The sequence below is a fragment of the Microvirga sp. jy35 genome, assembly GCF_056148915.1.
In genome coordinates, this window is sequence record NZ_JBWBEW010000005.1 from 54,498 (window position 1) to 111,418 (window position 56,921).

A 56,921-nucleotide genomic window follows, 5' to 3' on the forward strand; every position below is an offset into this window, starting at 1 on the left:
CCGGCAAGATTGGGCGACTCGGGATTCTTCGAGAGACCGTCAATCCCATGACAGGCTTGGCATGTAGTGAGTTTCTGGCGCCCTGCCCTGGCATCGCCGGCCTGTGCGCCAACAAGCCCGAATGCCGTCAGAAACGCTCCGAACCCTACCAGGACAATGCAGAACTTCATGATGATCTCTCCGGGCAGAACAGGCGCGCCCATGGGCGCGCCTGTGAAAAAAGCCTCATCGACCTTCGTAGGAGATCCGGTAGAGGGCACCGGCAGTGTCATCCGAGACGAGAAGGGACCCGTCCGGCAGCATGGCCACGTCCACAGGCCTGCCGAGATACTCGCCGTTCTCCGTGAGCCACCCTTCCGCGAAGACCTGCGGCTTGTCTGCCGTGCCGTCCTGCTTGATCGGGGTGAACATCACCCGGGCGCCGATCGGCTTGGTTCGATTCCAGGAGCCGTGCTGGGCCGAGAAGATGCCGCCCTGGTAGGTCTGCGGGAACATGCGCCCCGTGTAGAACATCATGCCAAGATCGGCCGCATGAGGGTCCATCTCGGCCTGCGGACCGACAACGCCTGACGGGATCTGGTCGTCCTTGTACTCGACCGTACGGACCGTGCCGCCGCCATAGTAGGGGAAGCCGAAATTCTGCCCCTGGCTTGCGATCCGATTGATCTCGCCGGGAGGCTGATCGTCACCCATGCCGTCGACCTGGTTGTCGGTGAACCACAGGGTCTTGTCGCCCGGGTTGAAATCCATGCCGACGGAGTTGCGAATGCCCGTCGCGTAGACTTCGCGGTTCTTTCCATCCTGATCCATGCGGATGATGCCGCCGATTCCGGTGCGCCTGAAGAGATCGATCTTGTCCTTCGCCGGCACGTTGAAGGGCTGGCCAAGGGCAACATAAAGCTTGTTGTCCGGACCGATCCGGCAGACGCGCGCCGTGTGATTGAAGCTTTCCTCGGAGGGTGGGATCAGATCTCCCTGCTTTGCGACCACGAAGGCGGCGACATCCGCTCCCTCATAGAAGAATTCCGCAGCCGGGAACTGCAGAACGCGGTTCTGCTCGACCACGTAGAGCATGCCGTCGCGGGAGAAGCAGACACCGTTCGGGATCTTGAAAGCGACGGAAGGCGCGAATTGCTTCACTTCGTCCGCAACGCGGTCCTTGTCACGATCCGTCACCACGTAAACATTGTTCTTCCTCGTGCCGACGAAGACCACGCCGGCATTGGGCCCAACGGCCATGTGCCGTGCATCAGGCACGACCGCATACAGTTCGATCTTGAAGCCGGCCGGGAGTTGGATCCTTTCGAGATTGCGGCGGAGCGCATCCGCGCGGCGCCCTTCCTGAGCAATGGGCCTGGGCTCTTCAGTTCCCGTGCTTTGGAAGGATAACAGCTTCTCAAGGTTGCTCGCCGATGGCTGAGCGGAAGGTTGGGCAAGACTCGCAGACGCAAGAGCAACAATGGAACCAGCAGCAAGCAGGATGGATTTCATCGTTTCCTCCCAAGGAAGCCCCCTGCAGTTTGTTGTTATGTGCGTGAAGCGGATTGTCCCCGCCTCTGACTTTTTCCGATCATACCTAAGCTTCTGCCGTAGAGGTAGACACAATGAAGACAAAGAAAAGGGGTCGCAAAGCGACCCCGATTACTCTGCCGGAAAGTTATGAGTTCAACTTAAATTGACTTTCGCCTGATCGCCCGGCTTCGGCGACTCGCCCGTCACGACAGCCTTCGCATAGCCGTAGAGATGCACCAGGGTCGAGGACGGGCTGTCCCAGTATTCACCCTTCGCAGGATGAACGCGGATCAGCGCGATCTGCGGGTCGTCCGTGCCCTTCGGGAACCAAGCACGCAGGGGCTCGGACCACTTCTCCTCGATCGTCGCCTTGTCGCGCACGATCTCCGCCTTGCCGGATACCGAGACATAGGTCTGGCTGCTCGGGTCGCTGTAGGCCAGGTTGACGTCGTTGTCTCGGGAAATCTCCTTCATCTTGGGAGACTGGATCTGGGTGAAGAACCAGAGGTCACCATGCTCGTCCGCATCCTGGCTGTGCATGGGCCGGCTGTGCAGGGTGCCGTCGGTGTCGACGGTGGTCATCATGGCGATCTTCACGTCCTTGATCAGATCGTAAAGCTTCGCAGCATGCGGATCGTTATGGCCGTGCTGGTGCATTCTCATCTCCTCGATTGATGTCGTACGCCCGGGAGGTGATCAGCGAAGGCAGCCACTCGGCCGGTTGTGCCGGCTCCCGAGGAATCGGGTGAACAACGGACAAGGTGAGGTTTGGTTCGGAATACCGCATCTTCTCTGCGGGAAAGCCTTAACGAAGCGCCCGACAGCCTATAGATGTCATGAAGACCGCGCCTTGAAAGGCCCAGGAGATGACGAAGTGGCGATCACCCGTGAGCACGTGCTGCAGGCCCTGTCGACTGTTCCGGTCGACACGAGCGGAACCGACCTCGTAGCATCGGGACGCCTGTCCGACGTCGTCGTGGACGATGCCGGGCGGGTCATGTTTTCCATCAACATCGATCCGTCCGAAGCCGCCAATATGGAGCGTGTGCGCCAGACCGCGGTGACGGCCGTTCAGGGCCTGCCGGCGGTCAAAGGAGTTTTTGCCAGCCTCACGGCCGACCGGCCGGCCGGCTCGAGCGCCGCATCGTCAGGTTCAGGGGCGCCCCAGCGCCCCCGTTCGGCCGCCCAGCCCAAGAACCAGCGCATTCCCGGCGTGCAGCACGTGATCGCCGTGGCATCGGGAAAAGGCGGCGTCGGCAAGTCCACCACCGCCTGCAACCTTGCTCTCGGCCTGAAGGCCCTCGGCCTGAGAGTCGGCCTGCTCGACGCGGACATCTATGGTCCTTCCGTACCGAAGCTGCTCGGGATTCATGGCAAGCCGCGCCTGCTGGAGAACCGCATTCTGGAGCCCATGGAAGCCTACGGGATCAAGGTCATGTCCATCGGGTTCCTGGTGGAGGAAGAAGCCGCCATGATCTGGCGCGGCCCGATGGTGATGTCGGCCATCACCCAGATGCTGCGTGAAGTCGCCTGGGGCGATCTCGACGTGCTCGTGGTCGACATGCCGCCCGGCACGGGCGATGCCCAGCTCACCATGGCGCAAGCGACGCCTCTGGCCGGTGCCGTGATCGTCTCCACGCCCCAGGACCTCGCCCTCATCGACGCCCGGCGCGGGGTATCCATGTTCAAGCGGGTGGAGATCCCCATCCTGGGGATCGTCGAGAACATGGCGACCTTCGTCTGCCCCCATTGCGGACAGAGTTCGCACATTTTCGGCCATGGGGGAGCACGGGACGAGGCGGTGCGTCTCGGCGTGCCATTCATCGGCGAAGTTCCACTCAACATGACGATCCGTGAGCTGTCGGATTCTGGCCGTCCCGTCGTCGTTGCAGATCCGGAAGGCCCCCATGCCCGGATCTACAGGGACATGGCGCAACAGGTCTGGGGTACTCTTTCGGGCGGTGCTGCCGCACGCCCTGCCCCGCGCATCATCATCGAGTGAGGGCCCGGCTTGAGCCTGCCTCCGCAGACCCTTGGCGTGATCCTGGCCGGGGGGCTCTCACGGCGCATGGGCGGCAATGACAAGGCTCTTCTGCCTCTTGGGGGGCGAAGCTTGCTGGAGCGCATCGCCGAACGCCTTGCCCCGCAATGCGACAGCATGATCCTCAACGCCAACGGCGATCCTGCCAGATTCAGTAGAATGCAGCACCCGGTCGTTCCGGACTCCGTCGCGGATCATCCAGGCCCGCTGGCCGGACTTCTGGCAGCCCTCGAGTGGAGCGCCGCTCACCGGCCGGACATCGCCTGGGTGGTGAGCGCACCGGCCGACACGCCCTTCCTGCCGAAGGATCTGGTGCAGCGTCTGCACGAGGCATGCCGCGCAACCCGAAAGCCCATCGCTTGTGCCGCATCGGGTTCTCAGGCCCACTTCGCGGTGGGGCTCTGGCCCGTTTCGCTGCGGCACGATCTGCGGCAGGCTCTCGTCGAAAAGCGTATACGCAGCATCAGAGACTGGATCGCCCGCCATGACCATGCCGAGGTTCTCTGGCCGGTCGAGCCAGTCGACCCCTTCTTCAACATCAACACGCCGGAGGATCTGGCTCATGCAGAGACCCTGGCCCATCAGGAGAGGCTGAATGACGGAACTTGATCTGTCTGGCCTGAAGTGCCCCTTACCGGTCCTGCGGACGCGCAAAGCCCTTCATTCCCTGCAGCCGGGCGATGTGCTGAAGGTCATCTGCACGGATCCCTTGGCCGGTATCGATGTCCCGAACCTGATTCGGGAAACCGGCGACATTCTGGAGGATCAGCGCCAGGACAAAGCCACGATCAGCTTCGTGATCCGCAAGGCCGACATACCGGCATGAAAAGGCCCGGTTCAACCGGGCCTTTTTCCATCACGTTTCCTGCGGATCAGGTGTCTTTGCGGAGCGAGTCTTTGATCCCACCAACGGTGTTCTGGATCTTGCCCTCGGCCTTATCCATCTTGCCTTCTGTTTCCATCTTCGTGTCGCCCAGGGCTTTGCCAAGCCCTTCCTTCACCCGACCCTTGATGTTCTTCATGCTGCCTTCGCTGCGATCGCGATCCATGTTTCTCTCCTATAGAACTATCTGGGAGGAAAACGCTCAAGGAAGCCATCGGTTGCGGCAATGACTGCAGCCCTCATCAATAAATGTTGAGCAATCCTCAACAATATTGTCCCTTCTGGAGGAAAATGATCCGAAGAGAACCACATCAACCCTATGTATAGCACTGATCGAAACCCAATGTATGTCAATGTCGTCATCGGATTTGCTTCAAAACTGACGCTTTGAGAGATCCGATTATCTTTCCCTGTTTCGCTGCGCTTATCTCAAGCTTTCGTTGTTTCAGGGATGGACAAGAGGCATTCACGCGCTAGTTCGGACCGAACCCGCCTCAAATGTTATAAAGTTGTAGGTATGCGTTCGTGTCTGCCGCCCGTCCACCCAAGTCTTCTTCCAAGTCCTCCCGCCACTCCGCGACGCGCACGGCAGCTCGCAGGACGGCTGTCCCTATGGACCGCATGGCATTGCTGACCCATCAGCTCAGAACGCCCCTCTCGACGATCAATGCCCTGGCTCAAGGCCTGATCCGGCGAGCCGACCGGCTGAGCACCCAAGACATTCAGGTCAAGGCCGAGAAAATCTGGCGGGCGAGCCTGCGGCTCGATGAACTGATCGAAACAATCCTGTCCTACACCCGCGCCAGCGCCGGCGGCATCATGCTCAACCCGAGCGAGTTCCATCTGGCGGAACTCATCAAACGGGTCTGTCGAGAGCAGGGAGGCCAGGAACCCGACCGCCCCTTTCATCTCGATCTCAAGGAGTTGCCCGAGATCGTCATCGGCGATCCCGTTCTGCTGGAACAGGCGCTCGTTATCGTCGTCTCGAACGCCATGAAATACTCCCGCCTTGACCAGTCGATCGACATTACGGCGGAGGGGGAGCAAGGCATGATCAGGATCACGGTCAAGGATCGTGGCATCGGCATCTCGGAGCGGGATCTGCCTTTCGTTCTGCAGCCGTTCTTTCGCGGACGGAACGCCAGGAGACTGCCCGGCACAGGCCTGGGCTTGAGCCTCGCCTGGTACATCCTCAAGCTCCATGGTGGAGACCTCGAGGTGGAGAGCCGCGAGAAGCGCGGCACCACGGTCACCCTGATCGTGCCCGAAACGAATACGACCGGGCTCAGCTACTCCATCTGAAGAATCCAGGCCGATCGCTCACGGGCGGATGAGAATGCAGCGGAAGTCGTTCACGTTGGTGAGGGTCGGTCCCGTGACGACGAGCCTGTCGAGTTGCGCGAACGCCGTGTAGGCGTCGTTCGTCTCCAAGTGGGCGACGAGGTCGATCCCGTTTGCACGGGCGGCTTCAAGCAAGCTGCCATCGCACCAGGCACCGGCATTGTCCTCCGAACCGTCGATGCCGTCGGTATCGCACGCGATGGCGGCGACACGATCCTCGCCCCCGAGGGAAAGCGCCAGGGACAGGAGGAACTCGGCGTTGCGCCCGCCACGCCCTTGGCCGCGGACCGTCACGGTGGTCTCCCCTCCTGACAGCAGGACGCAGGGCGCTCGGGCAGGCTCCCCGTGCATCAGTGCGGAATGTGCAATACCGGCCATGACGCGTCCGACCTCGCGGGCCTCTCCTTCCAGCGCATCGCCGAGAACGAGAGCGTTCAAGCCGAGCTCGCGCGCCTTGGCGGCCGCCGCATCGAGGGCCATCTTAGGTGTCGCCAGCATATGGACGGCGCCACCCGCTACAGGCTCCGTGATGGCATTCGACCGAATGGCCTGCATGATGTGGCTGGGCACATCGATGCCGTATCGGCGCAGGATCGCGAGGGCAGCCTCCGGATCGATCCTCTCGGGGATCGTCGGACCCGAACCGATGCTTGCAGGATCGTCCCCCGGCACATCGGAAATCAGGTAGGTCACGAGCTGTGCCCTGCCCGCTGCCGCCGCAAGCCTGCCGCCCTTGATGGCCGACAGGGACTTGCGCACGAGGTTCATCTCGCCGATGGGCGCGCCGGATTTAAGCAGGGCGCGATTCAGGGCCTGCTTGTCGGCCAGCGTCACGCCCTCCGCCGGCAGCGACAGGAGCGCCGAGGCCCCGCCCGACATCAAACAGACGACGAGATCGTCCGGCCCTGCTTCCTGCGCCAAGGCCAGGATCCGCCGGGCTGCCCGCAGGCCGGCCTCGTCGGGAACCGGATGGGCTGCCTCCACGATTTCGACCGATCGCGTCGGCACGGCATGCCCGTAACGGGTGACCACAAGCCCCTCGCAGGTGCCGCCGGCGCGAGCCCAGGCCTCCTCGAAGGCTGCTGCCATGCGGGCCGAGGCCTTGCCGGCCCCAAGGACGATGGTCCGCCCCTTCGGCTTTTCCGGCAGGCGATCATCGAACTTTCCATCGGGCAGCGCCGCTTTCAGGGCCGCCTCGAACAGGGTGTGAAGGATTTCATGATCATTCGGCATGGCGCAACTCTACGTCAGAAATCCCGCCCGTGAAGCCTGCCGCGCCGTCGAAAGAAAAAGCCCGGCTGAGCCGGGCTTCTTGCGGTCACAGGCCTGCGAGGTTGATGTATTTGATCTCCAGGAAGCCCTCGATGCCGTACTTGGAGCCCTCGCGGCCCAACCCCGACTGCTTCACGCCGCCGAACGGCGCCATCTCGTTGGCCAGCGCCGGCGTGTTCACCCCGACCATGCCGCTCTCCAGCGCCTCGGCCACCCGCCACACCCGGGCCATGTCGCGGGCGTAGAAGTACGACGCCAGCCCATACTCCGAGTCGTTGGCCATCCCGATCACCTCCGCCTCGTCCTTGAAGCTGATGATCGGCGCCAGCGGCGCAAACGTCTCCTCCTTCGTGACCTTCATCGCCTGCGTGACGCCTGTCACCACCGTGGGCTCGAAGAACGTGCCGCCCAGGCTTGAGCGGCTCCCGCCCACCAGCAGCCGGCCGCCCTTCTCCAGCACGTCGGCCACATGCTCCTCCATCTTGGCCACGGCGCGATCGTCGATCAGCGGCCCCATGACCACGCCTGCCTCCGTCCCGCGCCCGAGCCTCAGGCCCTTGGCCTTCTCGGCCAGCTTTGCGGCAAAGGCCTCGACCACGCTCTCCTGCACGTAGATCCGGTTGGCGCACACGCAGGTCTGCCCCGCATTGCGGAACTTGGACAGCATCGCGCCCTCCACGGCCGCATCCAGATCCGCGTCGTCGAACACGATGAAGGGCGCATTGCCGCCGAGTTCCAGCGACAGGCGCTTGATGGTGTTGCCCGCCTCACGCATCAGCCAGCGGCCCACATTGGTCGAGCCGGTGAACGTGATCTTGGCCACCTTCGGGTTGTGGCAGAACTCCTCGCCGATGGGCTTGGCATCGTTGGTGGTGACCACCGAGAAGGCGCCCTTGGGTACCCCTGCCCGTTCGGCCAGCACGGCCAAGGCGAGAGCGGAGAGCGGGGTTTGCGCCGCGGGCTTGAGCACCATGGTACAGCCGGCCGCCAGCGCCGGTCCCACTTTGCGGGTGATCATGCCATTGGGAAAGTTCCAGGGGGTGATGGCCGCGCACACGCCCACAGGCTGCTTGAGCACCACGATGCGCTGGCTGGGATGAGCCCCGGGGATGACGTCGCCGTCGATGCGCTTGGCCTCTTCGGCAAACCACTCGATGTAGGCGGCGTTCGAGATCACCTCGCCCTTGGCCTCGGCCAGCGGCTTGCCCTGCTCGGTGGTGAGGATCAGGGCGAGATCGTCGGCGTTGGCGATGATCAGGTCGTACCAGCGGCGCAGGATGGCGCTGCGCTCCTTGGCGGTGCGCCGGCCCCAATCCTTCTGCACCGCATGCGCCGTGTCGATGGCCTGCCGGGCGGCGTCCACACCGAGATCGGGCAGTTCGCGGATGAGCGCCCCGTCGAAGGGGTCGGTGACGGCAAAGGTGCGCCCGTCCGGGGCTGCCACCCATTCGCCCGCCACATAGGCGCGGTCCACCAGCAAGGACGGATCCTGCAACTCCAGAACACGACGATCCACAGGTTTAGCATGGGCGGTCATAACAGCGCTCCAAATCTCGTGACGGCGGCGAAGAAAAGCTGGGAGTGATATAAGGGCCATCCTCGAGGTTGTGAACCGCAGGAGATGCCGAGGTGGGTTGTCTGTGGAGCAGTGAAGCGGCCGTAACCATGGTGCTCGATGCCTGAATTTAAGGCAGAAAATCAAAGGCCTCTGCGACTTAAGGATGACCGCCCTTCGCATTGATCGGGACCGAAGTGTCTGTACTTTTCTGACCATCGCCCGCATGCCTTCAGGCTGCGGCTCCAGCAGGGGCAGGATCAATCTGCCTTAAGAATAAAGGGAAGGAACCCGATGCGCATCCTCAACAAGCTTCTGTTTGCCCTCAGCTGCACCGCCCTGGCCTCATCGGCCTATGCACAGCAGGCGTCCGACGGTGTGGTCAAGATCGGCATCCTCAACGACCAGTCCGGCGTCTATGCCGATTTCGGCGGCAAGTCCTCGGTGGAAGCCGCCCGTATGGCGGTGCAGGATTACGGCGGCAAGGTTCTCGGCGTTCCGGTCGAGATCGTGAGCGCCGACCACCAGAACAAGCCTGACGTTGCCGCCAGCGTTGCCCGGCAATGGTACGACACCGAAAAAGTCGATGCCATCATGGAGCTGACGACCTCCTCCGTGGCACTGGCCGTTCAGGGTCTCTCCAAGGAGAAGAAGAAGATCACCATGACGACCGGTGCGGCGACGACCGACCTCACCGGCAAGCAGTGCTCTCCTTATGGCTTCCACTGGGCCTATGACACCCATGCGCTTGCGGTGGGCACCGGCGGCGCGCTGGTGGAGAACGGCGGCAACAAGTGGTTCTTCCTCACGGCCGATTATGCCTTCGGCTACTCCCTCGAGGACCAGACTTCGAAGTTCGTGAAGTCGAAGGGCGGCCAGGTGGTCGGCGCCGTCCGCCATCCGCTGGCGGCAAGCGATTATTCGTCCTTCCTGCTCCAGGCACAGAGCTCCGGCGCCAATGTCATCGGCATGGCCAATGCGGGCCTCGACACCGCCAATGCCATCAAGCAGGCGGCCGAATTCGGCATCACCCAGGGCGGCACGCGCCTCGCGGCGCTTCTCTTCACGCTGGCCGAGGTGAAGGGCTTAGGGCTCAAGGCCGCGCAGGGCCTGACTCTCACGGAGGGCTGGTACTGGGATCAGAGCGACGAGAACCGTGCCTTCGCGAAGAAGTTCATGGACAAGACCGGCCGCATGCCGAACATGATCCATATGGGCACGTATTCCGCCGTGACGCAGTACCTCAAGGCGATCGAGAAGGCCGGCACGGATGCGACCGAACCCGTTGCCAAGCTCCTGCACGAGATGCCCGTTCAGGACGTCTTCGCCAAGAACGGCAAGGTGCTGCCGAACGGCCGCATGGTCTACGACATGTATCTCTTCCAGGTGAAGAAGCCGGAGGAGAGCAAGAGTGAGTGGGACATGTACAAGCAGCTCGCCAAGATCCCTGGCGACACCGCTTACATGAAGGTTGCCGACAGCGGCTGCCAGGTCACGCAGTAAATGCCTTGAACGAGGCGGGGCAGCGTTGATGCTGCCCCGCCTCTCTTGCTGTCTGGCGATAGCTGGCATCGCGCATCATGCCTGAACCAACCATCGCCCTATCCAGAAAGTATCGGCCGAACCCTATGGTCAGTACGCAACCCATCCTCAATGCCACCGGGCTCACCATGGAGTTTCGTGGCTTCGTGGCCGTGAACAACGTGACGCTGTCCGTCAACGAGGGCACGATCCATGCCCTGATCGGTCCCAATGGCGCGGGCAAGACGACGGTCTTCAACCTTCTCACCAAGTTTCTCACGCCGACCCGCGGGCAGATCACCTTCAAGGGCGCGGACATCACCCGACTGAAGGCAGCCGAGGTCGCCCGCCTGGGGCTCGTGCGTTCATTCCAGATTTCGGCGGTGTTTCCCCACCTGACCGTGCTCGATAATGTGCGCGTCGCTCTGCAGCGCCCATCGGGACTTGCGACGCAGTTCTGGCGCTCGTCCAGCGCCCTCTCAGCCCTCGATGAGCGGGCCATGGAGCTGATCGATGCGGTCAATCTCTCCTCCTACAGGGATCTGACGGCGTCCGAACTGTCCTATGGCCGCAAGCGGGCGCTCGAGATCGCAACGACGCTGGCGCTCGACCCGGCCATGCTGCTGCTCGACGAGCCCATGGCCGGCATGGGCCACGAGGATATCGGCCGCATTTCCGACCTGATCCGGCGCATTGCCAAGAACCGCACCGTGCTGATGGTCGAGCACAACCTGAACGTCGTCGCCGATCTCTGCGACCGCGTCACCGTTTTGGCCCGCGGCGAGATCCTCTCCGACGGGTCCTACGACAAAGTCAGCCAGGATCCGCGGGTGCGCGAAGCCTATATGGGAACCGAGCATGAGTAGCGCCCCTCTCCTGGAAGTTCGCGGGCTCAACGCCTGGTACGGCGAAAGTCACGTCCTGCATGGGGTCGATCTCGACATCCGCGAGGGCGAGACCGTCACGCTGCTCGGCCGCAACGGTGCCGGCAAGACCACGACCCTGCGCGCGATCATGGGCATCCTGCGCCGCCGCGAGGGCGTGATCCGTCTGCGCGGCAAGGATCTCCTGAGTCTGCCTCTGCACAGGGTTGCCCAGTCCGGCATCGGCTACGTACCTGAGGAACGGGGGATCTTCGCGAGCCTCACCGTTTCCGAGAACCTGCTCCTTCCGCCGACAGTTTCGGAGGGCGGCATGAGCGAGGAGGAGATCTACACCCTCTTCCCCAATCTCCATGAACGGCGCTCCAGCCAGGGCACGAAGCTGTCGGGCGGCGAGCAGCAGATGCTCGCCATTGCACGCGTCCTGCGCACGGGCGCGAAGGTCATTCTCCTCGACGAGCCGACGGAGGGCCTGGCTCCCGTGATCGTCCAGCGCATCGGCGACGTGCTGGTTGCGCTCAAGAAACGCGGCATGACGATCCTTCTGGTCGAGCAGAATTTCCGCTTCGCCAAGAAGGTGGCGGACCGCTTTTACCTCATGGAGGATGGGCGTATGGTGAACTCGTTCCCAGGGCACGAACTCGATGCGCGCATGGACGAGCTTCACGAAGTTCTTGGGGTGTAGAGCATCATGAATACCATCTTCGGCATTCCCACCCCGGCCCTCTATGGTCAGATCCTCATAGGCCTGATCAACGGCTCCTTCTATGCCATGCTGAGCCTTGGCCTGGCGGTGATCTTCGGCCTGCTGCGGGTCATCAACTTCGCCCATGGCGCGCAGTACATGCTCGGCGCCTTCGCGGCCTACCTGCTCTTGAACTGGCTCGGCATCAACTACTGGCTGGCTCTCGTTCTGGCTCCCCTGGTCGTCGGCGTGATCGCCGTCATCATCGAGCGCACCATGTTGAGCCGGCTCTATGGCATCGACCATCTGTATGGCCTTCTCCTGACCTTCGGCCTCGCGCTCATTCTCGAAGGCGCATTCCGCTACTGGTTCGGGGCGGCCGGCCAGCCCTATGCTGCCCCATCGCAGCTGACGGGCGCCGTCAACCTGGGCTTCATGTTCATGCCGATCTACCGCGGCTGGGTGGTCATCGCCTCCCTCGTGGTCTGCATCGGCACCTGGCTTCTCATCGAGATGACCCGGCTCGGCGCCTATCTTCGTGCCGCGACCGAGAATGCCACGCTCGTTCAGGCTTTCGGCGTTAATGTGCCGCTGCTTCTGACCCTCACCTACGGCCTGGGAGCCGCGCTCGCGGCCCTGGCCGGCGTGCTGGCAGCGCCGATCTATCAGGTGAGCCCGCTCATGGGCTCGAACCTCATCATCATCGTGTTTGCCGTGGTGGTGGTCGGCGGCATGGGCTCGATCCTGGGTGCCATCGTGACGGGCTATGTGCTCGGCGTTCTCGAAGGCCTTACCAAGGTGTTCTATCCGGAAGCCTCAAGCATCGTCATCTTCGTAGTTATGGCCATCGTTCTGCTCGTCAGGCCGGCGGGTCTCTTCGGGCGGGAGGAGTAGTATCATGGCTGTCGGAACCGAATATCTCGCAGAGCAGCCGAAGCTGCGCACCTCCGCCATCGTGATGGGCGCGGTCGCCATCGCGGCGCTCGTGGCTGCACCGTTCTTCTTCTATCCCGTGCTCCTGATGAGCATCCTCTGCTTCGCGCTCTTTGCCTGCGCGTTCAACCTGCTCATCGGCTATGTGGGCCTGCTCTCCTTCGGCCACGCCGCCTTCTTCGGCGGCGCTGCCTACTTCACCGCCCATGCCGCCAAGGTATGGGGGTGGGAGCCCTTGTCCGCGATCCTGCTTGGCGTCGCAGGCGCTGCCGTCATGGGTCTCGTGATGGGCTTTCTGGCCATCCGGCGCCAGGGTATCTACTTCGCCATGATCACGCTTGCCTTGTCGCAGATGTTTGCCTTCATCTGCCTCCAGGTGCCTTTCACCCATGGCGAGGACGGCATCCAGGGCGTACCCCGAGGTCACCTGCTCGGTATCGTTGATCTGAACCAGCCGCTGGCCATGTACTATGTCACCCTGGCGATCTTTCTGTTCGGCTTCTTCGCCATCTGGCGCATCGTTCATTCACCCTTCGGCAACATCCTCAAGGCCATCCGCGAGAACGAGCGGCGGGCGGTCTCGCTGGGCTACCGGGTCGATCGGTACAAGCTTGGCGCCTTCGTCATGTCGGCGGCGCTGGCGGGGCTTGCAGGCAGCACGAAGGCGATCGTGTTCCAGTTCGCGACCCTGACGGACGTACAGTGGCAGATGTCGGGCGAGGTGATCCTCATGACCCTGCTCGGCGGCATCGGCACTCTGATCGGCCCGATCGTCGGCGCCAGCCTGGTGATCGCCCTGCAGAACTATCTGGCAGCCTCGGATTTCCCCGTCCTGGTGCTGATCGGCATCATCTTCGTGATCTGCGTGCTGCTGTTCCGCCGGGGTATCGTGGGTGAGATTCTGGAATTCACGAAGCGCAGGTCTAGAGGCGCTGCGTAACTCGAGGGGCATCGGGAACCCTGCCGGCGCTCCCAGCTTGAGCGTCGGCTCATTCATTGAGCTGGACCATGCCAGACAGCGAAACATTTGATTACGTGATTGTCGGCGCCGGCTCAGCCGGCTGCGTTCTCGCCAATCGCCTGTCCAAGGATCCGCGCAACGCAGTCTGCCTTCTCGAAGCGGGCGGCAAGGACAACTGGATTTGGTTTCACATTCCGGTTGGCTATCTCTTCGCCATCGGCAATCCCCGTGCCGACTGGATGTTCAAGACAGAAGCCGAGGCGGGCCTGAACGGCCGCATCCTCAACTATCCCCGCGGCAAGGTTCTGGGCGGATGCTCCGCCATTAATGCCATGATCTATATGCGCGGCCAGCGTGAGGATTACGACAATTGGCGCCAGATGGGCCTCGAGGGCTGGAGCTGGGATGATGTGCGCCCGATCTTTCGGAAGCATCTCGACCATTATCTCGGCGCTGGCGAGCATCATGGCGCAGGCGGCGAATGGCGGGTCGAAGAGCCTCGCATGCGATGGGCAATCCTTGACTCCTTCATCGAGGCTGCCGTCGAAGCCGGCATTCCCCGGGTGAGCGACTTCAATACGGGCAGCAACGAGGGCATTTCCTATTTTCATGTGAACCAGAAGAACGGGCGGCGCTGGTCAGCGGCACGGGGCTTCCTCAGGCCGGCCCTGTCACGCCCTAATCTGAAGGTCGAGACGCACGCTCATGCCACGCGAATCCTCTTTGAGGGCAAGCGCGCCATCGGTGTCGAGATCCTGCAGAACGGCAACCTGCGACGCATCCTGGCCCGCAAGGAGGTCATTCTGTCAGCGGGCGCCATCGCGTCGCCACAGCTCCTGCAGTTGTCCGGGATCGGCAACGGCGCCTTTCTGCAGGAACATGGAATCGAGGTCGTCCAACACCTGCCAGGCGTCGGCGAGAACCTTCAGGATCATCTCCAGCTGCGCCCCATCTACAAGGTCCGTGGCGTGCGGACCCTCAACGAGGAGTACCGCTCGCTATTCAGGAAGGGCCAGATGGCGCTCGAATATGCGCTTTTCCGCAAAGGGCCGCTCACCATGGCGCCCTCCCAGCTGGGAGCCTTCACCCGCTCCTCGCCGGATTATGCCACTCCGAACCTCCAGTTTCACATCCAGCCTCTCTCTCTCGACAAGTTCGGTGAGGATCCTCATCCCTTCCCGGCCTTTACCGCGAGCGTGTGCAACCTGCGGCCCACAAGCCGTGGGACGGTCCGGATTCGCGATGGCAAGGCCGGAGAGGCTCCGTTCATTCGTCCGAACTACCTCTCGACGGAAGAAGACCAGCGGGTGGCCGTGGATGCCCTGCGCCTCGTCCGACAGATCGTCGCGATGCCGGCGCTTCAGAAGTATCATCCCGAGGAGTACAAGCCTGGGGCTCAGCTCTCCACAGAAGAGGAACTCCTGAAGGGCGCAAGGGAGATCGGCACGACGATTTTCCATCCGGTGGGTACCGCCAAGATGGGCATCGACAGCGATCCGATGGCCGTTACAGACGCACGCCTGAGGGTCCGTGGCATCGAGGGGCTTCGCGTCATCGACGCGTCGGTCATGCCAACGATCACGAGCGGCAATACCAATTCGCCCACACTGATGATTGCCGACAAGGGAGCCGCGATGATCCTCGAGGATCAAGCACCAACCCGCGTCGATGTCCTCCGCTCAGCCTAGGCTCTATGAGGACATACTATTCAGGCCAAAAAGAAAGGGAGCCACTGGCTCCCTTTCACGGCGATTTCGAGCGTTCGGACCCACTCAGCTGACGGTTGCCCCCCGGCTCGCAGACAAGTGGCTCGCAGCCCAGATCGCCGCCTGAGTACGATTCTTTGCCTGAATCTTCCGCAGGATGGCTTTGACGTGAACTTTCACGGTAGCTTCCGTGATGTCGAACTTGCGCGCGATGATCTTGTTGGAGTCACCGTCCATCAGGCAGCGCAGGATGACCGTTTCTCGAACGGACAGGCCCTTTGCAGGAGGGGTCAGCTCTTGAGATCCTTCCGGAGCTGACGCCTGCTTGCTCTGCTCCGCATGCGCCTCCTGATCGCGCAGGAGGTCGAGGATTGCACCGGGGAAGATGACCTCTCCGAGGAGAACAAGGTCCAGCGACTTGACGAGCACCTCATAGGAGATGGACTTCTTGAGGTAGGCATCCGCCCCTGACCGGAAGGCGGTGAGCACGTGAGCCAGGTCGTATTGTTCGACCAGCATGACCACTTTGGCGTTCGGGTTCTGCTCTTTCAGCAGCTTGGTCTGATGGCAAAGCCCTTCGTGATCGCGGCTCGCATCCACGATGAGGACAACCGTACCACTGTCTGGCCCGCACTGGGAGCTGACCTCATCGAGGGAGCCCGCTGCAGCCGAAGGGGCATAGACGGTTTCTGATAGAATTCTCCTCAAGCCCTCCCTTAACAGGGCATTAGGCTCGACAAGAAATGTCCTGATAGGTCTGACAGCAGCATGGTCTGCCGACGAGGGCTCAACCGAACGCGCCAGCTCCATATACCTGGAGTATGCGACATCCTTGGCCGATGAGGCCCCTGGATGAGGAAGACTATCAAGATCGTAGGTGTTCCGCATCGCAGATGCCTTTCTGGTCTTGATTCGGTGAAGCAAAAAGTAAAATTTCCCTTAAGATATCTAGCTTATAATCTTATTAGAAGCAATCAATACCCATTCAAAACATTTTAACAATCTTTCATCAAAAGGTATAGATCAGATATAAAGTAACAAGCACTTCGAAAACGCATACATTCTAATTCCTGGTCTACCCGGAAAACATATTAGACATTATTATATTTCGATTGCTGTAGAGCCGACGGTCGTACTCGGGTATGCCTCTCGATGGATTGCTCCAGCCGATCACGAACCACTTGTGGCACCATGGGCTCCCTAAGCGATCTCCACGGATGAGGCTTCTATCTGCCAATGACATCCACCCGACCTTAACACGCACTCCTGCAATCATCGTGCGGATCGGAAACTCTGCCGAGCTCAACTATCTGACAGACCTCGCGTTCGGCGCAAGCCGATGCAGCCACTAACCTGTCACTGCGTCCAAGAAGGCGGTTCAGCGCAGACTTTGCGCGGTTAGCCGTTCTCCGGAAGAAAGCGATGAAGCCTCTCCGCCACCGGCAGAGAGATGATTGACCGCCCACATGGCAGCCTGAGTTCGGTTGGCAACCCGGATTTTGCGGAGAATGGCTTTGATGTGCACTTTAACCGTTGCCTCGGCAACATCGAGCTTGCGTGCAATCACCTTGTTTGGAGCGCCTTGCATGAGGCACTGGAGAATTTCGGCCTCCCTGCTCGACAGGGTCCGTATGGGGGAATCCTGGCTCTCGATCCCCAGAGGGGCATGAGTGAGAGGAACCGCGATCGCCGATGCCTCCTTCCAGGTATCAGTCTCGTACCGGGTGTCCGAAATAGCATTGAGGAATGCAGCGGATGGAAAAACCACCTCGCCGAGCATAACGAGATCGAGGTACTTGATCAGAGCCTCGCATCCTGTCGTTGCAAGGCAATAGCCATCCGCTCCCGACTGGAACGCTGATTTCATGTCATCGAGATTAAAGCTGTCGGAGAGAACGACCACGCGCGCTTGGGGATACTGCTCCTTGATGGAAGCGATCCCGTGAGCCAGCCTCGATGGATACAGATTTGCATCGAGAATGACGAGAAGTGATGAACCAGACATGTCCTGGTTCAGCATGATCTCCCCGCGCGTCATCCCCTCTGAATGCAGCTTGAAGCGCGTACTTGAAAGAACGTGCTTCAGGCCCTCGCGGAGCATGGAATTCTTGCAACCCAAGACAGTGGTGACCGGCAACAGGTTTGACATGAAATGTGCCTTTTCCGCAGAGATTACCTCCAATTGTACAAGTTAACGATTCGTCAGCCATCCCTAATAAAGAGGTAAAGAACTATGCTTAGGAGGTAGCAATAAAATAGCAGTCAAAGGTACTGCTCAGCTTAGCCGATCGAGCGCCATCATCTCCGGTAGACTTACCCGTTACACACGCAATACAAAGATATAATGTATCGGCATGACCACTCAACGAAGCCAATCTCCTGATTGCTTGCATTGATAGAGCAACGCTTGCTCCTATTGGTCTGCCATGGGTCACTTCACAGCGGCTTCGCTCGCCTGACTTGGAACTGCGGAAGGTTCCTCGCTGGACTTTGTCAGAGCCGGCTCCGTCATGGAACTCAGCGCAACGGCAGCGAGAGGATAGCCGCTCTGCCGGGCGCTTGTCATGAGTTCGACTGCCTTGTTGAGATCGGCGGCAACGCCAACGCCTGATTTATACATGAGTCCCAGTCGATACTTCGCCTCCGGAACTCCAGCGTCTGAAGCCTGCTGCAGCAGAGCGGCCGCCTTCACTGGAGAAGGATCGACCCCGATCCCTTCTGAATACGCATGGGCCAGGCCAATGAGCGCTTCCGTATTGCCAGCTGCGGCCGCCTTCTCCAGAGCCGTCACGATGTCAGACACCAGGTCTCCTGAGGGTCGCAGGGCCAGCAAGCGCGAGAGGCTTTGCCCAGCGACAAGGTTAGCCTTGTCCTGAGCGGCGAGACTGTACAACTGCACCGCTCGCCGTTGATCTTCGACGTTGCTGCTGCTGGAGAGCGCATTGGCCAGATGAGTGGCAGCGCCACTGTCGCCGCGCTCGGCGGCGACCCGGATCAGATGGCCAGCGGCGTCGCGGTCCTGGACCCCGCGCGTCCCCCGTTCAAGGTCGAGGGCGACCTGATAGACAGTGCTGGGCTTGATCTGGGCTGCGCGTTCAAAGAACCGAAGAGCGGACGGCATATCTTGCGAGCCTTCCGTGCCGAGTACGAGAGCCCATCCAATTTCCAGCAGGGTGCTCCGCTGGCGTCCCTCGTTCACGCCGTCGAGCCATTTAAAAGCAGTAGCCTCGTTGCGCTCAAACCCACGACCCGTGCCGTAAGCATAGGCCGCATGAGCCATGGCGCGCTCGTGCCCGACCCGTGCAGCCCACAGATACCATTCCGCGGCCTTCTTGGTGTCTGCCGGGACACCGTCACCGCGGTCATACATATTGGCAACGGCGAGAACCGAGCTCGAGGCGCCTCGAAGGGCTTCGAACCGGAAGCGACGTTCCAGCTTTGCACGGTCATCTGCTCCAAGAATGATCTGATGGCGAGCCATGATCTTGGCCATGAGACGGGTCGCCTCCCGGTCCCCACGCGCGGATGCGATTTTGACGGCGTCGAGCCCAGTCACGAAATCCTGGGTGTCCATCTCCACAGCCAACGCCTTCTGGCCGAGCTTCAACAGACGCAGGGTCGACATGGCTCTAAGCTGCGCCTGGCTGGGCGGGGCAGCTGGCACGGCGGCCTGAGATGATCTTGGCTGCGCTCTGCTGCCGGAGTTAGTGGCGGCCATGGCGGCTGGCGCGGTGATTGCCACCAGAGAGCTCAGGAACGCAATTTGGATTGTTCTAATCATCTGTCTCTCCTAACCGCCAATATAGACGGTTACATCGGCTCCACGTTCCGAGTTACCGCTCACTTGCGGGTTGCTCCCTCGGCCGTCTTCAGCCACTCCTGTGCTGCCACGGGATCGACATCCGTTCCGAACCCGAGAGTCATGGCGAGACTCAGGCCTTGCATCGCCTCTGCATCGCCGGCTTTTGCGGCTCGTTGCAACCATTCCGTGCTGGAGCGAGCCGAGAGTTCGACGCCATAGCCGGAGGCATAAGCTCGCGAAAGCTCCTTCATCGCAGGAGTGTCACCGGCCTCTGCGGCTTTTCGCAGCCAGGAGGCTCCGGCATCCGGTTGCGGGGACATGCCTAACCCGAGCTGCAGGCTGCGACCATATTCGCGCATGGCAGGCGCGAAGCCGCCCTCTGCGCTCTCCTTCAGAACAGCGATTACTTGAGTTGCATCCGCACCGGGGATGGCTGCAAGGCGGGACAAATCGACGGCCACGCTCCCGTCACCATTGCGCAGGGCCTTCGACAGCCATTCGACGGCCATCTGCATATTACGCTCACCCAACTGACCGGTGATGTAGCTGCGTCCCAGATATCGCATGGCATCGACACGCCCGGCATCGGCCGCGAGCTTGATATAGGTGATTGCCGCCTCTTTATCGCCTGTTCCGCCGACACCGTCAGCCATGGCTCGACCAACAAGGAACAGAACTGCCGGATCCTTTGCACCATCCCGAACATTGCTCAGGGCTTTTTCTATCCAGTGGCGCGCACGCTGATCGTGTTGAGGGCCAGGTGCTTTATGGTAGGTTTGTGCGAGCTCGACCATATCCCGTGTTGCGCAGACCGGCAGCGCCTCGGCACGGGAAAGCCAACGTATTGCGTCCGCTTCCTCCTTTGCCGTCGATGCAAGCGCAATGGCCGCCCGGGGATTGCCTGCCCCTGCGGCTGCTCTCTTCCAGTCCTCCATCGTCTTCCCAGTCGATGAAAGCAAGTCGCTCGGAGCCTCGGACAACGCCAACATGGCCGCAGCATTCCCTGAAGCGGCAGCCGCCTGAAGAAGCTGCAGGCCCCGCAGCACATCCGCCTTATCGCCGCGCTGTCCGATCAAGAGGCGTCCGAGCTCCAGCTGAGCGCCCGGCTCACCCTCCAGCGCGGCCTGCTCGAGAAGCATCCTCGCCGCGCCATTGTCTCGGCTTCCGTCCTCACCACTCAGGATTCGGCGTGCCAGGAGGAGCAGTGCGCGGGATCGCCCCTCGCCTGGTGCAATCGCAGCATCCCGCCAGCGATCTGCCGCCTGGTTATCCTGCTTCACCCCCAGACCCGACCGATAGGCATGGGAGAGCAGAACCATGCTTTCTCGATCGTCCCGCTCCGCAGCACGAAGAAGAGCGGCTGCGTTCTTCTGAGCTGTCCCCTGGTCAAAGGCATTTCGGGAGGCGACCGCAAGAATGCTGCGCACGTGGCCCATTTCCGCGGCTCGGTCCATCCAAGCCTTGGCTTGAGACAGATCGGGAGTGACGACCGTACTGCAAGCATACAGCTCCGCGAGCACACCCATGGCTTCAGGATGGTTGCGGGCAGCGGCTTCCTTGAGCAACCGCAATGGCTCCTCCGATGGCCCCTCTTGCGGATGGCTCAGCAGAAGCTTCGCCATCTCGGTCAGAGCTCCCACGTCGCCCCGGCCGGCGGCCTGACGATAGTAGGTCAGCGCTGCCTTGACATCCGGCCGGCCGTTCACGCCGATGGCATAGAGCCGCGCAAGGCCGACAAGAATGCCCGTGCTATGGCCAGGCAGGCGGCTTGCTTTTGCAAGAGCATCGGCAGCCTTCGGAAGGTCCTGGGCAGCGCCGAACTCCCCGCGGTAATGACGCGCAAGAATTTTGTAGGCCTCAGGATCAGCATTGAGGCCGGCACGCTCCAACCATGCAACAGCCCTCGGGACATCTTTGGGGGCTCTATCCCCCAGCATGAGCCGCTCGCCCAGCAGAGTCATGGCACGGGGGCGGCCGCCTTCTGCAGCGCGCTCGAGGTGATGGATGAAGCGGTCCGGAGCGGTCTTGGCACGCTCCAGCAGATAGATCTCGGCGAGTGCCAGATCGGCATTGGTGTCGCCCTGGCGGGCGGCAGCCTCAAACCATTTTACAGCTTCCTGCACGCCGCCGGGGACAAGGCTGTCGTCGCTGAGGATAACGCCGATCCGATAGAGCGCGGAGCACCGCCCCCTGCTCAGTTCACCGTACAGGGTCTGCAGGGCCAGATTGACAAGGTCATTGGTTGCGGCCTGAGGCGCAGAGCCAAGACGTCCGCTGCGCTGCAGACGGGCCAAGCCAATCAAGCCGTCGACGTGGCCTGCCGTGGATGCTCCACGAAGGAGACGTTCCGCCTCGGCCACACTGGCGCCGCCGATCCGCCCCTGCGCATGAAGGTCGGCCAGCAGAACAGATGCGTCCATGTTCAACATGGATGAGGCAGTCGCAAGATGTGCCGCGGCCCGTTCAGGATCGACAGGCCCCGCGATCGGATCGAGAAGCAGCTTGCCGAGGCGGAAGTGAGCCCGGCCTCGCCCGGCCCAGGCTCTGTCGGTCAAGTCTTCGAGCAGGCGTTTCGCCGCGGCCGGGTCACGTGGGAGAGTGGAGCTACCTTCGGCATATCCGATGGCCGCGTCATACATTTCCTCAGGGTCGATGACGGGCTGAGACTTGTCCCACTTGCTCCAGTCGCGTGTCAGGAACGGCTTGGGAGCCGGCGAGCAGATCTTGCTGAAATCCGATGTGGGCGCCACGGATTGAGACGGCAGGACTTGCGCTTCAGCGGAGCCGCCGAGAAGCATGAAGGTGGTCAATGCTGTTCCGGCAAGAGTCGCCAGTGATTGCATCATGCAGTCTCTTACTTTCCTGCTGGCGGAGCCGATGATAATCGTCATCGTCGCGCTCCGTTCTGCCTGAACCCGCCCCGAAGCCAGTTGCCTCATGCTCATCGTCACGTCGTCAACCTCTCACCCCGGCTCTGCTGCAGGGGATGTCAATTTCTGAAGAGTCTTTGAGGCCTGCGAATGACCCGCCTGCGCGGCCTTCTCGAGCCACTCCCGAGCCGCCGTCTTGTCCTGCTCGGACGCTCCCTGCTGATGGCGGATCGCGAGGCGGTACATGGCGGCGGCATGGCCGCCCTGTGCCGCCTGCTTGAGCCAACGCTCGGCCTCACGGGCGTTCGGTTTTGCCCCGATGTCGTGAAGGCGGTAGAGCTCGAACATAGCTTCCGGCGATCCCAGGCCAGCGGCACGCTCCAGCCACATCTTCGCCAGAGCCGGATCCACGAGGGTGCCGAAACCCTTCATCAGCGCCCGCGCCACTTCGATCATCGCCGGTTGCGAGCCCGCCTCCGCAGCGCGGAGGTAGGATGCAAACGCTCCCTCTGCATCCACCGTCGCCGCGAGGCCGGAGAGCTTCGCGCTGCCGAGCTGAACTTTGGCCTCAATCATTCCGGTCTCGCCCGCCCGGGAAAACCAGTGATCCGATTTCCGGCTATCTCGATCCACTCCCGCGCCATAGAGGTATGCGGTTCCAAGTCGAACCTGCCCGTCCGGGTCTCCCTGACGGGCGGCCTGGGCATAGAATTCAGCGGCAAGGCGCCGGTCCAAGGCGACACCGTCACCACGGGCGTAGGCATCGCCCAACGCGATCTGAATTTTCGTATCGCCCGGCTCCTCGCTGTAGATCTCGCGGTAGAGTGCGAACGCTCGAGCAGGATCCCGCTGTAGCCCATCGCCATTGCGATAGGCTTTGGCGAGGATGAAGCGTGCTCCGTCATGCCCAAGCTGAATGGCGCGGCGGAACAAAGCTTCCGCTCGGGAGGGATCACGCTGTATGCCAACTCCCTGCAGAAGAGCGTTTGCCAGCATTGTCATCGCCTCCGCATTGTTCTTCCGAACCAATGCTTCGAGCGCAGAAGAGCCATGCTCAATCGATCCTGCATCGGGAAGCCGCAAATACATCGATGCAATGCGGCTGGTCTGATCGTCATCCTTCGCCATGGACTTCTCGGCGAAGGCGAGCCACCGGCGCGCTGCACTCTGCTGCTCCGTCGTCGCCGGGCCGGAGAGATAGAGTTCCGCCAGATTCAAGGCGGCTTCCGCATTGCCAGTGTCTGCAGACTTCTTGAGCGTCATCTCGGCGAGGGCGCGCTCGCCGCGGACAAGATAGAGCTTCGCTAGGGCAATGGGAGCACGAGCGTCACCGGTGCGGACTGCCTTCTCAAGCGCATCCCGAGCCAAGTTGAAATGCCCCGGTCCGCCAGCGCGGGAGTAGAGAGAGCTCAACTCGACCATGGCTGCGCCGCTGCCCGCCGCAGCTGCGCGGCTGAACCATGTTGCAGCGAGCGCCTGATCTTGGGGTACGCCCCTGCCCTCATTGAACATCTTGCCGAGGCGGATCATGCCGATCGCGCTGTTGGCTTCTGCTGCCCGGCGATACCATTCCAGGGCTCGCGGCGCCTCCATCCCTGCGGAGCGGCCGGCGTAAACGTCTCCAAGACGGATATACGCGACAGGAGATCCGCTCTCGGCGGCTCTGCGGTACCAGCCGATGGCTGCCTCTTGTGACTCGGGAACCCCATGACCCCGCAGCAATGCGTCTCCCATGGCCACAGATGCCTTCACGTGACCGCGCTCTGCCGCATTTCTGAGGCGGTCAATCGCGGACTGAAGCACTCCCCCCGTCGCTAGGTCCTGGTGGCTCAGCGCGGTACGGGCGAACTCATAATACGCCATCGTGTTGTCGCTGACGGAAGCTCTGTCGAAGAGCTTCAGCGCAAGCGGTACATCGCGTTCTATCAGAACACCATCTCGAACATGGCGACCGAGCGCCAAGAGTGCCGTGACATCGTCGTCGACACGTTGCAGCGCCTCACTCAGAAGATTTCTGGCAGCAGCACGACCCTCATCGCCATACTGGCTTCGGATTTCAGCTGCCAGAACCAGCGCACGCGGTGCTTTCGTCTCGATGGCGCGGCTGAGCCACAATTCCGCGGCACTGCTCTGAACGCCGAGAGCAGCGCCATTGTAGGGATCCTCCGCAAGGATCATGGCAGCCTCGACCGATCCTCGCTCGGCAGCCTTTTCGAAGGCATTCCGGGCCTCCTGCGGCTGGCGCAGAGGCGACTTCGGATCGAGACGCAGACGGCCTAAACGCAAGGCAGCCTCCGCATCACCGAGCTGGACGGCTCGCTGATACCATTCGATTGCAGCACTCAGTCGCTCCGGCCCATCACCCGTTGCCCGGTAGTGATCGGCCAATGTTCTCGCCGCTTCAGCCGATCCTTGCCTGGCCTCCTGGAAGAGCAGCCGCAATCCCTGCGTGGCAAACACATTCGCTTTGGCGGGATCCGTCTCCAAGCGAGCGAGCGCAAGGCCCGAAGGGCCGTGTTCAGATCGCAGGGCGATCTGGTACAGATTTTTCGCTGCTTCGACATCACGCTTTCCGCCGATGCCGGCCTCCATCAGGCCAGCCAGAAGGAAGGCGGCTTCATGGTTCTGCATCGCTGCGGCCCGGCGCAGGAGGTCCATTGCCTTCTGGATGGAAGGCTGGTCCTTGTCGCGCGACAGCATTAGCTTGGCTCGACGTACCGCGGCAGAAGGCCAGTGGATTCCCGGCATTGCAAGTGCCTGGTCATAAAGCCTCTCTGCCTCGTCGAGGCGACGAGCCCTGAGAGGATTGGTTTCACTGACCGGAGTCCCGTCCTGAAGCAGCTGCGCCTGCTCGACGAGGGCAGCAGGATCCGCCCTCTGTTTCAGCTCTTCCAACTTCGCCGTCGCAGTGCGATAGCGAGCTCCGATATCAGCACTCACCGAATCCTGTGCCTGAGCTGCCGGACATGATAGGACCGCGAGGAGTGCGACAGTGCTGGCAGGGAGCGGTTTGAACCTAGCCATCAGCGTCCCCAGAAGCATGTAGCATTGCCGCCGACGAACTCATCGATAAGCGGCCGATCCGAGCGGAAGTTGCGAACAAACAATGACTTCAACCTTTTCGCTGCCAGGCCTGCCCGCTCCCGCGATACGAGGGGCTCGGTCCAGGCCATATAGTGCCGGCCGTGGCTGCGTTTGGCCATGAAGCCAAGATCCTGCCGGCGGGCATCCGTCTCCCCGCCTGGAATGTAGTTCTCCGACGCATAAGCCATGACCACGTTGGGCTCCGCTATGCCATTGAGAAGGTAGGACAGGACACGGTCGAAACCCACCTCTCCCACTCGGAGTTCGTAAAGATCGGTGCCACGCGTGGCAGCCACCTCCGCCATAACGATCAGGCTCGCGATGGACTGACGCATGTACCAGAGGGCCCTGGCGCCGCGCCGGGCCTCCAGAGCAAGGCTTCCGTCAGGGCGTACCTCCGCCAGGATTGCACGATAGCGGTCAGCCCCTTTCGCGTAGAGATCCTCACTCCTGATGATGGCTCCCCAAGTCATCAAAAGGCTGTCAGCAAGGTAGCGGTGGTTGTTGCGGTCAACAACGCCTTCGAACATTCGATCCGTTCTGCGGACCAGAGGATCGATCCAGTCGACGAGCATCCGCCTCTGTCCTTCGTCGAGCCCACGCTGCAGGACGGAATAAGCCACGACAGTGGGCAGAAGGACGCGCTTCAGGGCGTAATAGGAATCGTGCTCGACCTCTGTGCTTTCAAAAGCCTTTGCCTTGGCCCAGGCGAGCAGGAGATCGCGCAGGGAAGCTTCCGAGACTGCATCACCCGCGAGCGCACGCCCGGTAAGCACCATGACAGCCCAGGCAAAATCATTCGCGGCCCCATCCGTCCCATATCCTTCAGTTGCCTTCAGGCTGCTGATGGGCGTAAGGCCGCTCCAGGCAGGGTCGCGCGGTATGGCAAGGCAAGCTGCGCGCACATTTGTGAGAGCCGACTGAGCCAGTGCGGCCCTGCGGAGTTCCACGTCGAAGAGTCCCTGGCCCTTGATCTGGGCATTGGACGTCCCGATCGTCAGGATGTTCATCAGAAGGACAATGAGGACCGGTTTCATGCTGCCTCTATGTGCCTTGAGGTGTGCTGGAGAAGGCCCGATGCTGGACGCTCCCATTGACATCGGTGCAATCGGACCCTCCCTGGGCGCTGAAGACTTGCAGTTCACTGCCTCCTTCAAAGAATCCCTTCTCCCGAAGGCGGCACGATAAAACGGGCTTCGCAGGGCGGCATGTGCTTGCGACGAGAACATCCGATTGAGAAGTAAGGCGCAGGATCTGACCTTCCAGACCACGGATGTCGCCACCGAGAAGCCGGCGGGACTGTTTCACGAATGTGTTAGATGACATCGCCAGGCTCGACACGCCCTGGGCATTGATACCAACGCCATTGGCCGAGAAGCGGTTGTGCCTGAGGGACAGGCTGGTCAGTGGAAGATAGCTGGCGACATCAGGATTCTGGTTTTCCCCGCCTTTCTGCGTCAGAATGTTGGCGATATAAGCGCTGACGCCGGAATTGGCATTGGACTCGATTCGGTTGGAATACGCCCCTACGTCGAAGCTGTTGCGAACCTTCAAGCCATCTCTTCTGTTGCTGGCAAGATAGTTGTTGGCAAGGACGTTGCAGGAACTCTCGAACACGGTCACTCCGTCCTGCGCATTCCGGAACGAGCTGTTGGCGTGAATGATATTGTTCGTGCTGTTCCGATCGAGAATGATTCCCGAACCCGCATTGTCGAACGACATGTTGCCGATGATCAGTCCATCGCTGACCTCGCGCGAGATGGTGATCCCGTGCCGCTGCTTCGTGCCATAGACTGTATTCAGGGCAAGAATGCCTTCTCTGGTGCGGTCATGTGAGTCCAGAGCATAGACGACGCTGTCGCGGAACTCGTTGCCGACAACCTGGATGCGTTCAGCCTCGTAGGAATGGAAGCCGAAGTAGAGGTTATGGAACAGGTTATCGACGACTATGCCTGTGGGACGTGCCTGGTCTCTCAGTTCCGCCACCGGTTGCGGTCCTGACGAGTAGCTCAGCCCAAAGGACTTGGCATTGTCATAGCCGAGAGCCGCCAGGGCGGACGACGCTACATTCATGCGCCCGTCACCCCATGTCAGGAGGAAGGGCCGAAATTTGCCGGCCTTGTCGGCGTCGGCCCAGAGGGGCTGTCGTGATGCCTCGTCGTACCCGACGACAGTAGCATCCACGATATGCACATCGCCGGCATTGGCGATAAAGGCACCGGCATTGGCGCTGAGCCGATAGGTCGGGCTGTCAAGTCGTGACAGGATGAGCGTAGCCCCGGGAGCGACGAAGATGGGTGCGCGCACCGTCACGGCGTCCGCATCATATCCGATGAGATCCCTTGCGTCAGTCCCCTCCAACCGGCGAGCAACCATGCCTAATGTGGCAACACCGCCTTGAATGACGATAACCCGCGGCGAGGACAGACCCTGATGCCGGATCGCCTGCTCGAGGCGTGTGGCTCCACCCTCATCATCCTCGAAGAACTTTGCTATGTAGGGGTTATGGTTCGCAAAGGTACTCCCGATCACCGCATCGGTCGGCCACGGCGTGCGAGCCCTGACCTCTGCGGCCGTCACGAAGTTCCTGGGGAGCTGACCTACCGCGTTCACGGATTTGTCAGCATCTCCGGTGATGAGTGCGAGGCCCCTTCGGGTCTGAATCTCCTGGGCTGTTTCCCCCGGCTCTTCGGAGACGGCTGAAACCGTCTCCACGTCGCCTGGTACGCCGATGCCGGGCTCTTCCGTGGAAGGTGCCCTGAGAAGATCAGCCTGCACTTCAGCCAAGCGCCGGAAAGCGGTCCGCCGGAGCATGCCATCCTGAATAGACCGGATCAGATCGGCAGCATGGCTGCCGCCCTCAGGCAGAGTGGCAAGTTCAAATGCAAGCTCCGCCTTGTTCTCGTCGCCTCCTACTTTCCTGATTCCGCGCGACAGCAGAGCATCGGGAATCTCACCACGCCGCCTCTTCCCGACCATGTCTCTTGCGTCTGCTGCAATGATCAATTGTTCGGCTCGTGTGCGGATGGCGTCGTCGCCAATTCGTCTGACAAGCTCACCTGCCTGAGCACTGTTCACATCTGCTGCCAGAGGAGAACCGATGATCTTGAGGAACGTCCTATCCCTTGCTCCAGCCTCCAAACCTTCGACATTCCGGACGGCTTCATTCAATGCGCGTCCGATTATGTCCTTCCTGTTCTGCTGCTTCGCTTGGCGCGCAACATCCGAGAAAGCCTCAAGGCGGTTTTCCGTGTCCTGTATACGTTCAGAAATGGAAATCGCTTGGTCGAACTCGCCGGCACGAGAGTGAGCGCCGACAATGGACGTCAAGACACGTCCTATGTCCCTGGTGTCGACAATCTGGGGAATCAGCTGCATGGCAGCGACTATGTCACCGGCCTTCGCCTTTGCTCGTGCAAGGCCACTTAGCGCGTGAGAGCGATGTTCCTGTTCAACGACGCGCGGCAGCAAGGTCTCCGCATCGGCTACCCGGCCGCGGTCCGCCAGCTTCTTCGCCAGATCGCCGAGTACGGCTGATCCCTCTGGGTCAGAGCCAAGTCGTTCGGCATGGCGCAGCGCTTCATCCAGACGTTCGGAGCGTGTCAGCGCCAGGACGACATCGGGAAGAACGGCGCGCTGCTGGGCGTCGCCGTAGGTACCAACTTGTTCGAGGCTTGCGGACAGGAGCTGATTGGCCATGGCGTCATAGCCAGACTGCTTCAGTTCGGCGCCAAGTTTCAGCTGGATCGAGACCTTTCCAGGGCCGTCCTGCATGGTGTGGAGAATTTCTGTGGCATGGAATGGGACACCCCGGTCGATATAGCTCCTGACGAGCGCCCCTACGGCTTTGTCCTGGCTCTTCGACGTCGTAATTCCCTGCGCCGCCACAAGAGCTGTCCTGTTCTCCTGCTTTGAGATCGCGGCATCAACAAGTCCAGCGAGCAGGTTGTCCCTCTCTCTGCTGTCCAGCAGTGAAAGCGCCAAGGAGGTGCTGCCAGAGAGATCTCCCGCCTCCAGCCGCCTCTTCACCTCAGCTCCCAACTTGTCGTCTGCGGCCTTCTCCCAGGCACTGCCCTTGAGCTGGAGCCGAGCCATTTCGTGGCGCGCATGGGCGCGGTCACGAGACTGAGGAATTCGAGCGACAGCCCTGTCAGCCAGATTCAACCCGACTGGACCCAGCCCTGCTGCAAGGCGTGCGGCTGCCTTGTAGGCTCCCCCTCGTGTGCCTAGCTCCGTGATCTGATCCGCCGCCTCCATCGCGAGGGAGGCATACCTCAACGCCCGGTCCTGCGCACCGGCCTTGGCATAGGCATGAGCGAGATCGACAAATGCGGCAGCCCGATAAGCCGGGGATCTCTGCTCGCTGGCAATCTGATGCAATGACACGCCGACTTCAACTCGATCCGCAGGGGATGTGGCGCTCGCGATTTCTCCAAGCGAAGACTGCAGGAGAAAAGAGCCGAGAATGTCATGGCTCAATCCGTCGTCTGCAAGCCGCATGAGCTCCGCACTGGCACCATCGCGCAACTCCGCCGAGCCTGCGTTCTCCTGTCCGGCAAACTTCTCGATCAGCTTTACCCTGGCCCGCGCGACTTGGTAAAATCCGAACTTCTGCCGCGAGTTAACGCCGCTCTGCTCGGCAGATAGAAAGGCTTGGCGAGCTTCTTCCGCCAAGCGGAGGACTTCGTTTCCGCTCTGCGCCATGGCGCTGGGGGCCAGCGCCATGGACACGAGGAGTAAGGCGATGCGCAATCGACGTCGACCGTCAGATCGTGACGATGCGGTCATACTGGTCCTCCAGACGCACGATGTCATCTTCGCCGAGATACGTGCCGCACTGAACCTCGATCAGGTGAAGTTCGTCATCGCCGATGTTCTCCAACCGATGAACATCACCTTTTGGGATATAGACGGATTCGTTGGCCTTCATGACGAAGACCCTCTCGCCGACAGTGACACGAGCAGTCCCGGATACGACGGTCCAATGCTCGGAGCGGTGATGGTGATACTGCAGCGACAGTCTCCCTGCCACATCGACGATGATGTGCTTCACCTGGAAGGTTTCGCCGACGCGGAGAGACTCATAAGAGCCCCACGGACGCCGTACCCTCTTGTGCAGGTTGGCCTCCGGTCGCTTCGTCGCTGCAAGCTCCGCTGCGAGTCGGCCGACATTCTGAGCTTGATCCAACGAACTCACGAGGACAGCATCAGCCGTATCGATTACGACGACCTTCTCGACGCCCATGACGGCAACAAGCCTGGAGTTGCCGAGAACGTAGCTGTCGCGAACGTTCTGGAGGAGCGTGTCGCCACGAGAGACATTCCCGTTGCCATCCTTGCCGCCGACGTCCCACAGAGCCGACCATGAGCCAAGGTCGCGCCATTCGGGTGCCACAGGGATACAGACCAGCCGATCGCTGCGCTCCATGACGGCATAGTCGATCGAGATCACGGGAGCCGTATCGAAGTCGGCCGCGAGGCGGATCGTATCATTGCCGCGCTGAGCCGTGGAAAGCGCACGGCGGGCACAGGCCAGTACGTCTGGAGCATACCGTTCGAGCTCTTCCAGAATGGTCCGTGCGGTAAACATGAAGATACCGCTGTTCCAGAGATGGCGCCCGCCGGCCAGCAATGCCTCCGCTGCCTCTCGCTTGGGCTTCTCGACGAAGCCCGCGACCTTGAAGCTGGCTTCATCGAAGGCATCACCCACCTCGATATAACCGAAACCGGTCTCCGGCTGGGTCGGACGGATGCCGAAGAGGACGATCTGGCCTTGCCGCGCAGCTGTCGCGGCCCGCGATACGGCTTCCGCAAACACGTCGGTCTGCTCGATCACGTGATCGCTTGGCGCGACGAGCATCAGCCGGTCCGGATCCTCCTCCGCGATCAGTGCCGCGGCGGCCGCGATGGCGGGACCTGTGCTGCGAACGCATGGCTCGACCAGGAGCCGGGCCGATCCCGTGTTCAGCTGCCCGATCTCGCGTAAGGCAAGATCACGGTGATTGGTGTTTACGACGATGAGAGGCTCTGCGTACTGCTCCGTGCGAAAGCGCTGAACCGTCTGCTGGAACAGGCTTTCGGTGCCGGAAAGAGCATGAAACTGCTTTGGCTCACTGGAACGCGAAACCGGCCATAGACGGGTGCCAGATCCACCGCACATCAGAACCGGAATAATATTGTCCATTGTCGATCTCCAAAAAATACAAGTGATGTCCTCCGGTTGATGGCCGGCCTCATTCATTCCCCAGAATTGAGCCCGGCTAGACGCCTCCCATTGTCACTCTGAGGCTCTTTGGCCTTTTTCGGTGCATGGGCCATTGCCCTGTCCTTGGCCAGGATAGCTGTAATCTTGTTTCCTGCCCAGTAGACAGCCGTTTGCAGCTTGTTGACGGCAGATCCGATCGATGATCCGGAGAAGGTGTTGAAGACCACCGAGACAGGTTGGCCAATGGTTGACGCCCCCAGTTCACGACCAGGTGCCAGCCTGACGATCAACCTGCCCGCCAGGGACGGATCTTCGAAGGACGGTAGGCGCTGTATATTCGCCTCCTTTACGCGAGTACCGTCGGCATACTCGATGACTGCGTTTGCCCCTTTGTAAAACCGCAATGCCTGATCCTGGGGAATGCTGGCAGTAATGTAGGGACTGCTCGTCTTCTCCCGCAGCGTGAGGATCGGCGCCCCTTCCCGAACGAAGTTTGCGGTCCGGCTGTACCGGGACTGGACCACGCAGTTACAGGGGCTGTCGATGACGATGCTGTTGCCCAGTGTTCCTTGGATCGTGATGAGCGGCTCCCCGGCCTTCACTTCGTCTCCGGCAGCCACGAAGGTGAGCTGACCGTTCGACGGGGCAGGCACGGTGACCAGATCGGCGGTAATCTGAGCCGATTGAGCCGGGATCAAGTAAAGACGCTCGAAGAGGCTCGATCCGATGAAGCCCAGAAGAAGCAAGGTTGCCGCGCCAACGCCGATGTAGCCTGCGGCGCTTCGCCCTCGGTGGGCCAGATTGGCCACGACACCTTTAGGCAGAGGCCGTGGAGGAGCTTCCCTGGTCTTTCCCTCGTTGCGCCGGGACACCACGTCAAGGACGTCGCCTGCCTCTACGACCTCTCCGGCCAGATAGGCATCAAGGATGAAGCGCAAGAGGCTATGCTGGCGTGGAGAGACATCGACGAAGCGCAGACCGATCCTGCTATGCTCCTCCGCCACATAACGGACTTCGGCATTGATCGGCAGGGTAAGTTCATAGCCGCTGAAGGGAAAGGCGAGTGTGAGATCGAGCGCACGCCCGGGTTTGACGTCCAGCAATCCAGTCCGCAGCGCCAAACCTCCGACAGAGATGTCGACGACCGAAAGCTGCGCTCCATTGTGAATGCATTTCACAGGCAGGCGATATCGCGGATGCTGCCTTTGAACCTCGGCCTCGTGCGTGATTTTCGTCATCAAAGCATTCTCCAAGCGGTATCGCTGTCATCAAGGAAGAAAGAACATGGGGTTCGGCGTTGGAAGGACGTTCATGCCCCATGCCAAGATCGACACGAACGCGATAAGCGCAATACTGTGCATGTATGCCGACATGAGGTTGCTGGCGATCAGAGGGCGCTTCACCGCATTCGAAGATATTGTCTTCTGCCGCGTCCACTTCTGCCGATCCAGGCGGAAGGTGACATGAACTTTGATCAGCGATCCGAAGATCTGGTTGAAGTAGAGAAGGAAGGGGTAGAAGACTGACACTCTCTTGCGGGAGGCCAGAAGCGAGAGGGTCAGGACGTAACGAGTGGAGAGGATCCAAAGCGCATAGAGAGGGAATGCATACCCGCTGATGAAGATCCCGGCGAGAAGAGCGACAAAGAAGCCGACAAGCGAGGTCCACATCGATAGACGCTGATCAAGAATCGACCACCACGTGAACAGGCCTATCTTCCGAGGCCCGAGAGCAAGAGCCCTCGAGTTTGTCCGCAGCATATTGCCGAACCATCGCACCATCAGCATGGCTGCAGCCGAGACGAAATTCTCTGATGGCGGATCCTCCACAGTCAGAACGACGATATCCGGGACATAGAGCATCTTGTAGCGGTTTCGGAGAAGCCAGAACCAGCTCGACTTGTCGTCACCGGTGAGGAACTTGAAACGGCCGAGGCGCCAATGATCGACGTAATCGAGTTCTACCTGACGGATGAACTCCGGGTTGCAGATGATGTTGGCCCGGAACATCGACATGCGCCCCGTCAAGGTCAAAACGCGCTCTGACAATCCCAGCGAGGACATTAGAGTGTGCCGCTGCGCGAACCGCAGAGCGTACCACTCCTGGAATACGCGACTGCCCCGGACCTCGCTCATCTCATCGGTCGTCAGAGCGCCGACTTCCGGATCCAGCCGGAAAAAGCCCGCGCATTTCTGTACGAGATCCCGCGGGACGATGCTGTCGCCATCGATCACGGCAACGATATCGTCAGGGGCTGGAGCACGCCGAGCAACGGCCCTGAAGCCGTACGCGAGAGCATCTCGTTTGCCTGTTCCTGCAATTCTCACGATCACCAGGTCCACTTTTTCCTGGTCGCCGCAGATTGCTTGAAACAGGCTCTTGATGAGCCGCTGATCACCGGTCTCGACGATCGATGCAACTACGGTTGCCCTGCCGGGCGCAGCCAGCGCAGCCTCGAAGGCTGCTCTGTAGACGCGCGTGGTTACGACACTGTCGATGCGGAAAGTCGTGACAAGCAGGAACGCATTAGGAGGATCGAGCCTGACCGCCTCATCAGCAGCCTTCCGCTGGCGTGGAAAAACCAGCTTGCGAAAGATGAGCGCACGGATGAAGTGCAGCAGCCCCCATCCGTAGCGCCACATGGCAAGAATACCGATGGCTCCGATCACACCAGTGCCAACCGAGACATATGCCTGAGGCGGGAGCGCGGCAGCGAAAGCTGCCACGGCCACCACGTAGAGGATGTGCGCCCCTACCGACTCCGATAGGTGGACACTGCCGTTACCAGCAGATTCCCTGATAGAAGTCACCTGAGCACCTTGCTTGGTCGATACGGACGAGATCAATGAGAGGCCGGTCGTCCTGGACGACGCTCAGGAGGCGCTTGGCTTCTTCACGATTGCCGAGGACGAATACGTCAGCATGATCAACGACCTCGTTGATGTCAGCTGTCAGGAGCGACGTGAGATGAGGCAGGTGCGACTTCACGAACTGAAGGTTCGCTCCGGTCAGCTTGGAAACCTGGATGTTCGGATCATAGATGCGGATGTCGTATCCGCGGCCATAAAGACGCTCCGCAAGCTCCACCAGGGGGCTCTCGCGCAGGTCATCCGTCTCCGGCTTGAAGCTCAGACCGATGATGCCGACCCGGCGCTTGCCCGTTGCAGCAACCATCGAGTATGCGCGCCGCAGCTGCTCTTCATTTGCATCCATCGTCGCATCGAGGATGGGTGTCGGCACATCCAGCTTTCGAGCGGCGAAGCGCAGAGCACGCAGGTCCTTGGGCAGGCAGGACCCGCCAAATGCAAACCCGGGCTTGAGATAAGCTTTGGAAATATTGAGCCGGTTGTCGGCGCAGAGAACATCCATCACCGCATGGCCATCAATGCCGGCCTCCTTGCAGATATTGCCAATCTCGTTGGCAAAACTGATCTTGAGAGCGTGCCACGCATTGTTGGTGTACTTCACTGCTTCGGCAGTCCGGATGGAGACGACCCTTGGCTCCACCTTGAAGATCTTGTGGATCTCGAGCAGCCGATCGACTGTCGCCTGATCGTGGCGCCCGAAAATGATCGCGCCTGGATCATAGTAGTCACTGATGGCTGTGCTTTCCCGAAGGAACTCCGGATAATAGGCAACACCGAAGCCCACACCGGCCTGCCGCCCGGAGGCGCGCTCGAGAGCAGGCAGAACGATGCTCTCCATGGTGCCGGGCAAGATCGTGGAACGCATGACGACCGAATGGAAGGAATTCTTCTCTCGGATCGCCGCACCGATCTCCTCAGCGGCTGCGCTGACATATGCCGTGTCAAGGGAGCCGTTCGGACGCGAAGGCGTTCCAACGCAAACGAATGACAGATCCGAGCCATTGATGGCTTCGCGCACGTCGCTCGTTGCCATAAGGCGCCGGCTACGGATCCCACTTTGTATCAGTTCTCCCAATCCTGGTTCGACAATCGGGCTGATGCCCTCATTGAGAGGGCCGACCTTCTGAGGGTTCGGATCGACGGCGATGACGTGGTGGCCATCATTGGCCAAACACGCCGATGAGACCGCTCCGACATAGCCAATCCCGAAGACACTAACTTGCATTAGGCTGTTCCTGCTGACTGACAGTGGAAATCGAGGCGCCAAATAGAAATGCGCCGGTTGCAGCCCAATAAATACTCCTGCTTTACTCAAAAGCGCTTCACTATTTCGGCTGGAGAGATACCCCATATGGGTTAAGTAGAGAACTACTCCTATCAATAGATCCTCTTTAACTCATAAGAGTAAACCTACCCACTTGATTATTATATTGCACCGCACACTACAATTATTACCAAATTGTACTCTGGTTTTTCTTCGAAAATAGGACCGTTGAACCAAATATAGTCATGCCGAGCATAGAATTGTGGGGACGTCGCTGTTCGGAGAAGCAACTCAGAGAGCAGGCTTCACGAGCCTGTTCTTACAAGTATTCCACGTGGCGAACGTGACAGAGCACTGGAATGCATGTCTTGGTCAGAGTGCGCGCATCAGAAATTTGCAATGCATGCCCCGTACCGCTTGAAGACTTGTAGCCATGATGAGACACCGAGCCTGAGAGCAAGCATATCAACCTACCCCCTTTGGCGAGGGTGGAACCAACTCCATCCGCGCTTCCAGGCATCCTATCGACGCGGCACGGGCATGGGGCGGGAGGCGGCAAGGCAGCGCAGATTGGAAAGCATCAGGTTTACCATCTGCGCTATGAAAAATTGACACTGTCACTGCTGCCGGGAGAATTTTGCAGTTCTTGGTCCGTTGCACAGGCTCTCTAAGGCAAAAGGCATATATAACTTAATTGCATTACGACGAGGGATAACCTCCTATAAAGACGTGTCAGTCTAAGACTCAGAACATTATGGGGCATCAGGAAATTGACTTCGCATCCGTCATTCGCGCCAAGCCGTAGTTTCAATTTGACGCATTGGAAGATCACTCTTCCAACGGATCGAAATGGCACATTCTCAGGCACTGCCAATGAGGTGAAGAACCTCAACGGCTACGTGAACCTTAAGTACTTCTACACGGGATCTGACGGAGCCATGATTTTCAGGGCTCCCGTCGAGGGAGCAACGACGAGCGGCTCGCGATATGCGCGCTCTGAACTCCGGGAGATGAACGGCTCGGAACGGGCAGCATGGACCACCAACCAGGGTGGCTACATGAAGGCTACCCTTACGGTCGACCAAGCTCCGACTCTCTTCAATGGAATGAAAGGCCGTGTCGTCGTAGGCCAAGTTCACGGACAAGACGAGGAGCTCGTCCGCCTCTATTGGGAGAAAGACACGCTTTACTTCGTGAACGATATTGCAGGCGCCACAGGCCGGGAGACCAAGTTTGCTCTAACCAACAAGGCCGGCTTGAAGCCCAACGTCTCCCTCGACGAGAGATTCACCTATTCGATTGATGTCACGGCCAACCGGGTGAAAGTGACTGTCTCCGCCGATGGCCAGAGCTACACGGCTACGGACACAATCCATCAGGCATGGAAAAGCGATGCGTTCTACTTCAAGGCCGGCACCTATCTAGGAGTGAACGAAACCCAGGGAGCCGGCTATGGGCAGACCTCATTCTACGATCTGAAGTTCAGCCATCCCGTCAAAGCCTCCCAGACTTCATCCAAGACAACCGGGCTTCCGACGACGTCGAAGACCTATGCGGGTACGAGCAAAGGCGACAAGCTGACCGGATCGAGCGGAAACGACAGGATCGAGGGCAAGGGCGGGAACGACACGATTTGGGGAAAGAGCGGGAACGACATCCTCGTCGGGTCATCCGGCAGGGATTGCTTCACGTTCGATACGAAGCTTGGAGCCAGCAACATCGATGTCATTCTGAATTTCAACGTGAAGGATGACACAATCCGCCTCAATGACACAGTGTTCGCGAAGCTCAAATCCGGAAAGCTGTCGCCGGAAGGCTTCGTCGTCGGGCCTAAAGCGTTGGATGAACAGGATCGGATCATCTACAACAACAAGACAGGCGGCCTGTTCTATGACCCCGATGGATCCGGCCAAGCCCGTGCCATCCAGTTCGCCAAGATCGATGCGGGCCTGAAGCTGACGGCAGCGGACTTCCTGATCATCTAGCGAGAGCAGGCGCTGCTTCGGGCGCTTCTCGTGGACGTTTCGATGATTGGATGACGATTGTTGTAGGCCTATGGCGATGTCCTCACCCTAAAGAGGTAGGCGGCTGATCGATCACTCCCATTTGCCTCATGCTGAGTTCCGTTCGTGTCGCTATCCGGCTGCCGTACAGCCAAGCTGACCTGCTATTGCCACGATTGGCGTTGAGAAATTTCCCCAACCAAGGGGATATGCATGATTTCTCGTCTTCTTCTTTCCTGCGCGGCCGTCGTGTGCTCTCTGCCTGCCGCAGCGTCAGATCGTGCAACGATCGACACGCTTGTTGCGCAGCACGCCAGAACCCACGGCATTCCCGAAGCTCTGGTTCACAGGGTCATCAGAAGAGAAAGCAGCTATAATCCGCGAGCCCTGAGCCGCGGCAACTTCGGATTGATGCAGATCCGCTACGCAACGGCCCGCGGAATGGGATATCGAGGAGGCGCATCGGGGTTGCTCGATGCCAACACCAACCTCACGTACGCAGTCCCATACCTTGCCAACGCCTATAAGGTTGCAGGCGGCAACGCCGACAGGGCGGTCTCCCTCTATGCACGCGGCTACTACTACGAAGCCAAGCGAAGGGGCCTGCTTCATGCCCTGAGCACGGCGATTGCCGATCCAGTTTCGACTGGCTCCGTCTCGAGGACTGCGGGCGCTTTGCGTTCATCCGCGTTCACGTCTGCCAACGCTCGGTGACACGTCCAGACAGGTGCGATCACCCGTCCTGCGTTCGACGCTCGGCCTGCGTTTGGCCGAGCGTGCTCATTTGCAAAATGCGATCTCAAGCAATCAGGCAGGCTCGGTATCAATGCCCGATTCCGCCAAATCCTTGAAGCCGCCGATGTTGAACACAGCCGTATAGCCCATGTCCTGCAGGGTCTTGCCGGCCAATGCCGAGCGCCCGCCGGATGCACAATGCAGGAGGATGGTTCTGTCCTTCTGAAACGCCGGATTGTGGTACTGGCTTTCCGGGTCGGCACGAAACTCCAACATGCCGCGGGAGACATTGACCGCTCCCTTGAGCTTTCCGCTTTGCTGAACCTCCGTCGGATCACGCACATCCACCACAAGAACATCGCCCGAACGCATTCTCTCGGCAGCCTCATCGGGAGACAGCTTGGGCACTGAGGAATTCGCTTCGGCCAGCAGGTCCTTCACGTTTTTCGCCATAGTCCTCTCCACACGGGTTTCTGCCATCTGGCAGCCCGGCAAGGCTCAGCCTGAGGACGTCATGTGTCAAGAAAGATAAAGGCACATGCGTCATGAACCGGAACGCTTGGAGCATTGCCAGGTCTAGAGCGTTGATGGAGGTCGGTGCATCTCTGCATATCGGAAAGGACGATGACATGCCACGCGAGGCAAGTGATGCGGAGGGCGTCACGTGGACCTGCATTCAGGCCTTCGCAGGTCTCGGAAATGATCCCGAAAAGAAAGATGCCGCGCGCGTGGATGGCGCGGAGGATCAGGTTCATGTGGTCTGCACCCCATCGGGAGGAGCCAAGTCCGTACGCCTCGAACTTCCTGGAGATTGGGAGACGAGCCTATCCGATGACGACTTGCTCCAGGCCATCCGCTCTCAACTCACCGAAGAGGTGACGGCATCCCGGCTCTGACCGCAACTTGCTGCAGTGATCAGCACAGGCATGAGGACAACGGACTGACTATGCCCGATATGCCAAAAATCGCCTTCCTCGACTTCGAGGCCTCTTCCTTGAGCAAGCACAGCTATCCCATCGAGGTGGCCTGGGTCCTCTCAAGCGGCGAGGAGGAGAGCCACCTCATTCGGCCCGATCCGAATTGGGCTGATTGGGACCTCAAGGCTCAGACCATTCACGGACTCTCTCAGGAACGGCTGCATGCGGAAGGAGTGCCGGTTGCGGATGTCGCACGACGGATGATGTCAGCTCTCGCAGGCTATGCCCTCTATGCCACCGCACCATCATGGGACGGGAAGTGGCTGAGTCGCCTGCTGCGGGCTGCAGGGCTGCCACGGCATGCCCTGCGCCTGCAGGATACGGACGCAGTTCACCGGCAGACCATGCAAGAGGTCCTGCTCGAAATGGGCGTGCCGGCTGACCTCCACGATGGCCTCATGAAGGAGGTTCTGTCACAGGCCCAGAGAAAGGATGATGCCTTTGGACCTGCCGAACACCGAGCCCTTGCGGATGCCCGACGCGAGCAGCGCCTCTGGCTCGATATCCGTCGTCGCACTCAGGAGAATGCGGGACGTCTCGGGAATGCTGCCGATCACGCTGCGGGAGCTGGCCGGGCATCCACCAGCCCCTCGTCATAAGGCATTCTCCCGCCCGATGGGCATCACCGCGGTTTGCGATCACTTCGTGCCTCAGTACCCGTCCGGGAGCTCACCTGCGATGTCCCGATTAGGGCGGGTTAGGATTTCAATGCGCCGGCCATCGGGAAGCTGGATCGTCCGAAGCCTCATGACCTCCAGCCCCGCATCGATCCCCTCCTGAACCGATCCATATCGCGTCGCACGAGCCCTTCTTTCGATCCCATTGCGCGGCGGGCGCGCCTCGGAAACCGCGGAACCTGGCTCACGCCGACGAGACACTTTCTCCTCTCGCTTCTGGACACGGGTTGAGCTGCGGGCCTGCTGCGATGGACGGCGTATCTTGCGCTCGTTGACCGATTTTTGCTTGGTTTCCTCGCCTGCTGCCTGCTTTCGCGGGGAAACCTCAGTCGGTGCTTCCGTTTCGGCTGTTTCCTTCTCCTTGGCCGCCTGTGAAGAGGGAGACGCATTGGACAGGTGCGGCGGCGATGGTGCAGGCGCCGGGGCGGCAGCCTGTGGCGGTCCTGTCACGGTAGCCGGCGGCGATGACGGTGTGGTGCTGCCCTCAGGTGGAGGATCGATCCAGGGGCGTCCCTCCTGGGCAAGCACAGGTGCGGCAGCCGACAGAACGCTGATGAGCGACGCTGTCAACAGCCAACGTCCCGGTGACCCTGCCATGATACAACTCCCTTCCTGTGATGAAGGAACGCTTGTGCCGCCATTGCCGGTTCCACGGCTTCCGGCTTATTCAGGAGTGTCTGGAACAAATCCCTGCGAAGCATAGGCTTTCAGCTTGAGAATCTCTGCATCCGCAATGGCCTGCCTCCTCATCGGCGAAGCCAGGCCGTATCCGCCCTGATTGTCTGGGACGCAAAATTGGTGGGAAAGGCGCCTCAGCCCTTGTGCAAGCTCTGCTGTAACCGAAATAAGGGGCGCGCACTTATGGGAAGGCTTCATGGACCAGCTTTTTGCTCTCGCGGCGGACCCGGCCGCATGGGTTGCCTTGGCGACCCTTGTCGTCATGGAGGTTGTGCTTGGTATCGACAATCTCATCTTCATCTCGATTCTGACCAACAAGTTGCCCGCTCATCAGCAGGCAAGGGCCCGCCGCATCGGCATTGGGCTGGCTCTCATTCTTCGTCTGGGCCTGCTCGGGACGATTGCGATCATTGTTCAACTGACTGAGCCGCTCTTTACCGCCTTCGGCCATGGCTTCTCGTGGCGAGACCTGATCCTGATCGCAGGCGGCTTGTTCCTGGTCTGGAAGGCCACCAAGGAGATCCACCACCACGTTGACCCCAATCCAGGTCCGGATCTCTTCGAGGGCGAGAAGGCTCAGATGAGCTTCGCCTCCGCGATCGTGCAGATCCTGCTGCTGGACCTCGTCTTCTCCATCGACAGCATCATCACAGCGGTCGGAATGACAGATCACGTGCCGATCATGGTGATTGCTGTGGTGGCCGCTGTGACGGTGATGTTGCTCGCAGCGGATCCTCTGGCGCGCTTCATCCAAGCGAACCCGACGGTCGTGATGCTCGCGCTCGGCTTCCTGCTCATGATCGGCATGGTCCTGATCGCGGAAGGCTTCGGCGCTCATGTGCCCAAGGGCTATATCTACGCGGCCATGGCGTTCTCGGCCCTGATCGAGGGGCTGAACATGCTCTCCCGACGATCCAGGCGAGGGCACTAACCTGAAGAAGACCGGCGCGGCGGAAGCGGCTGCGCCGGTCTTCAGCCGTATGGTCGCTCAGTCCCCAGCCTGCGTCGCCTCGGCCGCAGTCCAGAGGCTCAGGATGGCATCAGGGTCCGTCATCCTGAAAAGCTCCTCCACACTGAGCCCAATGGAGGCTCCATATCGGAGCATCTTCTCGCGATCAGTTTCGAAGGTGTCCCTGTCGGCCCATTCTGGACGAGCGTCGATCAGGGCACTCATCATCCGCCAGATCCTGTGAGCTTGTGAGGGACCGAACGTCATAAATGTCACTTTCGAAGCTGCTCTTCCTGTTGGAGATAAGCAACAAGGATCAACAACAGGCTAAATGTAACTGTAACAATAAAACCTGTACGCGGCCTGTCATCTTCTAGGTCTCGTACATTTGTCTTAGTCTCCACAGCAGACAGGCTTCCGTCCTGCCTCTGCGTCAACAATTTCGTTGGTCTGCTAATTGCTTTCGCTTATAGAATAAATTCAAATTTGATTGTTGTGCGGTCGGATGAAGCGCCTGTTATCAGAAGTCTATTTGCACCTGATCGCAGGCGTGATCGCACTCGGAATCCTCGGGATTTCCGCCCATACGCTCTGGATGGACCGTCTCGGCACCTGGCAGGAAGCCGAGAAATCCTCCAGGAATGTGCTGACCACCATCGCCCGCGATCTAGACAGCAATCTTGAACTGCTCGATCTGTCCTTGAAGGGAGCGATGGAGGGACTTCACCACCTCAGCTTCCATAAGCTTAGTGCCGATCTCCAGTATCGGATGCTGTTCGACCGTGTGGCTTCGGCAAGCTTCATGGCATCTCTCCTTCTCGTAGACAGCAACGGCGCCTTGATTGCCGACGCAGGGCCGTTGATCGCCTCACGGTCCCTCAACGTGTCAGACCGCGAGTACTTTAAGGCCCACAAGGACTCGCATCACCTCGGGCTTTACGTGAGCCGTCCCTACCGGAGCAAAGCACCCCATGGGGATCTCACCATCGGGATCAGCCGAAGGCTCTCCGACTCTAACGGCGGCTTTGCTGGAGTGGTCATGGGATCGATTGCCCTGAACACCATCAATCAGCGGTTCGAGCACCTGAGCCTCGGTCGACAGGGAACCATCAACCTGTTCCGGAATGACGGCGTCCTGCTCACGCGCTACCCCTTCGACGAGAGCCAGATCAATCAGGAATTTGGCGGATCCCCCCATGTCCAGCGGCTCTTGAGCGACAAGTCCGGCACCTTCGACTCGGTATCCCCCATAGACGGCGTGCATCGCATCATCTCGTTTGGGCGGTTGGAAAAGTACCCCCTCGTTCTCACCGTGGCACTGTCGGTGGAGGATGTTTTTTCCGCCTGGGAGCGAAAAGCCCTTGTCCTCAGTCTCGTGACTCTGGTGCTTTGCTGTGCCGTGGTCGGACTGACGTTCCTTTTCCAGCGGGAGTTGAAGCGGCGCACGAGAGCCGAGACCAAGCTCAGGCGAATTGCCAGAACGGATGACCTGACAGGGCTGCCGAACCGTCGCGCCTTCCGCGAAACCTTCGAACGCGAATGGCGCCAGGCCATCCGCTCGGGCTCAGCCCTGTCGCTGCTGTATATCGACGCCGACTACTTCAAGAGTTTTAACGATCGCTACGGACACGGACGTGGCGATGAGGTTCTGCGCGCGATCGCCGGAACGCTCGACGCCAGCATCCGGCGCCCGCGCGACATCGCAGCCCGCTATGGCGGCGAGGAGTTCGCCGTCATCCTGCCAGAGACGGATCTGGCAGGCGCCTTGAGGCTTGCCGAAACTATCCTTCAGACCATCACCGCGATGGCGATCGTGCATGAGGGCAGCCCTTACCACATCGTCACGGCATGCATCGGTGTCGCCTCGGCACGACCCTCCCGCGGAAATGAGCGGAACACCCTTCTCGAGGCTGCTGACCAAGCCCTCTATCGGGCGAAAGCCGCGGGCCGCAACACCGTCCGCAGCCCTGGGGAGGATGTCGCGCAGCGCCGATCATCCTTCCCGAACGCGGCAGCCTGATCGCGGCCCCTCGACCGAGCCGGTCAGGCCAACGCGATGCATTCGATCTCGATGTCGAACTCCATGGGCCAGGATGCGACCGGCACGAAGGTCCGCGAGGGCGGGTTCTCGGGGAAGAAGCGGGCATAGACGCGGTTGATGGTGCCATAGAAGCCGGCATTGGCCGCATAGATCCGCACCATCACGACCTTGTCGAGCGAGGTTCCGGCACTTTCCAGGCAATGCTGAAGTGCCCGGAGCGAAGCTTCCGTCTGCACCTCGATATCGCCCTTCACGAAGCCACCGCTTTCCATATTGAAGGGCGGAGTGCCCGACACGAACACGAACCCGTTCGCCCTTGTCACCATGGACAGGGGCACGCCCACCTTCCGCACGCCTTCGGAGAGAATGGGAACTTCAACAACTTCCTTGGACATGAGCAGCCTCTTCCAACATGACAGGCACTGTAGCGAATGGCGACAGTAGCGCCAGCCCCGAGATTCGCGGCTGTCGTGGAGGTGTTCCTAAAGCTTGGCGCGGGTGCTGCGCGGGGTCGCCAGCAGGAGATTCGTCTCCGACGCGATGACCCCCGGGATCAGGCGCACCCGCCGCAGGATGGCGTCGAAATCCGATAGGCTCGTTGCACCGAGTTCCACGATGAGGTCCCACTTGCCATTCGTGGTGTGAATGGCGCTCACTTCCGGAAAGCCGCCAAGCGCATCCACCACCCGGTCGCCTGCCCTCCCCTCCACCTCGATCAGCATGATCCCGCGCACGGGCAGCGCAACGGCATCGGCCCGGAGGATCACCGTATAGCCGACGATGTCCCCGGACCGTTCGAGGCGCTCCATCCGGGAACGGACCGTCGCGCGCGAGGCGCCGAGAGCCAGGGCGAGGTCCGAGACGCTCCGCCGCCCGTTGTGCCGCAGGAGCGTGATCAGGCGCTGGTCGAGGTCATCCATCGGGTGCCGTTCTGGTTAGCTGTACATGCCAATATGATCATAAGTTCTGCGCTTTTTGTCAAAGTAGCTTGTTCATTCTGCCAAGGCCATCGGGTAGCTTGACGGCAAGGGCAGGGAGAGACGAATGGCTTCGACCACGTGCATCGTTCTAGGCATACCCGTGCAGGAGGGCGCCGGTCGCCTGGGCTGCGACATGGGTCCCAGCGCCTTCCGGACAGCAGGTCTGGTGACGGAGCTGCGCAATCTCGGCTATGCGGTCGAAGATCGCGGCACCATCGCGCCAGCGCCGCTGCGGGAGCTTCGCCACCCGAACGGGGCTATCAAGGCCTTAGCCGAAACGGTGGCCTGGACCGAGGCCATAGCCGAGGCTGCCTATAAGGCGAGCGGCGACGGCATGCCGATCTTCATCGGCGGGGATCACAGCCTTTCGGCCGGGTCCATGACGGGGCTGGCCCGCCGGGCCGCCAGGGAAGGCCGGGAGCTTTTCGTCCTCTGGCTGGACTCACACCCGGATTTTCACACGCTTGAGACGACCACGAGCGGCAACCTCCATGGCGTGCCGATGGCTTATGCGACAGGCATGAAGGGCTTCGAGGGCTTCTTCCCGACTGTGGCCAACCCGCTCAAGCCACAGAACGTCTGCATGATGGGAATCCGCAGCGTCGATCCGGCGGAACGGGCAGCCCTTTCCACGGCCGGTGTGACGGTTCACGACATGCGCGCCATCGACGAGAACGGCGTGGCCCCGCTCCTCGATGCTTTCCTCAAACGCGTGGCTGCTGCGGACGGCATTCTCCACGTGAGTCTGGACGTGGATTTCCTCGATCCGGGCATTGCTCCCGGCGTCGGCACGACGGTTCCCGGCGGCGCCACCTTCCGCGAGGCTCATCTCATCATGGAGATGCTTCACGACAGCGGACTGGTGAGAAGCATCGATCTGGTCGAACTCAATCCCTTCTTGGACGAGCGCGGCCGCACGGCCCTGCTGATGGTCGACCTCGTCTCGAGCCTCATGGGCCGGCGCGTGCTCGACCGCCCGACCCAGAGCTACCGTCACACGCCGAAGAACCATTAAGCCATGAACCTGAAACTGAACATCGTCCCCTTCGTCAGCGTCGACCGTATGATGAAGCTCGTTCTCACTATTGGCGTGGAGCGCTTCCTGCTGGAGCTTGCGGAGTGCATCGAAGCCGATTTCCGGCGATGGGAATCCTTCGACAAGACCCCCCGGGTGGCCTCGCACAGCCGCGAGGGCGTGATCGAGCTCATGCCGACCAGCGATGGCGAGGTTTATGGCTTCAAGTATGTGAACGGGCACCCTAAGAACACCCGCGAGGGACGTCAGACCGTAACGGCGTTCGGCGTACTGGCCGATGTGGCAACCGGCTATCCCGTGCTTCTGACCGAGATGACCATTCTGACGGCTCTGCGCACCGCCGCCACATCGGCGGTTGCGGCCAAACACCTCGCTCCCAAGGGCTCGCACTCCATGGCCATCATCGGCAACGGCGCGCAGGCCGAATTCCAGGCCCTCGCGTTCAAGGGGCTGCTTGGCGTCGACTCCCTGCGGCTCTACGACATCGACCGCTCGGCCAGCACGAAATGCGTGCGCAATCTCGCGGGCCTAGGCTTCGGCATTGCCGTCTGCAACTCCATTGAGGAGGCGATGGAGGGCGTCCAGATCGTCACGACTGTGACGGCCGACAAGCAGAACGCCACGATCCTCACCGACAACATGGTCGGCTCAGGCCTCCACATCAACGCGGTCGGCGGCGACTGCCCCGGCAAGACCGAGCTGCACGCCGACATCCTCAAGCGCTCCGACATCTTCGTGGAATATCCGCCGCAGACTCGCATCGAAGGCGAGATCCAGCAGCTCCCGCCGGAACATCCAGTCAAGGAATTGTGGCGCGTGATTGCAGGGCTCGAGCCCGGCCGCACGGGCGACCGTCAGATCACCCTCTTCGATTCCGTCGGCTTCGCCATCGAGGATTTCTCGGCCCTGCGCTATGTGAAGCGTCAGATCGAGCAGACAGGCCTCTACGACGAACTCGATCTCCTGGCCGACCCCGACGAGCCGCGAGACCTCTTCGGCATGCTGCTGCGCGCGGCCGCCACACCGAATGCGGCGTGAACTCAAACGAGGGCTGTAGGATAGAGGGTTTGAAGTGGTAGCGGAGGAGGGATTTGAACCCCCGACACAAGGATTATGATTCCTCTGCTCTGACCAACTGAGCTACTCCGCCCCAGGCAGCGGGGCGGACCCCGCGTCAGGCAAGCGCGATATAGGGAAGGTTCGCCCTCAGTGTCAAGAAAGACCCGCGGGGAAACTGCGGATTTGTCGCCATCCTGTCGGCCATGTGCCTGGACGGCAGGATCTCGGCGAACTGCGCTTAGAGCCTGCGGCCGCCCGCGTTGGACGCCGGGCCTTTCCGGTCAGCCCTTGGGCTTCATCCGCCAGAGCTGGAAGCCTTCGGTCGAGACCGCCTGTTCGATGGCCTTGCGGTTGAACTTGTGCGGCGGGGTCTCGCGGGAGTTCAGCGTGCCGGTCAGACCCCAGGGGGCGTACTTGGCCGGGAGCTTCGTGCCGGATTCGTCACCTGCAAAAGCGTGAAGATCGTCCTTGGCCTGGGAGGTGAACATGAAAAGGCGCATTGGAAGTGCTTTCGTGATCTGGAGTTGGCCTTGCCCTTGGAGATAGGGCCTTGAGCTCGGAAGTCACGTCCTGCAGGCGCGCCTTCGGCTCATCCTCCCACCCGGCAGCGTCAGGCTTTCTTCTTGATTCTCATGAGCTTGAAGAAGCCGCTCGGGAACAGGGACCTCAGCTCCACGACCTCCATGCGCCCCGTCCGCTGAGCCCAGTTCTCGACCCGCGACGCCTTGAAGGCCGAGCTCCAGCCGATAGCCTTGGCGATGGGAGAGACCATCTCCTCCACGGCTGCGATGGGGCCGGAGGGCTGCCCCCAGTGGTTGGCCAGCACGATTTCGCCGCCCGGCTTGAGCACGCGCATGAACTCGTCCAGCGCCGTCTCCGGCTCGGGAACCAGGGTGATGATGAACTGCGCGGTCACCGCGTCGAAGGTCCCGTCCGGGAAGCCGAGACGGGTGACGTCCATCACCTGCAGGCTCTTCACATGGCTGAGGCCCTTCCTGTCCACTTTCTCCTGAGCCCGGCGAAGCATGTCCTCGGAGAGATCAACCCCATAGACCTCGGCGTGCCTGGGATAGTAGCCGAGGGACAGACCGGTGCCGACGCCGGCCTCCAGCACCTTCGGGCCGCAGGCGACGGCGGCGTTCACGGCGGCGCGGGCGGCCGGTTCGGTCAGCTTGTCGTAGACGAGGTCGTAGATCGGCGCCCAACGCGCATAAGCCTTGCGCATCAGAACGGTGGTCGCTCCATCCGTCATAAACGTCCCTTCGGTCGAGGCCTCAGGCCGCGGCGGGCGCGGCTTCGGCCAATGTGCGAGCAATTGTGCCCCCGCCAAGCACACGTGCCCGCGGAGCATCGCTCTCATAGATGACACAAGCTTGACCGGGAGACACCCCGTCTTCCGCCGATAACAGCTCGACCGTAGTGCTGGTTCCTGTGGATCGTAAGGTGGCGGGGCGCGGCTCGCGGGTGGAGCGGACGCGCACGGCCACTTCCATGCCCTTTTCGCTCAAGGACTCGAGCGGCACATCGCCGAGCCAGTTCATATCCGTGACGCGGATGAGCCGGGTGGCCAGCGCCTCCCGGGGACCGACTACCACGCGAGCCTCCTTGGCTTCGAGGCGGACCACGTAGAGCGGCTCGCCGACGGAGAGCCCCAGGCCCTTCCGCTGCCCCACCGTGTAGTGGATGATGCCCTCGTGGCGCCCGAGCACCCGGCCATCGATGTGGACGATCTCGCCGCCCTGCACGGCGCCCGGCTTCAGGCGCTCGATCACGTCGCTGTAGCGGCCTTGAGTGACGAAGCAGATGTCCTGGCTGTCGGCCTTTTCCGCTACGGTGAGCCCGAATTCCCGCGCCAGCTCGCGGGTCTGCTCCTTGGGCAGCTCGCCTAAGGGGAAGCGCAGCAGGTCGAGCTGCTCCGGCGTGGTGGCATAGAGGAAGTAGCTCTGGTCGCGATCCGGATCGGCGGCGCGATGGAGGGCTCGGCGGCCATCGGGCAGGCGGCGGCTGGCCACATAATGGCCGGTGGCGAGCACATCGGCGCCGAGTTCCCTGGCGGTTTCCAGGAGATCGCGGAACTTGATGGAGCGGTTGCACTCGACGCAGGGGATCGGCGTCTCGCCTTCCAGATAGCTCTGGGTGAAGCGGTCGATCACGGCCTCGCGGAAGCGGGCCTCGTAGTCGAGCACGTAATGGGGGATGCCGATGGCCTCCGCCACCCGGCGGGCATCGTAGATGTCCTGGCCGGCGCAGCAGGCGCCCTTCCGGTGCGCGGCGGCGCCATGGTCGTAGAGCTGGAGCGTGATGCCGATGACGTCGTAGCCCTCGCGCTTGAGGAGGGCCGCGACGACGGACGAGTCCACGCCGCCCGACATCGCTACCACGACGCGGGTCTTCGAAGGGTCTGTAGGCAGGTCGAGTGAGTTGAGCATCATTCCATCCAGAGGCGCCGTTCAAGGCGGCGCACGGGAGGGGCCAAAGCCCTTCTATAGCGCATCGTGCGGAAAAGTGGACCCGTTTTCGCTGACGCGGCCCTCCGGGTCCGCGTCAAACGATGCGCCAGCCAAGAGCATGAGCATCGGAATGGACCCCAAAAGTGGTTCCCACTTTAGGGTCAGATGCTCGTGCGCCACAAATCTTAAAGGGAAAGTGCAGCGGAATAAGGCAACGTTAATGTTTATGGCTAAGCTTAGGCACTCTCGATAACCGCCTGATTGGGCTTAGGAAAACATTAAGTCCCGTCGCGTAGGTTCGAGCCACTGAGGTCGTTGAATTTTTGTGTGAGCGTATCATGACCGAACCCCACCGCCCTAGGGTCAAGTATGTCATAGGGCCCGATGGCAGTCCCCTGACGATTGCCGACCTTCCCCCTTCCAGCACCCGCCGCTGGGTCATCCGCCGAAAGGCCGAGGTTGTCGCCGCCGTTCGCGGCGGTCTCCTGAGCCTCGAAGAAGCCTGCCAGCGCTACACGCTGACCACCGAGGAGTTCCTCAGCTGGCAGCTGTCCATCGACCAGCATGGCCTGGCGGGCCTGCGCACCACGCGCATCCAGCAGTACCGGCAGTAAGCACGCCGAGAGATTCGACAATGAGGCGCTGCTCACCCGAGCCAGCGCCTTTTTCCATTTCAGGCCGAAACCCGACACCTGAAGCTCTGCCGTTAAGAGCTTCCTAACCATAAGATGAGCATAAACTCCTGAATCACTTCTCCTTAAGGCAGGCTCTCAACGTGCTCGGCACCCAGGATCTGTTAGGCCAACAAGGCTTCCTCGAAGCGACAGCCGTTTTGCCCTCCCCTGCCGGTCAAGATCAGACCGTCGAGACTCTCAGGCGGATTCTGGTCGGCAGGACCATCGCCGACGTAGAGCAGAACCTCATCCTCGACACGCTCGCCTCCTGCATGGGAAACCGGACCCATGCGGCCCGAATCCTCGGCATCTCGATCCGCACCCTGCGCAACAAGCTCAACGAATACATGCAGGCGGGCATCGTCGTGCCGGAGCCGGGTCAGCGTCCTGCCATCTGAGCGCCGGCGCTTTTCCTCAGCGCCTTACTGATCGGAGGACGACAGCGGCGGCGGCGGCACGGAGCCGTCGGCGACCATCCGTCCGCGCCAGGCCTGCGCCAGCCGCGCCCGCTCGAACAGAAGGACGACCACCAGCGACAGGCCGAAGGGAACCAGGAGATAGAACAGGCGGAAGATGATGAGCGCCGCCAGCACATCCGCCTTGGGGATGTCCGGCATGGCCGTGAGGAAGACGAGCTCGAACACCCCCAGGCCGCCGGGGGCATGGCTCACCAGGGCCGCCGAGAAGGAGGCCAGGAACACGGCGAGGACGACGATGAAGCTCGGCTCCAGATGCGCCGGGAGCACGAAATAGATGATGCCGGCAGCGCCCAGGAGCTCGAGCGGCGCCGCGATCAGCTGGCGCACCATGATGGCCGGGCGGGGATACTCGAGCTTGGCCTTGCGGATGACGAGCGGCGGAAGGTGCAGGGAGGACCCGACCACGTAGAGGGCCACGAAGCCGAGCAGCAGCAGCCCGACGATGCGAGCCGTGGCCGGATTTGTCAGCATCGAGGGGAGCAGCTCCTCCAGCCTGTGAAGGAGTGTAGGGTCGGCCACCAACACGACGCCGCCGAGCAGGATGGTACCGAGCCCGAAGGTGAAGGAACAGAGGGCCACCAGCACGGCGATCTGCGGGGCGCTCAGGCCCTTCGAGGTGTAGGCCCGGTAGCGCACGACGGCGCCGGAAAAGACCGAGGCGCCGATATTGTGGGAGAGCGCATAGGTCGTGAACGACGTGACGGACACGAACAGCCAGGAGATATGACGGACGCCGAGATGGAGCAGCGCGATCCGATCGTACCAGGCGAGCGCCGCATAGGCGAAGAGGGTCGAAAGTGCGGCCAGACCGTACCGATGGGAGGGAACGGCGGTCAGGCTGTCCCAGACGTCGTCCAGGGACATGCCACGAAGTTCGCGGTAGAGAAGCCAGCCGGAGATGATGACTGCCAGCAGCCCGATCACGGGCCAAATGAACTCACGCACATTCTTCATCGAGCCGGCACATCTCCCTGGTTGGCTCTTCTGTGCCCACAATCCCCTTAGTTCGCAAGGGGATATTGACCCGCAGGCACATGACATAAGGTCCAATGGAAGAGCGTGACGCTAGGAGGCAATCGCTCTATCAAGCAGCCTTGTCCTTGAAGACCCCGAAAGGCGATTCCTATGACGAGCGCAGCGGCAGTGGCTCTCAACCTCAACGGCTATACCGATCTACCTCCCGGCAAGATCGCGGCTATCGTCACTTACCTTGAAATGCGGGAGCCGCCGGATCTGCCCTCGATCCGGACACCGGAAGAGTGGACGCTCCAGCGCATCGGTCCCAGCCGGCCGCGGTACCGGTCGCTGTTCCGCGAGGTAGGCGAGCCCTGGCTCTGGTTCAGCCGGGCCGTGATGTCCGATGACAAACTCGCAGCGATCCTCGACGACCCAAAGGTGGAGGCCTACGCTCTCCATGATGGAACCCGCGATGTGGGCCTGCTCGAACTGGACTTCCGCAGCGAGAACGAGGTCGAGCTCGCCTTTCTGGGGCTCGTGCCCGGTTTCATCGGACAGGGAGCAGGACGCTTCCTGATGAACGAGGCCATCCGTCGTGCCTTCGCCCGGCCGAAGCAGCGTTTCTTCGTTCATACCTGCACGCTCGACTCGGCCGGCGCCCTCGCCTTCTATATCCGCTCGGGCTTCACGCCTTACCGGCGCGCCATCGAGGTGGCAGACGACCCGCGCCGTCTCGGATTTCTCCCCAGGGAGACGGCACCCCATATTCCGCTCCTGAGGCCCGAGGCATGAAAAAGGGCGCACCGGTCTGGTGCGCCCTGTGGGATTTCGGTGCGGCGGCGTTCAGGCCGTGGCGCGAACGACGCGACCCTGGCCAGCCTGGCTGATGGCGGCGTCCAGGGAGCGCTCGCGGTCCTCGAGACTCTCGGCCCGCTTCAGGTCTTCGAACGCCTCCCCAAGCTCGGCCTTCGCGTCGTCGAGCTGGATGTGCAGGTTCTGAGCCGAGAGGCGCAGGTTGTCCCGCCTCTGGGCCGCAGCGCGCGCGTAGGTCGGATAGGCAAAGTGGTTGAGGTCGGTGATACCGGCCTTCTGCTCTTCCGCTGCGATTTCCCGATCAAGGTCAGCCGCCATGCGGTCGAACTCGGCGATCATCATCTCGATCTGCGCCACGCGGCGACGTTTTTCGTCGACCTGAAAGCGCTTGAGGCGGATGAGCGTGTCCCGCGACTTCATCTTGATTCAACTCCACACGTCGCTGTTTCATTTCGCCTCACGGATCGCTCAGTTACCCGCCAGACATGCGACACCATCGCCGATGGAGGTTGAGCTTTCCTTACCGGCTCCGACAAAAAATTCCTGTGATCTCAATCCCCTGGGCAAAGCCTTGCTCCGATCTTGCGTTTGGCCGGCCGCGTAAACCTTTCGTTTACCGATTTCGTTAACACTGGCCTGGTCACGGTCGCGGCTCCCTTCGGGTCCGTCCCCGGACAAGGCTGAAACGCTTGAGTGATAAGCTTTTGGGATGTTGTAAGGCGGTTCCCTATGGTTACCCAGAATCCACAGGATAGTTGCCTTCGGCGGATGATCTGCCTGTCAAGTTCGTTAAGCGCTTGCGTCCCAGAATCAGGGTTTGTTAACCATTCCGTACTAGCGTTTCGAATCAGTTCAAAAGAGCATCCGCCGCAGGCCCGGTGGCGGATGAACAGCCTTCCGCTGTTTGGACGCTCAAGGGCAAGGGCTGGGGATTGAACATGCGCGTACTTCTGATCGAAGACGACAGCGCGACAGCGCAAAGCATCGAACTGATGCTGAAGTCCGAGAATTTCAACATCTACACGACGGATCTCGGAGAAGAGGGCATCGACCTCGGCAAACTCTACGATTACGACATCATCCTGCTCGATCTGAACCTGCCCGACATGTCGGGCTACGAGGTTCTGCGGACGCTCCGCGTCGCGAAGGTTAAGACGCCGATCCTGATCCTCTCCGGCATGGCCGGCATCGAGGACAAGGTGAAGGGTCTCGGCTTCGGCGCCGACGATTATCTCACCAAGCCGTTCCACAAGGACGAGATGGTGGCCCGCATCCATGCGATCGTGCGCCGCTCTAAGGGTCACGCCCAGTCGGTGATCACCACCGGCGATTTGATCGTCAATCTCGACACCAAGACGGTCGAAGTCGGCGGCGCCCGCGTGCACCTGACCGGCAAGGAATACCAGATGCTGGAGCTCCTCTCCCTGCGCAAGGGCACGACCCTGACCAAGGAGATGTTCCTCAACCACCTCTATGGCGGCATGGACGAGCCGGAGCTGAAGATCATCGACGTCTTCATCTGCAAACTCCGCAAGAAGCTCGCCAACGCTTCACAGGGCCGCAACTACATCGAGACCGTCTGGGGACGCGGCTACGTGCTGCGCGAGCCCACCGAGGCGGAAGAGCGGATTGCGATCTGACGCAAGTCACACGCGACATGAAAAAAGCCCGGCGGAATGCCGGGCTTTTCTTTTGTGCGTTCAGGAGAATGTCGTCGGCTGTCTTATGCGGTGACAGCCCTGATCGTCACCTCGTCGCCCTCAATGGAGAAGTCGATATTCATGTTCGATGCGCGGGCCACCATGCCGGCATAAAAGATCTGGATGCCATGGGCATCGACCGTGCCGGACTCCGAATCGCCGGCGAGGAGCGCCTCGGAATGGGCGGGAATGCGGGCGTTCAGGCCTTTCGACACGATGGTGAAGGCGCAGGCCTCCGCGTCGCCCGTCACCGTCACGGCAATCGAGCCGCCCCGCGGAATGGCCGTGGTGGCTATCATCACCAGATTGAGGAGCAGCTTCACCCGGTTCTTCGGGAACAGGAGCCGGGGCGACGACCAGGAGAAGCTGATCTTGTCGTCGAGGAAGAGCCCGCGGGCCACCTGCTCGGCATCGCCGAGATCGATGGAGGCGCCGGCGGAGCCTGCCGCCCCGAAGGCGAGGCGGGCGAACTGCAGGCGGGCCGAGGCCTGCCTGGCGCTCTTCTGGATCAGGTCGAGCGCGAAGTCGCGCATGGAGGCGTCGCTGTCGTCCTCCAGAACCTCGAGCCCGTTGACGATCGCACCCACCGGCGAGATCACGTCATGGCAGACGCGTGAGCAGAGAAGAGCGGCGAGGTCGAGCGAATCGAGGGAGATCGTGGCCATGAGGGCTCCGGAGACAGCGTAACGTCAGCTGTTCATTCATGAATTCGAAATTTCGATGCGCATGAATACAGCCAAACAGGAAAGAGAACGTGAACCCGGATACCCGGCTCCGAGTTCTTTGGAAAGCGGGCAAAAAGACATCGACAGCCCGCCAGGGAACAGGCACAAATCCATGATGCGCTTCGATGGACAAGACCCCGACGAGATCGCCCTGAAGCTTGCTCACATCGCCCGGGAGGCAGGACGGGTCCTGCGCGGCATGGAGAGCGCGCTGGTGGACAAGCGCATCAAGGACGACGGAACCCCCACGACCGCGGCCGATCTGGCGGCGGAGCAGCTGATCATCCGGCGCCTGGGCGAGGCGTGGCCGGGCGTTCCGGTGGTGGCGGAGGAAACCTCCAGCACGGCCCAGCCGGATCATTATTTCTTCCTGGTCGACCCTCTCGACGGCACCGGCGACTTCATTCATGGCACCGGCGAGTACAGCGTCAACATCGCCCTGATCCGGGGCACCCGGCCCATGGCGGCCGTCGTGGCGGCTCCGGCCATGGGGTCGATCTGGATTGCCGGCGAAAACGCCCGCATGAGCGCCCTGCCCGACGGCGGGGAGGCGAACTTCGACTGGCGCGAAGCGAAGGTGCGCCCGGCGCCCGAGAAGGATCTGGTGGCTCTGGTGAGCCGCCGCCATGGCGATATCGCGACGGACGCCTGCCTCTCGGTTCTGTCGATCGGCACACGGCGCATGACCTCCTCGGCCCTCAAGTTCTGCCTCATCGCCTCGGGCGAGGCCGACGTTTACGTGCGCTGCGGCCCGACCATGGAATGGGACACGGCGGCGGGCGACCACATCCTCACCTGTGCCGGCGGCAGCGTGGTCGGACCGGGGGGAGCCCCCCTCACCTATGGCCATGAGGACAGAGGCTACCGGAACGGCCCCTTCGCGGCCATCGGCGACACGGCCCTGGCTCCTCGGCTGGACCTTCCCGTATCAGCTTCGGCCGCGTAGGATCCCCTTCAAATACTGACGTCTTCGCCGGGAGCCGGGCCAGCCCAGCTCAAAACAACAGGGAGTCCTTATCGAAGGGCTATTCCGTACAGAGATTGTTAGGGTTGATGACCGTAAGGTTCGAACCTCGATAGCAGCCTTTCGGCCCATCACGGCTGAATTGCCCCCTGTCTCATGCGAGGAGATAGCCCATGCGCTCCCGGCCAACCATTCTTGCGGCTGCGGCCTTTGCCGCCCTGATCAGCGCCCTGCCCCTGCAGGCCTCCGCCCAAACCGTCCAGCGCGCCTATGTTGCCAATCCCGGCAGCCCGGAATCCTTCCGCTCCGATGAACTGGTCGAGTCCGGACATCAGTTCTTCGGCTCGGCCTCCCGCGGCCTTGCCCTTGCGCTCCAGGAAGCGATCCGCCGCTGGGGCGAGCCCAACGGCTACATCCTGGGACAGGAGGCCTCCGGCGCCTTCTTCGGCGGCCTGCGCTACGGCGAGGGCAAGCTCTTCACCCGCAATGCCGGGGATCGCCGGATCTTCTGGCAGGGTCCCTCTCTGGGTTTCGACGTGGGTGGCGACGGCGCCCGCACCATGATGCTCGTCTACAACATGCCTTTCACCGATGCGCTCTATAAGCGCTTCGTCGGCGTGGACGGCTCGGCCTATTTCATCGGCGGCTTCGGGGTGACTGCCGTGGCGGCGGACGAGATGGTCGTGGTGCCGATCCGGGCCGGCGTCGGGGCCCGCCTGGGCGTCAACATCGGCTACCTGAAGTTCACCTCGGAACCGACCTGGAATCCTTTCTAGGCTCTCACGCGAGCAGGTGCCGTCTCCAAGGCAGTGGAAACTGCCCCCGGATGCGCTACAACGGGCGGTCTGGAGCGTTCCGGCTCTGGAAACCTGCGCGGGCACAAGGCAAGGTGCTTGAGCGTTACCGGTCAAGCACCTTGGAGTTGGCGTCGGCGTGATCGAAACAATCATGATTTTCGCGTTGGGGTTCGTCGCAGCCTCCCTCATCGCGCTTCTGATCATCCCTGCCGTCAATGCCCGCGCCGAGCGTCTCGCCCGGCGCAGGGCCGAGGCGCTGTTTCCCATGTCGATCTCCGAATTGACGGCGGAGAAGGACCACCTGCGTGCGGAATTCGCCGTTCTCCAGCGGCGCATCGAGCGCAAGGCGGAGGAGGCGCTGTCCTACAAGCGGGAAAGCATGGAGGAACTGGGCCGGCGGGCGATCCGTATCGAGGCCCTCGAGAGCACCCTTGCGGAGCGCGACCAGACGGTGGCCCAGCTCGAAGTCAACCTCGCCGCCACCCAGACGCGGCTCGCGGCCACCGACGAAGATCTCGCACAGACCAAGACCTTCCTCACGAGCACCCGCGAGACCCTGACCGCCCTCGAGAATGCTCACCGGGCAACCCTGAACGAGCTGTCCAACACCCGCATGGAGCTGGAGCTCACCCAGCACGAGCGCTCCAGGACGAAGACCGAACTCCTTCATGCGGAGGAGAAGCTTGCCCGCCTGGAGGTGGAGTTCGCCGACATGGAGCGCCGGCTCACGGCAGCCCTGAGCGATCTGGACACCAAGCGCATCACCATCTCGGATCTCGAGACCCGCCTCATGACCCAGACGGCCCGGGGCAACGACTTCGAGCGGGCCTTGAACGAGCGGCAC

Annotated in this window: 51 protein-coding genes, 1 tRNA gene and 1 pseudogene (2 of these 53 cut by a window edge); 25 read left to right on the forward strand and 28 right to left on the reverse strand. The window is 61.2% G+C overall.

Going from position 1 to position 56,921, the window contains the following annotated elements; translation table 11 throughout:
* The 3 genes from AC0QTX_RS06545 to AC0QTX_RS06555 form a co-directional block, all read right to left on the reverse strand.
* Window positions 1-170, reverse strand: the 5' portion of a protein-coding gene (locus AC0QTX_RS06545; protein ID WP_474603027.1) for a c-type cytochrome. 160 nt of this gene lie to the left of the window's left edge; only the first 170 of its 330 coding nucleotides appear in the window; it begins with the start codon at window positions 168-170; its stop codon lies beyond the left edge, outside the window.
* A gap of 55 nt (window positions 171-225) precedes the next feature.
* Window positions 226-1,491, reverse strand: coding sequence for a PQQ-dependent sugar dehydrogenase (locus AC0QTX_RS06550; protein WP_474603028.1), 1,266 nt, complete (start codon window positions 1,489-1,491; stop codon window positions 226-228).
* Window positions 1,492-1,665: 174 nt separating this feature from the next.
* Window positions 1,666-2,169, reverse strand: a complete 504-nt coding sequence (locus AC0QTX_RS06555) for a pyridoxamine 5'-phosphate oxidase family protein (protein ID WP_474603029.1) — start codon at window positions 2,167-2,169, stop codon at window positions 1,666-1,668.
* A 217-nt stretch (window positions 2,170-2,386) separates the two neighbouring features.
* Here AC0QTX_RS06555 and AC0QTX_RS06560 point away from each other — a divergent pair, with 217 nt between their 5' ends.
* Genes AC0QTX_RS06560 through AC0QTX_RS06570 form a run of 3 tightly spaced genes read left to right on the forward strand, consistent with a single transcriptional unit; the run spans window position 2,387 to window position 4,379 of the window.
* Entirely contained in the window at window positions 2,387-3,514 is a 1,128-nt protein-coding gene (locus AC0QTX_RS06560) for an Mrp/NBP35 family ATP-binding protein (RefSeq protein ID WP_474603030.1), read from the forward strand.
* Between the two features lie 9 nt (window positions 3,515-3,523).
* Entirely contained in the window at window positions 3,524-4,162 is a 639-nt protein-coding gene (mobA, locus tag AC0QTX_RS06565; protein ID WP_474603031.1) for a molybdenum cofactor guanylyltransferase MobA, read from the forward strand.
* Window positions 4,149-4,379 carry a sulfurtransferase TusA family protein gene (locus AC0QTX_RS06570; RefSeq protein ID WP_474603032.1) on the forward strand — a complete coding sequence of 77 codons (231 nt, stop codon included), beginning with the start codon at window positions 4,149-4,151 and terminating at the stop codon, window positions 4,377-4,379. Before mobA ends, AC0QTX_RS06570 begins: the two co-directional genes overlap by 14 nt.
* 46 nt (window positions 4,380-4,425) lie before the next feature.
* Here AC0QTX_RS06570 and AC0QTX_RS06575 read toward each other — a convergent pair whose 3' ends face one another.
* On the reverse strand, window positions 4,426-4,602 hold the full coding sequence (locus AC0QTX_RS06575) for a CsbD family protein (RefSeq protein ID WP_474603033.1): 177 nt from the start codon (window positions 4,600-4,602) through the stop codon (window positions 4,426-4,428).
* A gap of 446 nt (window positions 4,603-5,048) precedes the next feature.
* Between AC0QTX_RS06575 and AC0QTX_RS06580 the strand changes: the two genes are divergently transcribed.
* Complete coding sequence (locus tag AC0QTX_RS06580; RefSeq protein WP_474603034.1) at window positions 5,049-5,738, forward strand: sensor histidine kinase; 690 nt, start codon at window positions 5,049-5,051, stop codon at window positions 5,736-5,738.
* An 18-nt stretch (window positions 5,739-5,756) separates the two neighbouring features.
* Here the strand turns inward: AC0QTX_RS06580 and AC0QTX_RS06585 are convergent, their stop codons facing one another.
* Window positions 5,757-7,010, reverse strand: a complete 1,254-nt coding sequence (locus tag AC0QTX_RS06585; RefSeq protein WP_474603035.1) for a glycerate kinase type-2 family protein — start codon at window positions 7,008-7,010, stop codon at window positions 5,757-5,759.
* Window positions 7,011-7,095: 85 nt separating this feature from the next.
* Entirely contained in the window at window positions 7,096-8,586 is a 1,491-nt protein-coding gene (locus AC0QTX_RS06590; RefSeq protein WP_474603036.1) for an NAD-dependent succinate-semialdehyde dehydrogenase, read from the reverse strand.
* Between the two features lie 312 nt (window positions 8,587-8,898).
* Between AC0QTX_RS06590 and AC0QTX_RS06595 the strand changes: the two genes are divergently transcribed.
* The 6 genes from AC0QTX_RS06595 to AC0QTX_RS06620 all read left to right on the forward strand — a co-directional run bounded on the left by AC0QTX_RS06595 (window position 8,899) and on the right by AC0QTX_RS06620 (window position 15,273).
* Window positions 8,899-10,107: an ABC transporter substrate-binding protein gene (locus AC0QTX_RS06595; protein ID WP_474603037.1), complete on the forward strand. Its 1,209-nt coding sequence runs from the start codon at window positions 8,899-8,901 to the stop codon at window positions 10,105-10,107.
* A gap of 125 nt (window positions 10,108-10,232) precedes the next feature.
* Complete coding sequence (locus AC0QTX_RS06600; protein WP_474603038.1) at window positions 10,233-10,991, forward strand: ABC transporter ATP-binding protein; 759 nt, start codon at window positions 10,233-10,235, stop codon at window positions 10,989-10,991.
* Window positions 10,984-11,691 carry an ABC transporter ATP-binding protein gene (locus AC0QTX_RS06605; protein WP_474603039.1) on the forward strand — a complete coding sequence of 236 codons (708 nt, stop codon included), beginning with the start codon at window positions 10,984-10,986 and terminating at the stop codon, window positions 11,689-11,691. Before AC0QTX_RS06600 ends, AC0QTX_RS06605 begins: the two co-directional genes overlap by 8 nt.
* A 6-nt stretch (window positions 11,692-11,697) precedes the next feature.
* Entirely contained in the window at window positions 11,698-12,585 is an 888-nt protein-coding gene (locus tag AC0QTX_RS06610; RefSeq protein WP_474603040.1) for a branched-chain amino acid ABC transporter permease, read from the forward strand.
* 64 nt (window positions 12,586-12,649) lie between these two features.
* Entirely contained in the window at window positions 12,650-13,564 is a 915-nt protein-coding gene (locus tag AC0QTX_RS06615; RefSeq protein WP_474603102.1) for a branched-chain amino acid ABC transporter permease, read from the forward strand.
* Window positions 13,565-13,632: 68 nt separating this feature from the next.
* The gene (locus AC0QTX_RS06620; RefSeq protein ID WP_474603041.1) at window positions 13,633-15,273 is read left to right on the forward strand and encodes a GMC family oxidoreductase; all 1,641 of its coding nucleotides are present in this window, start codon (window positions 13,633-13,635) and stop codon (window positions 15,271-15,273) included.
* An 84-nt stretch (window positions 15,274-15,357) separates the two neighbouring features.
* On the opposite strand, the gene AC0QTX_RS06625 is transcribed toward AC0QTX_RS06620, so the two are convergent.
* From AC0QTX_RS06625 to AC0QTX_RS06675, 11 genes are all read right to left on the reverse strand, one after another.
* Entirely contained in the window at window positions 15,358-15,999 is a 642-nt protein-coding gene (locus AC0QTX_RS06625) for a LuxR C-terminal-related transcriptional regulator (protein WP_474603042.1), read from the reverse strand.
* A gap of 670 nt (window positions 16,000-16,669) precedes the next feature.
* On the reverse strand, window positions 16,670-17,440 hold the full coding sequence (locus AC0QTX_RS06630; RefSeq protein ID WP_474603043.1) for a LuxR C-terminal-related transcriptional regulator: 771 nt from the start codon (window positions 17,438-17,440) through the stop codon (window positions 16,670-16,672).
* Window positions 17,441-17,722: 282 nt separating this feature from the next.
* Entirely contained in the window at window positions 17,723-19,072 is a 1,350-nt protein-coding gene (locus AC0QTX_RS06635) for a tetratricopeptide repeat protein (RefSeq protein WP_474603044.1), read from the reverse strand.
* Window positions 19,073-19,131: 59 nt separating this feature from the next.
* A complete protein-coding gene (locus AC0QTX_RS06640) occupies window positions 19,132-21,939 on the reverse strand; it encodes a tetratricopeptide repeat protein (RefSeq protein WP_474603045.1) in 2,808 nt (935 codons plus the stop codon).
* 117 nt (window positions 21,940-22,056) lie between these two features.
* Window positions 22,057-24,903, reverse strand: coding sequence for a hypothetical protein (locus AC0QTX_RS06645; protein WP_474603046.1), 2,847 nt, complete (start codon window positions 24,901-24,903; stop codon window positions 22,057-22,059).
* A gap of 83 nt (window positions 24,904-24,986) precedes the next feature.
* On the reverse strand, window positions 24,987-26,084 hold the full coding sequence (locus AC0QTX_RS06650) for an alginate lyase family protein (RefSeq protein ID WP_474603047.1): 1,098 nt from the start codon (window positions 26,082-26,084) through the stop codon (window positions 24,987-24,989).
* 7 nt (window positions 26,085-26,091) lie between these two features.
* Window positions 26,092-29,835 (reverse strand): NosD domain-containing protein, encoded by a 3,744-nt coding sequence (locus tag AC0QTX_RS06655; protein ID WP_474603048.1) that lies wholly within the window; start codon window positions 29,833-29,835, stop codon window positions 26,092-26,094.
* Window positions 29,813-31,231, reverse strand: a complete 1,419-nt coding sequence (locus AC0QTX_RS06660) for a mannose-1-phosphate guanylyltransferase/mannose-6-phosphate isomerase (protein ID WP_474603049.1) — start codon at window positions 31,229-31,231, stop codon at window positions 29,813-29,815. Before AC0QTX_RS06660 ends, AC0QTX_RS06655 begins: the two co-directional genes overlap by 23 nt.
* Before the next feature lie 53 nt (window positions 31,232-31,284).
* Window positions 31,285-32,490 (reverse strand): PilZ domain-containing protein, encoded by a 1,206-nt coding sequence (locus AC0QTX_RS06665; RefSeq protein ID WP_474603050.1) that lies wholly within the window; start codon window positions 32,488-32,490, stop codon window positions 31,285-31,287.
* 30 nt (window positions 32,491-32,520) lie between these two features.
* Complete coding sequence (locus tag AC0QTX_RS06670) at window positions 32,521-33,978, reverse strand: glycosyltransferase (RefSeq protein WP_474603051.1); 1,458 nt, start codon at window positions 33,976-33,978, stop codon at window positions 32,521-32,523.
* Window positions 33,979-34,033: 55 nt separating this feature from the next.
* Window positions 34,034-35,344 (reverse strand): nucleotide sugar dehydrogenase, encoded by a 1,311-nt coding sequence (locus AC0QTX_RS06675; protein ID WP_474603052.1) that lies wholly within the window; start codon window positions 35,342-35,344, stop codon window positions 34,034-34,036.
* 851 nt (window positions 35,345-36,195) lie between these two features.
* Here AC0QTX_RS06675 and AC0QTX_RS06680 point away from each other — a divergent pair.
* Both AC0QTX_RS06680 and AC0QTX_RS06685 read left to right on the forward strand, forming a co-directional pair.
* Window positions 36,196-37,368, forward strand: a complete 1,173-nt coding sequence (locus AC0QTX_RS06680) for a polysaccharide lyase family 7 protein (protein ID WP_474603053.1) — start codon at window positions 36,196-36,198, stop codon at window positions 37,366-37,368.
* A gap of 231 nt (window positions 37,369-37,599) precedes the next feature.
* Window positions 37,600-38,100 carry a transglycosylase SLT domain-containing protein gene (locus AC0QTX_RS06685; RefSeq protein WP_474603054.1) on the forward strand — a complete coding sequence of 167 codons (501 nt, stop codon included), beginning with the start codon at window positions 37,600-37,602 and terminating at the stop codon, window positions 38,098-38,100.
* A gap of 93 nt (window positions 38,101-38,193) precedes the next feature.
* Here the strand turns inward: AC0QTX_RS06685 and AC0QTX_RS06690 are convergent, their stop codons facing one another.
* On the reverse strand, window positions 38,194-38,574 hold the full coding sequence (locus AC0QTX_RS06690; protein WP_474603055.1) for a rhodanese-like domain-containing protein: 381 nt from the start codon (window positions 38,572-38,574) through the stop codon (window positions 38,194-38,196).
* A 176-nt stretch (window positions 38,575-38,750) separates the two neighbouring features.
* On the opposite strand from AC0QTX_RS06690, the gene AC0QTX_RS06695 reads away from it, so the two are divergent.
* The 3 genes from AC0QTX_RS06695 (at window position 38,751) to AC0QTX_RS06705 (ending at window position 41,384) form a co-directional block, all read left to right on the forward strand.
* Window positions 38,751-39,017: a hypothetical protein gene (locus tag AC0QTX_RS06695; protein WP_474603056.1), complete on the forward strand. Its 267-nt coding sequence runs from the start codon at window positions 38,751-38,753 to the stop codon at window positions 39,015-39,017.
* Between the two features lie 50 nt (window positions 39,018-39,067).
* Entirely contained in the window at window positions 39,068-39,697 is a 630-nt protein-coding gene (locus AC0QTX_RS06700) for a 3'-5' exonuclease (protein WP_474603057.1), read from the forward strand.
* A 952-nt stretch (window positions 39,698-40,649) separates the two neighbouring features.
* Window positions 40,650-41,384, forward strand: coding sequence for a TerC family protein (locus AC0QTX_RS06705; protein WP_474603058.1), 735 nt, complete (start codon window positions 40,650-40,652; stop codon window positions 41,382-41,384).
* 57 nt (window positions 41,385-41,441) lie between these two features.
* Here AC0QTX_RS06705 and AC0QTX_RS06710 read toward each other — a convergent pair whose 3' ends face one another.
* Window positions 41,442-41,630, reverse strand: coding sequence for a hypothetical protein (locus AC0QTX_RS06710; RefSeq protein ID WP_474603059.1), 189 nt, complete (start codon window positions 41,628-41,630; stop codon window positions 41,442-41,444).
* Window positions 41,631-41,907: 277 nt separating this feature from the next.
* Between AC0QTX_RS06710 and AC0QTX_RS06715 the strand changes: the two genes are divergently transcribed.
* Window positions 41,908-43,422 (forward strand): sensor domain-containing diguanylate cyclase, encoded by a 1,515-nt coding sequence (locus AC0QTX_RS06715; protein ID WP_474603060.1) that lies wholly within the window; start codon window positions 41,908-41,910, stop codon window positions 43,420-43,422.
* 23 nt (window positions 43,423-43,445) lie between these two features.
* Here AC0QTX_RS06715 and AC0QTX_RS06720 read toward each other — a convergent pair whose 3' ends face one another.
* Entirely contained in the window at window positions 43,446-43,838 is a 393-nt protein-coding gene (locus AC0QTX_RS06720; protein WP_474603061.1) for a RidA family protein, read from the reverse strand.
* A gap of 87 nt (window positions 43,839-43,925) precedes the next feature.
* Window positions 43,926-44,363, reverse strand: a complete 438-nt coding sequence (locus AC0QTX_RS06725) for an Lrp/AsnC family transcriptional regulator (RefSeq protein ID WP_474603062.1) — start codon at window positions 44,361-44,363, stop codon at window positions 43,926-43,928.
* A gap of 124 nt (window positions 44,364-44,487) precedes the next feature.
* Between AC0QTX_RS06725 and rocF the strand changes: the two genes are divergently transcribed.
* Window positions 44,488-45,438 carry an arginase gene (gene rocF / locus AC0QTX_RS06730; RefSeq protein ID WP_474603063.1) on the forward strand — a complete coding sequence of 317 codons (951 nt, stop codon included), beginning with the start codon at window positions 44,488-44,490 and terminating at the stop codon, window positions 45,436-45,438.
* 3 nt (window positions 45,439-45,441) lie between these two features.
* Entirely contained in the window at window positions 45,442-46,497 is a 1,056-nt protein-coding gene (locus tag AC0QTX_RS06735) for an ornithine cyclodeaminase (protein WP_474603064.1), read from the forward strand.
* A 35-nt stretch (window positions 46,498-46,532) separates the two neighbouring features.
* On the opposite strand, the gene AC0QTX_RS06740 is transcribed toward AC0QTX_RS06735, so the two are convergent.
* From AC0QTX_RS06740 to mnmA, 4 genes are all read right to left on the reverse strand, one after another.
* Window positions 46,533-46,609, reverse strand: a tRNA-Met gene (locus AC0QTX_RS06740).
* 190 nt (window positions 46,610-46,799) lie between these two features.
* Window positions 46,800-47,006 carry a hypothetical protein gene (locus tag AC0QTX_RS06745; RefSeq protein ID WP_474603065.1) on the reverse strand — a complete coding sequence of 69 codons (207 nt, stop codon included), beginning with the start codon at window positions 47,004-47,006 and terminating at the stop codon, window positions 46,800-46,802.
* A gap of 122 nt (window positions 47,007-47,128) precedes the next feature.
* Window positions 47,129-47,770: a class I SAM-dependent methyltransferase gene (locus tag AC0QTX_RS06750; protein WP_474603066.1), complete on the reverse strand. Its 642-nt coding sequence runs from the start codon at window positions 47,768-47,770 to the stop codon at window positions 47,129-47,131.
* 22 nt (window positions 47,771-47,792) lie between these two features.
* Window positions 47,793-48,947, reverse strand: coding sequence for a tRNA 2-thiouridine(34) synthase MnmA (mnmA, locus tag AC0QTX_RS06755; protein WP_474603103.1), 1,155 nt, complete (start codon window positions 48,945-48,947; stop codon window positions 47,793-47,795).
* A gap of 359 nt (window positions 48,948-49,306) precedes the next feature.
* Here mnmA and sciP point away from each other — a divergent pair, with 359 nt between their 5' ends.
* Both sciP and AC0QTX_RS06765 read left to right on the forward strand, forming a co-directional pair.
* Entirely contained in the window at window positions 49,307-49,582 is a 276-nt protein-coding gene (gene sciP, locus AC0QTX_RS06760) for a CtrA inhibitor SciP (protein WP_114187418.1), read from the forward strand.
* Window positions 49,583-49,842: 260 nt separating this feature from the next.
* Window positions 49,843-50,040: pseudogene (locus AC0QTX_RS06765) on the forward strand (helix-turn-helix domain-containing protein); the annotation flags it as partial.
* 24 nt (window positions 50,041-50,064) lie between these two features.
* Here the strand turns inward: AC0QTX_RS06765 and AC0QTX_RS06770 are convergent.
* On the reverse strand, window positions 50,065-51,075 hold the full coding sequence (locus AC0QTX_RS06770; protein WP_474603067.1) for a lysylphosphatidylglycerol synthase domain-containing protein: 1,011 nt from the start codon (window positions 51,073-51,075) through the stop codon (window positions 50,065-50,067).
* Window positions 51,076-51,246: 171 nt separating this feature from the next.
* Between AC0QTX_RS06770 and AC0QTX_RS06775 the strand changes: the two genes are divergently transcribed.
* Window positions 51,247-51,870: a GNAT family N-acetyltransferase gene (locus tag AC0QTX_RS06775; RefSeq protein ID WP_474603068.1), complete on the forward strand. Its 624-nt coding sequence runs from the start codon at window positions 51,247-51,249 to the stop codon at window positions 51,868-51,870.
* A 51-nt stretch (window positions 51,871-51,921) separates the two neighbouring features.
* Here the strand turns inward: AC0QTX_RS06775 and AC0QTX_RS06780 are convergent, their stop codons facing one another.
* Window positions 51,922-52,311 (reverse strand): flagellar export protein FliJ, encoded by a 390-nt coding sequence (locus tag AC0QTX_RS06780; protein WP_036356749.1) that lies wholly within the window; start codon window positions 52,309-52,311, stop codon window positions 51,922-51,924.
* A gap of 518 nt (window positions 52,312-52,829) precedes the next feature.
* On the opposite strand from AC0QTX_RS06780, the gene ctrA reads away from it, so the two are divergent.
* A complete protein-coding gene (gene ctrA, locus AC0QTX_RS06785; RefSeq protein WP_036356746.1) occupies window positions 52,830-53,531 on the forward strand; it encodes a response regulator transcription factor CtrA in 702 nt (233 codons plus the stop codon).
* Window positions 53,532-53,614: 83 nt separating this feature from the next.
* On the opposite strand, the gene chpT is transcribed toward ctrA, so the two are convergent.
* Window positions 53,615-54,256: a histidine phosphotransferase ChpT gene (chpT, locus tag AC0QTX_RS06790; RefSeq protein ID WP_474603069.1), complete on the reverse strand. Its 642-nt coding sequence runs from the start codon at window positions 54,254-54,256 to the stop codon at window positions 53,615-53,617.
* A 172-nt stretch (window positions 54,257-54,428) separates the two neighbouring features.
* Between chpT and AC0QTX_RS06795 the strand changes: the two genes are divergently transcribed.
* The 3 genes from AC0QTX_RS06795 to AC0QTX_RS06805 all read left to right on the forward strand — a co-directional run.
* Entirely contained in the window at window positions 54,429-55,262 is an 834-nt protein-coding gene (locus AC0QTX_RS06795) for a 3'(2'),5'-bisphosphate nucleotidase CysQ family protein (protein WP_474603070.1), read from the forward strand.
* 191 nt (window positions 55,263-55,453) lie between these two features.
* Window positions 55,454-56,056 carry a DUF1134 domain-containing protein gene (locus AC0QTX_RS06800; protein ID WP_474603071.1) on the forward strand — a complete coding sequence of 201 codons (603 nt, stop codon included), beginning with the start codon at window positions 55,454-55,456 and terminating at the stop codon, window positions 56,054-56,056.
* A gap of 172 nt (window positions 56,057-56,228) precedes the next feature.
* Window positions 56,229-56,921, forward strand: the 5' portion of a protein-coding gene (locus AC0QTX_RS06805) for a hypothetical protein (protein ID WP_474603072.1). It continues 300 nt past the right edge of the window; 693 of the gene's 993 nt are visible here — the first part of the coding sequence; its start codon is at window positions 56,229-56,231; its stop codon lies off the right edge, out of view.

Coding starts and splice junctions, on each gene's coding strand:
- AC0QTX_RS06550 (WP_474603028.1), bottom strand. CDS start 1,491: ATGAAATCCATCCTGCTTGCTGCTGGTTCCATTGTTGCTCTTGCGTCT.
- AC0QTX_RS06555 (WP_474603029.1), bottom strand. CDS start 2,169: ATGCACCAGCACGGCCATAACGATCCGCATGCTGCGAAGCTTTACGAT.
- AC0QTX_RS06570 (WP_474603032.1), top strand. CDS start 4,149: ATGACGGAACTTGATCTGTCTGGCCTGAAGTGCCCCTTACCGGTCCTG.
- AC0QTX_RS06575 (WP_474603033.1), bottom strand. CDS start 4,602: ATGGATCGCGATCGCAGCGAAGGCAGCATGAAGAACATCAAGGGTCGG.
- AC0QTX_RS06580 (WP_474603034.1), top strand. CDS start 5,049: ATGGACCGCATGGCATTGCTGACCCATCAGCTCAGAACGCCCCTCTCG.
- AC0QTX_RS06585 (WP_474603035.1), bottom strand. CDS start 7,010: ATGCCGAATGATCATGAAATCCTTCACACCCTGTTCGAGGCGGCCCTG.
- AC0QTX_RS06590 (WP_474603036.1), bottom strand. CDS start 8,586: ATGACCGCCCATGCTAAACCTGTGGATCGTCGTGTTCTGGAGTTGCAG.
- AC0QTX_RS06595 (WP_474603037.1), top strand. CDS start 8,899: ATGCGCATCCTCAACAAGCTTCTGTTTGCCCTCAGCTGCACCGCCCTG.
- AC0QTX_RS06600 (WP_474603038.1), top strand. CDS start 10,233: ATGGTCAGTACGCAACCCATCCTCAATGCCACCGGGCTCACCATGGAG.
- AC0QTX_RS06605 (WP_474603039.1), top strand. CDS start 10,984: ATGAGTAGCGCCCCTCTCCTGGAAGTTCGCGGGCTCAACGCCTGGTAC.
- AC0QTX_RS06610 (WP_474603040.1), top strand. CDS start 11,698: ATGAATACCATCTTCGGCATTCCCACCCCGGCCCTCTATGGTCAGATC.
- AC0QTX_RS06615 (WP_474603102.1), top strand. CDS start 12,650: ATGGGCGCGGTCGCCATCGCGGCGCTCGTGGCTGCACCGTTCTTCTTC.
- AC0QTX_RS06620 (WP_474603041.1), top strand. CDS start 13,633: ATGCCAGACAGCGAAACATTTGATTACGTGATTGTCGGCGCCGGCTCA.
- AC0QTX_RS06630 (WP_474603043.1), bottom strand. CDS start 17,440: ATGTCAAACCTGTTGCCGGTCACCACTGTCTTGGGTTGCAAGAATTCC.
- AC0QTX_RS06635 (WP_474603044.1), bottom strand. CDS start 19,072: ATGATTAGAACAATCCAAATTGCGTTCCTGAGCTCTCTGGTGGCAATC.
- AC0QTX_RS06640 (WP_474603045.1), bottom strand. CDS start 21,939: ATGATGCAATCACTGGCGACTCTTGCCGGAACAGCATTGACCACCTTC.
- AC0QTX_RS06650 (WP_474603047.1), bottom strand. CDS start 26,084: ATGAAACCGGTCCTCATTGTCCTTCTGATGAACATCCTGACGATCGGG.
- AC0QTX_RS06655 (WP_474603048.1), bottom strand. CDS start 29,835: ATGACCGCATCGTCACGATCTGACGGTCGACGTCGATTGCGCATCGCC.
- AC0QTX_RS06660 (WP_474603049.1), bottom strand. CDS start 31,231: ATGGACAATATTATTCCGGTTCTGATGTGCGGTGGATCTGGCACCCGT.
- AC0QTX_RS06665 (WP_474603050.1), bottom strand. CDS start 32,490: ATGACGAAAATCACGCACGAGGCCGAGGTTCAAAGGCAGCATCCGCGA.
- AC0QTX_RS06675 (WP_474603052.1), bottom strand. CDS start 35,344: ATGCAAGTTAGTGTCTTCGGGATTGGCTATGTCGGAGCGGTCTCATCG.
- AC0QTX_RS06685 (WP_474603054.1), top strand. CDS start 37,600: ATGATTTCTCGTCTTCTTCTTTCCTGCGCGGCCGTCGTGTGCTCTCTG.
- AC0QTX_RS06690 (WP_474603055.1), bottom strand. CDS start 38,574: ATGGCGAAAAACGTGAAGGACCTGCTGGCCGAAGCGAATTCCTCAGTG.
- AC0QTX_RS06695 (WP_474603056.1), top strand. CDS start 38,751: ATGCCACGCGAGGCAAGTGATGCGGAGGGCGTCACGTGGACCTGCATT.
- AC0QTX_RS06700 (WP_474603057.1), top strand. CDS start 39,068: ATGCCCGATATGCCAAAAATCGCCTTCCTCGACTTCGAGGCCTCTTCC.
- AC0QTX_RS06705 (WP_474603058.1), top strand. CDS start 40,650: ATGGACCAGCTTTTTGCTCTCGCGGCGGACCCGGCCGCATGGGTTGCC.
- AC0QTX_RS06710 (WP_474603059.1), bottom strand. CDS start 41,630: ATGATGAGTGCCCTGATCGACGCTCGTCCAGAATGGGCCGACAGGGAC.
- AC0QTX_RS06715 (WP_474603060.1), top strand. CDS start 41,908: ATGAAGCGCCTGTTATCAGAAGTCTATTTGCACCTGATCGCAGGCGTG.
- AC0QTX_RS06720 (WP_474603061.1), bottom strand. CDS start 43,838: ATGTCCAAGGAAGTTGTTGAAGTTCCCATTCTCTCCGAAGGCGTGCGG.
- AC0QTX_RS06725 (WP_474603062.1), bottom strand. CDS start 44,363: ATGGATGACCTCGACCAGCGCCTGATCACGCTCCTGCGGCACAACGGG.
- rocF (WP_474603063.1), top strand. CDS start 44,488: ATGGCTTCGACCACGTGCATCGTTCTAGGCATACCCGTGCAGGAGGGC.
- AC0QTX_RS06735 (WP_474603064.1), top strand. CDS start 45,442: ATGAACCTGAAACTGAACATCGTCCCCTTCGTCAGCGTCGACCGTATG.
- AC0QTX_RS06745 (WP_474603065.1), bottom strand. CDS start 47,006: ATGTTCACCTCCCAGGCCAAGGACGATCTTCACGCTTTTGCAGGTGAC.
- AC0QTX_RS06750 (WP_474603066.1), bottom strand. CDS start 47,770: ATGACGGATGGAGCGACCACCGTTCTGATGCGCAAGGCTTATGCGCGT.
- mnmA (WP_474603103.1), bottom strand. CDS start 48,947: ATGCTCAACTCACTCGACCTGCCTACAGACCCTTCGAAGACCCGCGTC.
- sciP (WP_114187418.1), top strand. CDS start 49,307: ATGACCGAACCCCACCGCCCTAGGGTCAAGTATGTCATAGGGCCCGAT.
- AC0QTX_RS06770 (WP_474603067.1), bottom strand. CDS start 51,075: ATGAAGAATGTGCGTGAGTTCATTTGGCCCGTGATCGGGCTGCTGGCA.
- AC0QTX_RS06775 (WP_474603068.1), top strand. CDS start 51,247: ATGACGAGCGCAGCGGCAGTGGCTCTCAACCTCAACGGCTATACCGAT.
- AC0QTX_RS06780 (WP_036356749.1), bottom strand. CDS start 52,311: ATGAAGTCGCGGGACACGCTCATCCGCCTCAAGCGCTTTCAGGTCGAC.
- ctrA (WP_036356746.1), top strand. CDS start 52,830: ATGCGCGTACTTCTGATCGAAGACGACAGCGCGACAGCGCAAAGCATC.
- chpT (WP_474603069.1), bottom strand. CDS start 54,256: ATGGCCACGATCTCCCTCGATTCGCTCGACCTCGCCGCTCTTCTCTGC.
- AC0QTX_RS06795 (WP_474603070.1), top strand. CDS start 54,429: ATGATGCGCTTCGATGGACAAGACCCCGACGAGATCGCCCTGAAGCTT.
- AC0QTX_RS06800 (WP_474603071.1), top strand. CDS start 55,454: ATGCGCTCCCGGCCAACCATTCTTGCGGCTGCGGCCTTTGCCGCCCTG.